This window comes from Posidoniimonas corsicana, from assembly GCF_007859765.1.
GTDB lineage: Bacteria > Planctomycetota > Planctomycetia > Pirellulales > Lacipirellulaceae > Posidoniimonas > Posidoniimonas corsicana.
Genome location: NZ_SIHJ01000001.1, coordinates 1,339,269 through 1,396,939, shown reverse-complemented (window position 1 = coordinate 1,396,939; position 57,671 = coordinate 1,339,269). Strand labels below are relative to the sequence as shown.

At 67.1% G+C, this 57,671-nt stretch carries 44 protein-coding genes and 2 tRNA genes (2 of these 46 cut by a window edge); 22 read left to right on the top strand and 24 right to left on the bottom strand.

Going from position 1 to position 57,671, the window contains the following annotated elements:
* A protein-coding gene (gnd, locus tag KOR34_RS05330; protein ID WP_146562872.1) for a decarboxylating NADP(+)-dependent phosphogluconate dehydrogenase crosses the window boundary here: on the bottom strand, window positions 1–314 show its beginning. 1,132 nt of this gene lie to the left of the window's left edge; only the first 314 of its 1,446 coding nucleotides appear in the window; it begins with the start codon at window positions 312–314; its stop codon lies off the left edge, out of view.
* A gap of 267 nt (window positions 315–581) precedes the next feature.
* Here gnd and KOR34_RS05325 point away from each other — a divergent pair, with 267 nt between their 5' ends.
* Entirely contained in the window at window positions 582–1,658 is a 1,077-nt protein-coding gene (locus tag KOR34_RS05325; protein WP_228714517.1) for a sugar kinase, read from the top strand.
* Window positions 1,659–1,861: 203 nt separating this feature from the next.
* Here KOR34_RS05325 and KOR34_RS05320 read toward each other — a convergent pair whose 3' ends face one another.
* The 6 genes from KOR34_RS05320 to KOR34_RS05295 all read right to left on the bottom strand — a co-directional run bounded on the left by KOR34_RS05320 (window position 1,862) and on the right by KOR34_RS05295 (window position 12,190).
* Window positions 1,862–3,064, bottom strand: coding sequence for an endonuclease/exonuclease/phosphatase family protein (locus KOR34_RS05320; RefSeq protein ID WP_197531166.1), 1,203 nt, complete (start codon window positions 3,062–3,064; stop codon window positions 1,862–1,864).
* A 583-nt stretch (window positions 3,065–3,647) separates the two neighbouring features.
* On the bottom strand, window positions 3,648–5,369 hold the full coding sequence (locus KOR34_RS05315) for a M12 family metallo-peptidase (protein WP_197531165.1): 1,722 nt from the start codon (window positions 5,367–5,369) through the stop codon (window positions 3,648–3,650).
* A 47-nt stretch (window positions 5,370–5,416) separates the two neighbouring features.
* Window positions 5,417–7,918, bottom strand: a complete 2,502-nt coding sequence (locus tag KOR34_RS05310; protein WP_197531164.1) for a glycoside hydrolase family 127 protein — start codon at window positions 7,916–7,918, stop codon at window positions 5,417–5,419.
* Window positions 7,919–8,044: 126 nt separating this feature from the next.
* The gene (locus KOR34_RS05305) at window positions 8,045–9,223 is read right to left on the bottom strand and encodes a type IV pilus twitching motility protein PilT (RefSeq protein ID WP_146562864.1); all 1,179 of its coding nucleotides are present in this window, start codon (window positions 9,221–9,223) and stop codon (window positions 8,045–8,047) included.
* A gap of 221 nt (window positions 9,224–9,444) precedes the next feature.
* Entirely contained in the window at window positions 9,445–11,409 is a 1,965-nt protein-coding gene (locus KOR34_RS05300) for a glycoside hydrolase family 32 protein (RefSeq protein WP_146562863.1), read from the bottom strand.
* Between the two features lie 91 nt (window positions 11,410–11,500).
* Window positions 11,501–12,190 (bottom strand): transglutaminase family protein, encoded by a 690-nt coding sequence (locus KOR34_RS05295; protein ID WP_146562861.1) that lies wholly within the window; start codon window positions 12,188–12,190, stop codon window positions 11,501–11,503.
* A 196-nt stretch (window positions 12,191–12,386) separates the two neighbouring features.
* Here KOR34_RS05295 and KOR34_RS05290 point away from each other — a divergent pair, with 196 nt between their 5' ends.
* Complete coding sequence (locus KOR34_RS05290) at window positions 12,387–13,829, top strand: oxidoreductase (RefSeq protein WP_146562859.1); 1,443 nt, start codon at window positions 12,387–12,389, stop codon at window positions 13,827–13,829.
* Window positions 13,830–13,933: 104 nt separating this feature from the next.
* On the opposite strand, the gene KOR34_RS05285 is transcribed toward KOR34_RS05290, so the two are convergent.
* The 6 genes from KOR34_RS05285 to KOR34_RS26430 form a co-directional block, all read right to left on the bottom strand.
* Window positions 13,934–14,005: transfer RNA gene (locus tag KOR34_RS05285), tRNA-Gln, on the bottom strand.
* A 98-nt stretch (window positions 14,006–14,103) separates the two neighbouring features.
* On the bottom strand, window positions 14,104–15,231 hold the full coding sequence (gene tgt, locus KOR34_RS05280) for a tRNA guanosine(34) transglycosylase Tgt (RefSeq protein WP_390620772.1): 1,128 nt from the start codon (window positions 15,229–15,231) through the stop codon (window positions 14,104–14,106).
* Between the two features lie 20 nt (window positions 15,232–15,251).
* Complete coding sequence (locus KOR34_RS05275) at window positions 15,252–16,577, bottom strand: DNA-directed RNA polymerase subunit alpha C-terminal domain-containing protein (protein WP_146562857.1); 1,326 nt, start codon at window positions 16,575–16,577, stop codon at window positions 15,252–15,254.
* A 146-nt stretch (window positions 16,578–16,723) separates the two neighbouring features.
* Window positions 16,724–16,797, bottom strand: a tRNA-Thr gene (locus tag KOR34_RS05270).
* Window positions 16,798–16,868: 71 nt separating this feature from the next.
* On the bottom strand, window positions 16,869–17,855 hold the full coding sequence (locus KOR34_RS05265; RefSeq protein WP_146562855.1) for a GGDEF domain-containing protein: 987 nt from the start codon (window positions 17,853–17,855) through the stop codon (window positions 16,869–16,871).
* Between the two features lie 25 nt (window positions 17,856–17,880).
* Complete coding sequence (locus tag KOR34_RS26430) at window positions 17,881–18,036, bottom strand: hypothetical protein (protein ID WP_197531163.1); 156 nt, start codon at window positions 18,034–18,036, stop codon at window positions 17,881–17,883.
* A gap of 275 nt (window positions 18,037–18,311) precedes the next feature.
* Between KOR34_RS26430 and KOR34_RS05260 the strand changes: the two genes are divergently transcribed.
* On the top strand, window positions 18,312–19,406 hold the full coding sequence (locus tag KOR34_RS05260) for a 3-isopropylmalate dehydrogenase (RefSeq protein WP_146562853.1): 1,095 nt from the start codon (window positions 18,312–18,314) through the stop codon (window positions 19,404–19,406).
* Between the two features lie 144 nt (window positions 19,407–19,550).
* Here the strand turns inward: KOR34_RS05260 and KOR34_RS05255 are convergent, their stop codons facing one another.
* The 3 genes from KOR34_RS05255 to KOR34_RS05245 form a co-directional block, all read right to left on the bottom strand.
* Window positions 19,551–20,795, bottom strand: coding sequence for a PEP-CTERM sorting domain-containing protein (locus KOR34_RS05255; RefSeq protein ID WP_146562851.1), 1,245 nt, complete (start codon window positions 20,793–20,795; stop codon window positions 19,551–19,553).
* A gap of 251 nt (window positions 20,796–21,046) precedes the next feature.
* Entirely contained in the window at window positions 21,047–21,805 is a 759-nt protein-coding gene (locus KOR34_RS05250) for a VIT1/CCC1 transporter family protein (RefSeq protein WP_146562849.1), read from the bottom strand.
* 368 nt (window positions 21,806–22,173) lie between these two features.
* Window positions 22,174–22,599, bottom strand: coding sequence for a hypothetical protein (locus KOR34_RS05245; protein ID WP_146562847.1), 426 nt, complete (start codon window positions 22,597–22,599; stop codon window positions 22,174–22,176).
* A 259-nt stretch (window positions 22,600–22,858) separates the two neighbouring features.
* Between KOR34_RS05245 and KOR34_RS05240 the strand changes: the two genes are divergently transcribed.
* From KOR34_RS05240 to KOR34_RS05215, 6 genes are all read left to right on the top strand, one after another.
* Window positions 22,859–23,665, top strand: coding sequence for a tetratricopeptide repeat protein (locus KOR34_RS05240; RefSeq protein ID WP_197531162.1), 807 nt, complete (start codon window positions 22,859–22,861; stop codon window positions 23,663–23,665).
* Between the two features lie 140 nt (window positions 23,666–23,805).
* The gene (locus KOR34_RS05235) at window positions 23,806–24,090 is read left to right on the top strand and encodes a hypothetical protein (protein ID WP_146562843.1); all 285 of its coding nucleotides are present in this window, start codon (window positions 23,806–23,808) and stop codon (window positions 24,088–24,090) included.
* A gap of 203 nt (window positions 24,091–24,293) precedes the next feature.
* Window positions 24,294–26,078 (top strand): ABC transporter permease subunit, encoded by a 1,785-nt coding sequence (locus tag KOR34_RS05230; protein ID WP_146562841.1) that lies wholly within the window; start codon window positions 24,294–24,296, stop codon window positions 26,076–26,078.
* Window positions 26,079–26,171: 93 nt separating this feature from the next.
* Complete coding sequence (locus KOR34_RS05225) at window positions 26,172–27,452, top strand: CNNM domain-containing protein (RefSeq protein ID WP_146562839.1); 1,281 nt, start codon at window positions 26,172–26,174, stop codon at window positions 27,450–27,452.
* Between the two features lie 27 nt (window positions 27,453–27,479).
* A complete protein-coding gene (locus KOR34_RS05220; RefSeq protein ID WP_146562837.1) occupies window positions 27,480–28,433 on the top strand; it encodes a CNNM domain-containing protein in 954 nt (317 codons plus the stop codon).
* A 100-nt stretch (window positions 28,434–28,533) separates the two neighbouring features.
* Window positions 28,534–29,352 carry an MBL fold metallo-hydrolase gene (locus tag KOR34_RS05215; RefSeq protein ID WP_146562835.1) on the top strand — a complete coding sequence of 273 codons (819 nt, stop codon included), beginning with the start codon at window positions 28,534–28,536 and terminating at the stop codon, window positions 29,350–29,352.
* On the opposite strand, the gene KOR34_RS27085 is transcribed toward KOR34_RS05215, so the two are convergent.
* The gene (locus tag KOR34_RS27085) at window positions 29,349–31,619 is read right to left on the bottom strand and encodes an exo-beta-N-acetylmuramidase NamZ domain-containing protein (protein WP_228714516.1); all 2,271 of its coding nucleotides are present in this window, start codon (window positions 31,617–31,619) and stop codon (window positions 29,349–29,351) included. The genes KOR34_RS05215 and KOR34_RS27085 overlap by 4 nt on opposite strands.
* A gap of 200 nt (window positions 31,620–31,819) precedes the next feature.
* Complete coding sequence (locus KOR34_RS05205) at window positions 31,820–33,478, bottom strand: lamin tail domain-containing protein (RefSeq protein ID WP_197531161.1); 1,659 nt, start codon at window positions 33,476–33,478, stop codon at window positions 31,820–31,822.
* Between the two features lie 458 nt (window positions 33,479–33,936).
* Between KOR34_RS05205 and KOR34_RS05200 the strand changes: the two genes are divergently transcribed.
* From KOR34_RS05200 to KOR34_RS05190, 3 genes are read left to right on the top strand one after another with little or no spacing between them, the layout of a single operon-like run.
* On the top strand, window positions 33,937–35,001 hold the full coding sequence (locus KOR34_RS05200) for a DUF1559 domain-containing protein (RefSeq protein WP_197531160.1): 1,065 nt from the start codon (window positions 33,937–33,939) through the stop codon (window positions 34,999–35,001).
* A gap of 28 nt (window positions 35,002–35,029) precedes the next feature.
* Complete coding sequence (locus KOR34_RS05195; RefSeq protein ID WP_146562828.1) at window positions 35,030–35,407, top strand: hypothetical protein; 378 nt, start codon at window positions 35,030–35,032, stop codon at window positions 35,405–35,407.
* Window positions 35,400–36,974, top strand: coding sequence for a M14 family zinc carboxypeptidase (locus tag KOR34_RS05190; protein WP_146562826.1), 1,575 nt, complete (start codon window positions 35,400–35,402; stop codon window positions 36,972–36,974). Before KOR34_RS05195 ends, KOR34_RS05190 begins: the two co-directional genes overlap by 8 nt.
* Here KOR34_RS05190 and KOR34_RS05185 read toward each other — a convergent pair.
* Window positions 36,949–38,055 carry a S1C family serine protease gene (locus KOR34_RS05185; protein ID WP_146562824.1) on the bottom strand — a complete coding sequence of 369 codons (1,107 nt, stop codon included), beginning with the start codon at window positions 38,053–38,055 and terminating at the stop codon, window positions 36,949–36,951. The genes KOR34_RS05190 and KOR34_RS05185 overlap by 26 nt on opposite strands.
* 13 nt (window positions 38,056–38,068) lie before the next feature.
* On the bottom strand, window positions 38,069–39,406 hold the full coding sequence (locus KOR34_RS05180) for a S1C family serine protease (RefSeq protein ID WP_146562822.1): 1,338 nt from the start codon (window positions 39,404–39,406) through the stop codon (window positions 38,069–38,071).
* A 193-nt stretch (window positions 39,407–39,599) separates the two neighbouring features.
* On the opposite strand from KOR34_RS05180, the gene lexA reads away from it, so the two are divergent.
* The 6 genes from lexA to KOR34_RS05150 all read left to right on the top strand — a co-directional run bounded on the left by lexA (window position 39,600) and on the right by KOR34_RS05150 (window position 48,099).
* Complete coding sequence (lexA, locus tag KOR34_RS05175) at window positions 39,600–40,247, top strand: transcriptional repressor LexA (protein ID WP_228714515.1); 648 nt, start codon at window positions 39,600–39,602, stop codon at window positions 40,245–40,247.
* A gap of 82 nt (window positions 40,248–40,329) precedes the next feature.
* The gene (locus KOR34_RS05170; protein WP_146562820.1) at window positions 40,330–41,397 is read left to right on the top strand and encodes a calcium/sodium antiporter; all 1,068 of its coding nucleotides are present in this window, start codon (window positions 40,330–40,332) and stop codon (window positions 41,395–41,397) included.
* A 132-nt stretch (window positions 41,398–41,529) separates the two neighbouring features.
* Window positions 41,530–44,319 (top strand): TolC family protein, encoded by a 2,790-nt coding sequence (locus tag KOR34_RS05165; RefSeq protein ID WP_197531159.1) that lies wholly within the window; start codon window positions 41,530–41,532, stop codon window positions 44,317–44,319.
* Between the two features lie 160 nt (window positions 44,320–44,479).
* A complete protein-coding gene (locus KOR34_RS05160) occupies window positions 44,480–46,033 on the top strand; it encodes an efflux RND transporter periplasmic adaptor subunit (protein ID WP_197531158.1) in 1,554 nt (517 codons plus the stop codon).
* A gap of 57 nt (window positions 46,034–46,090) precedes the next feature.
* Entirely contained in the window at window positions 46,091–46,783 is a 693-nt protein-coding gene (locus tag KOR34_RS05155) for an ABC transporter ATP-binding protein (RefSeq protein WP_146562814.1), read from the top strand.
* On the top strand, window positions 46,780–48,099 hold the full coding sequence (locus tag KOR34_RS05150) for an ABC transporter permease (protein WP_146562812.1): 1,320 nt from the start codon (window positions 46,780–46,782) through the stop codon (window positions 48,097–48,099). The genes KOR34_RS05155 and KOR34_RS05150 overlap by 4 nt, the downstream gene beginning before the upstream one ends.
* Window positions 48,100–48,770: 671 nt before the next feature.
* On the opposite strand, the gene KOR34_RS05145 is transcribed toward KOR34_RS05150, so the two are convergent.
* The 3 genes from KOR34_RS05145 to KOR34_RS05135 form a co-directional block, all read right to left on the bottom strand.
* Entirely contained in the window at window positions 48,771–50,861 is a 2,091-nt protein-coding gene (locus KOR34_RS05145; RefSeq protein WP_146562810.1) for a carboxy terminal-processing peptidase, read from the bottom strand.
* A 328-nt stretch (window positions 50,862–51,189) separates the two neighbouring features.
* Window positions 51,190–52,155, bottom strand: a complete 966-nt coding sequence (locus tag KOR34_RS05140; RefSeq protein WP_146562808.1) for a hypothetical protein — start codon at window positions 52,153–52,155, stop codon at window positions 51,190–51,192.
* Between the two features lie 69 nt (window positions 52,156–52,224).
* Window positions 52,225–53,625 carry a hypothetical protein gene (locus KOR34_RS05135; protein WP_146562806.1) on the bottom strand — a complete coding sequence of 467 codons (1,401 nt, stop codon included), beginning with the start codon at window positions 53,623–53,625 and terminating at the stop codon, window positions 52,225–52,227.
* 114 nt (window positions 53,626–53,739) lie between these two features.
* On the opposite strand from KOR34_RS05135, the gene KOR34_RS05130 reads away from it, so the two are divergent.
* The 4 genes from KOR34_RS05130 to KOR34_RS05115 are packed head-to-tail and all read left to right on the top strand — an operon-like array spanning window position 53,740 to window position 56,963.
* Complete coding sequence (locus KOR34_RS05130; RefSeq protein WP_146562804.1) at window positions 53,740–54,543, top strand: ABC transporter ATP-binding protein; 804 nt, start codon at window positions 53,740–53,742, stop codon at window positions 54,541–54,543.
* Window positions 54,540–55,364 (top strand): ABC transporter permease, encoded by an 825-nt coding sequence (locus KOR34_RS05125; protein WP_146562802.1) that lies wholly within the window; start codon window positions 54,540–54,542, stop codon window positions 55,362–55,364. Before KOR34_RS05130 ends, KOR34_RS05125 begins: the two co-directional genes overlap by 4 nt.
* 35 nt (window positions 55,365–55,399) lie before the next feature.
* The gene (locus KOR34_RS05120; RefSeq protein ID WP_146562800.1) at window positions 55,400–56,413 is read left to right on the top strand and encodes an ABC transporter substrate-binding protein; all 1,014 of its coding nucleotides are present in this window, start codon (window positions 55,400–55,402) and stop codon (window positions 56,411–56,413) included.
* 31 nt (window positions 56,414–56,444) lie between these two features.
* Window positions 56,445–56,963: a hypothetical protein gene (locus KOR34_RS05115; protein WP_146562798.1), complete on the top strand. Its 519-nt coding sequence runs from the start codon at window positions 56,445–56,447 to the stop codon at window positions 56,961–56,963.
* A 13-nt stretch (window positions 56,964–56,976) separates the two neighbouring features.
* On the opposite strand, the gene KOR34_RS05110 is transcribed toward KOR34_RS05115, so the two are convergent.
* A protein-coding gene (locus tag KOR34_RS05110) for a hypothetical protein (protein WP_146562796.1) crosses the window boundary here: on the bottom strand, window positions 56,977–57,671 show its 3' portion. 46 nt of this gene lie beyond the right edge of the window; only the last 695 of its 741 coding nucleotides appear in the window; its start codon lies off the right edge, out of view; its stop codon occupies window positions 56,977–56,979.

The following is a 57,671-nucleotide window of genomic DNA, read 5'->3' as shown; positions in this document are numbered from 1 at the left end:
GTGTTGCCGCCGTCGATGATGATGTCGCCCGGCTCCAGGAGCGGCTTGAGCGAGTCGATCACCGCGTCGACCGCGGGGCCGGCCTTGACCATCATCATCACCTTGCGAGGCCGCGCCAGGTTCTTGACCAGCTCCTCCAGCGAGTGGCACCCGACGAACTGCTTGCCCTTGGCCCGGCCGTTGATGAAGTCGTCCACGACGCTCGTCGTGCGGTTGTAGACGGCAACCTTGTTGCCGCGGCTCTCGACGTTCAGGGCCAGGTTTTCACCCATCACGGCGAGGCCGATCAGGCCAAAATCGCAAAGCTCAGACACGGTGGGTCCTTTCGGGAGGATCGTTGGGGGGCCGCCTAGCCCCATGATCTTGGGCCGCGGGCAGCCGATGGTCAATACACCGCCCGTCGGCAGGGAAGGGAACCGCCGGGTCGCACGCCCGTGGGGCGCAAACCAGGGAGCATCTCACGCAGAATCCTCGCGGGGAGCGGTCTGGCCCCTTTTGGACCCCGCCGGGGCTGGGGATACTGTCAGGCTCCTTTTTCTTGGCCCGCGACATTGAATAGGGTGGCTTCGCGCATGTCTGGCTTGTCTGTCCGTACCGACGATTGTGAACTCGATTTCGTCTCGCTCGGCGCCCTGGTGCACCGGCTCGACCCCGGCATCACGCCGTTCCGCAAGGCGACGAACTTCGCGGTGCACGTCTCGGGCGGCGAGTACAACTGCGCGGCCAACCTGGCCAGCTGCTTCGGCCTGAACACCGGCATCGTCACGGCGATGGTGGACAACGGCGTCGGCGAGCTGATCCAGACCCAGGTGCGGCAGATGGGCGTGAAGCCGTTCTACAAGCACTTCCAGCACGACGGCGTCCGCGGGCCCAACATGGCCGCCGTCTACAGCGACCGCGGCCACGGCGCCCGGGCGCCGGTGGTGTTCTACAACCGCGCCAACGAGGCCGCGGCCATGCTCAAGCCGGGCGACATCGACTGGAAGAACGTGTTCGACCGCGGCGTCCGCTGGTTCCACTCCGGCGGCATCTACGCGGCCCTGGGCGAGCACACCTCGGACCTGATTGTCGAGGGCGTGACCAAGGCCAAGGAGGCGGGCGCCATCGCCTCGTTCGACCTCAACTACCGCGCCAAGCTGTGGAAGACGCTGCCTGGCGGCGAGGCCCACGGCATCGAGATGAACCGCGAGATCGCCAAGCACCTGGACGTGCTGATCGGCAACGAGGAGGACCTGCAGAAGGGCCTCGGCCTGAAGGGGCAGGACGTCGAGAAGAAGGGCAAGCTCGACCCCAACGCGTTCTTCGGCATGATCGAGCAGGTCAAGGCCGAGTACCCCAACATCAAGATGGTCGCCACCACGCTCCGCGAGGTGCACTCCACCAGCCGCCACAGCTGGTCGGCCGTGCTGTGGCTCGATGGCGAGCGGTACACCTGCCCCACGATGGAGCTGGACGTGATCGACCGCATCGGCGGCGGCGACGGCTTCGCCTCGGGCCTGATCTACGGCATGCTCTCCGGCCAAGAGCCGGAGCAGGCCCTGCGGCTCGGCTGGGCCCACGGCGCGCTGCTCACCACCTACCCGGGCGATGTGTCGCAGGCCACGCTGGCCGAAGTCGAGGCGCTCGCCGAAGGCGGGTCGGCCCGCGTGCAGCGGTAGCCCCCACAAGCGGCAGCCTCAACACAGCCGGCCGCCCGTTCGTTCTCGAACCGTGGCCGTCAGGGAGCGGCCGGAGGGCAATGCCTGAAGAGCGACGCTTGACCGTACGTTAGCCGTGCGCCAAAGCGTCTTGGCAACTTGCAGCTACTGGATGCTCCCGAAGGGGCGCGGCCCGGTGATTGGCGCCTTGGCGACTGTCGATGTTAGTCGTCCTTGTTGGTGCGCACGTCGATCCACACCAGCCGGTGGTCGGTCGCGTTGATTGCTGCGGCGCCCGGCTCGCCGGGGGGCGGCCAGAACACGCCGCCCCCGACAACCACCAGGTCGCGTGACGGCAGGGCGTAGTCGACCCGCAGGTTGTTGAAGTCGTCGCCGCTGAAGTTGGCGGTGTCCTCCGCGGCGGGGCCGTGCTGGTCTCGGTTGAGGTCGGGGTGGGCCTGGCTTGCGAGCACGGCGCCGCGGCTCGTCGGCGGCCGCGTGGCGTTGACCCGCGGGTGCTCCAGCAGCTGCTGGATGGCGCCGAGCTCTTTGCCCCCGGCGTCGTGCGGGTCGGCGTTCAGGTCGCCCAGCACGACGAACAACGCGTCCGCCGGCAGACCGCCCCGCCGGCCGTTGTCGTCGACCACGTACCCCGAGCGGCCTGGGGTGAGGTAGTCGGCGATCAGCCGGATCTCGTCGTGGTTGCGGCAGCCGTTGCGGTCCTCGGGTCCGTCGAACGCCGGCGGCGTGGGGTGCGAGCAGAGCAGGTGCAGCCGCCCGCCGCCCGGCAGCGTGACCGGCACGTCCCAGTGGCTCTTCGACGAGAGCCTCAGCCGCGCGAGTTCCTCGCCCGAGTAGTACGGCTCGCCCGACGTTGGGTCGGCTGGCAGCTTGGCGCCGGGCAGGTCACGCCACAGGAGCTGCTGGAACGTTCGGGCGTGCTCGCGGTCGATCGGCAGCCGCGAGAGCACGGCCATGCCGTACTGCCCCGGGTAGCGTCCGAACCCCTGGCAGTCGGCCGGGCCGCCGGTGCGGCCGTCGCGGTCCAGGTCGAACGGCGTCGGCACGCCCGTGTTGACCGGGGCGGTGTAGGTGTGTGGGTAGTCGATCGGCTGCTGGCCGTTCTGGGGCTGCCGCAGGTACCGCTGGCGGAACAGGTCGACCACTGCGCCGTCCGCCGTGTAGTCGATCTCGTTCAGCAGCAGCAGGTCGGGGCGGACGCGTTGGATGACCTCCGCGATCTGCTTCGCCTGCGAGGACGCGCCGCCGCGGAGTTCGGTTTCCAGCTCGCCCGCCGCGTCGCGGTAGAACGAGATGTTGTACGTCGCGACGCGGACCGCGCCCTCGGGAGGGGCGGCCGCCGGCGCCGGTGAGCAGACCGCGGCGATCATGATCAGGCCGAGGGGCCCGCAGTAGTGCTTGGGCATCAGGGGCTCGTCGAGTGTGGTGTGGCAAATCTACGCCTAGAAGCATGACCTTGTTTCATGACGCAGGATAGGCGGGCCGGGGCGCCCCGTAGAAGTGTGCCTACCGATGGGCCGCTCAGAACTCACGGGTATCTCAACGTTACCGACGAGGCGACCGGGTGGTTTTTCCCGGTTTCGAGAACCGGGGGCGGCTTTCTCTCGTCGGTTCGGCTTTGTTGCTGAAACCGGCCACCTCGCGCGGTCTAATGAGGGGGCAGCCGATTACCCACCCATTGCCGGTGAGGCGTAGGCTGCTGCGCGGTGAGGTTTGACCGAGAAGAGAATCGATTGCGATTCTCTGCCCCTATGTCGGTGTCACGGACAATCTCGACGAGGCGAGAAGCCGGTGGGGTATTGTCCCATCGGCGCGCACAGAATCGGACAAAACCCCCAGCGGCCAAATCGGAGGGGATGGCGTAATGGCTTAATTGAAAAGCACTTACGGAGAACAGGGGGGGAGTTATGGCCCGGGTTTTGTCCCCTTCGCAGTGTTTGTGGACAAAACAAACCGGCCAGAACTGGTGTGACCGCTGCCGGCCGCGGCTCAATCGTACCCGGTGAGCTGATCGATCCGCTCGTCGATCTCGCGGATGAGCGCGAGGTAGCGGGCGTCGGTGGGGCTGCCGTACTGCTGCTGGAACTCGGCAGCCGACAGGCCCTCGGGCAGGTCGGCGAATGCCGGCATGAACGCGTAGCAGGTGAAGTCGTCGGCGATGTCGATGGCCGACAGCTCGCCGGACAGCACCGCCTGAGCGAAGCGGACGCCGGCGCGGTCGGCGGCCAGGTCGACGAAGCTGAAGCCGCTCTTGCGGTTGGAATCGAAGATTTCTTTCGCAACACCGATCGCGTGGGCCTGGTTGGCGTCGGTGGCGGCGGTCAGCGCGGCGGACACGAAGAAATGCTTGAGCAGGTCGTTCCGGCCGCACATGGTGGCCTGGCAGATGGTCGGCGCCCGCTTGGCGAGCGCTCCCGGTGGGTCGGCCTCGCGGACCAGTTGGCCGGTCGCGGGGAGGCTGCCGAGGACGAGCGTGTCGTCCAGCGCGATGCCGAGCCCCAGCAGGAGCGGCTTCCGCCCGCGGTCCCGCAGCACCGCGGTGTCGGCCGCCGCGTTGCGGACCAGCTCATCGGTCAGGTCGTCGCCGGTCAGGCGTCCGGCCTCTGGCAGGCGCTGGTTGGCCTGGCCGCTCTGGGTGATCGACTGCACGACCAGCTTGGCGAGCTCGCTGGTCGACGACCCCTTGGCGGTCTGCGTGCGGGCGGCGAAGCGGGCGGCGGACGAGTCTTGCGGCAGCGTCTTGGAGAGCGCGGTGTAGATCTGGTTGAGCCGCGAGAGGGTCGGCTCGGAGAGGTCGGGGAAGGTCTTGGCCCCGCGGCGGCGGACCTCCTCGCCGACCATCGACATGATGAGCGTGTTGACCGGGTCGAAGCGGATGCCGAAGCCCGTCTGGCGGCTCTGGCGGTCGCCCAGCACGGGGCGCATGACGCTGTCGGGCTCGGGGCTGTGGCTGGCGCCCAGGTAGTGGCCCAGCTCGTGGACCAGCAGCTCCAGCCGCTCGCGTTCGGACACGTGCTGCGACCACTCGCGGAGGAGGATGTGCGAGCTGAGCGGCCCCCGCGTGCCCCCCAGGTGCGTGCGGCCGCGGACCACCTGGTACTGACTGGTAAATCCGATGACGAGGGTGTCGCCGATGCGTGGGACTTCCTCTTCCAACTCCTTGAGCGATTTGGTGAAGTCGTTGGTGTCGTTATCGGAGTTCCAGCTGCCGGTGGACACCACACGGAACGTCATGCCGGAGTGGCTGAGCATGATCAGCGAGGCCATGTCGACCCGCCGGCGGAGCTTGGCGATCCACTGCTCGCGGCGGAGGGGCTCCTCCTCGTCGACACAGATTTTCACGTCCACCACTCCCGCCGGCGTGGTGCGCCCGCCGCCCGGCAGCGGCCGCGCGTGCGAGCCGGCTTCGCCCAGCCCGATGAGGTGCAGCTGCAGGCCCTGGTCGGTCTGGCCGAAGTAGTACGCGCTGTTGGCGTCCAGCTTGAAGCCGTTGACGCCCGACTGCGTGTTGAAATTGGCGTGCAGCGGCGTGTCGCTGAACAGCGGCACCACCTGCCCGCTGGTGAGCTGCAGGCGGTAGGGCTTGCCGCCGGTCGGCGAGATGGTGACCGGAACGGTTTCGCGCGTGCGGTTGGAGATCACCACGACGTCGGCCGCGGCGGGAAAGGACAGGACGAGCAGGGCGGCGGCTGCGAGCAGGGGGCGGTGCATACGGTCCATTGTAGCGCGGGGCGGCCGATCGGGCGAATAGATCGCTGCTAGTCGGATTCGGGCTCCACCACCAGCTCCAGGACGCCCGCCGCGGCGTCCGGTTGGGGCCAGACACGCAGCCGCAGCCGCTCGACCGTGATCGGCTCGGCCGGGTGCACCACGTTGAACTGGTCGGGCGTGACGCTGTAGTTGTCGGTGTTGTAGAGCTTGAACGGCGCCCAGTCGTCGCCGGCGGGGACCTCGAGAACCCACCGCTCGGGGACCTGGACGCCGCCGTGGTCGTCGTACCAGTAGACCTGCACGGTCCGCAGCGGCGTGGGCTGCTTGAGCTGAACGGTGAGCGTCTGCGGCTCGCCCCGCCGGGGCCAGCTGGTCCAGCGCGGGAGGGAGGTGTCGAACGAGTGCTTGGGCAGCCGCCCGTCGATCATCGCCTGCACGCTGTCCTGGTCGAAGGTGTGCGTCGCCTGGGCGGAGGCGAAGCGTTGGGCGTTGTCGTCGATCTGCAGCGCGCCGTCGCGGAGCGTCTGGGCGTTGTCCGGCAGCCACACCGCCATCGAGCCGGCGCCGCGGTTGTTCCAAGCAAAGTAGGGGATCAGGGTGGCGGTCGCGGCGTCGAGCGAGCCATCGCCCGACAGGGACTCCGCGGGGGTGGCAATCGCGGTGACTTGCAGGCCGTCGATTGTCAGGTCCCGGAGTTCCGCCTCGCGCCGCACCGCGTCGGCGCGGACGAGGTAGTTGAACGCGTGCCGCTGGTTGTCGGCCGATTCCAGGCAGTACACCAGGGGCCCACGCGACACGGCCAGCCGGCCGTGGTTGGCCTCAACTTCGGAGCGGCAGGCGGACGCGCGCACCGGCATGGGGAGTTCGAGCACCAGCTCATCGCCGGCGGACCACTCGCGTTCGATGACGGCGAAGCCGCGGTCGGCTGTGAAAGCGGTCTGCGTTCCGTTCACGGACAGGCGGGGCGCACGATCGGGCTTGCCCCCGGCGTAGCGGTACAGCTCGCCGGGCGCCAGGCGATCGGTGGTCCAGGTGGGGAGGCGGAGCCGCACGGCGAACCGGGCCGGGGTCTTGGGGTCGAGCTGCAAGCGGATCGTCCCGTCAAACGGATAGTTGGTTTCCTCGGTGATCTGGGTTTCCACACCACCGAGTTTGGCCTTGGTTCTGCACGCCGCGAACAGACAGAGCGACAGGCCCTCGGCGTCGGTGGCGAACAGCATGCCGGGGATCTGCGGGATCAGCCTTGCCAGGTTGGTGGGGCAGCAGGCGGTGCCGAACCAGGGGGAACGCTCCGGGCGGCCGTGGTTGAACGGGCGGAACCCGTCGGCGGCGAGCGGGTTGACGTAGAAGAACCGGTTGCCGGCCAGGTTCATGCCGGCCAGCGCGTTGTTGTACAGGGCCAGCTCAGCGACATCCAGGAACTTGGCGTCCTGCTGCTTAAGGAACATCCGCCAGTTGAAGAACACGTTGCCGACAGCGGCGCAGGTCTCGTTGAACGCATCGGCGTTGGGCAGCTCGTACTCGGGCCCAAAGCCCTCGATGCCGTGCACCGCGCCCAGGCCGCCGGTGATATGCATCCGCGTGTCGACGATGCTGCGCCAGATGTCCTGGAGAGCCTGGTCGTAGTGGTCGACGCCCAGCATCGCCCCGACGTCGGCCATGCCGGAGTACAGGTACGTGGCCCGCACCGCATGGCCCGCGGGCACCTGCTGCTGTGTCACCGGTCGGTGCTGCTGCGCGTAGCTGGGCGAGTTGACGCCTTGCCCGTCGGGCGCGTACGTGACGCCGCGGATGTCCAGCAGCCGCTGCGCGGTCTTGAGGTGGGTGGGATCGCCTGTGGCTTCGGCCAGGCGGACGAGTGCGAGCTCGATCTCCTGGTGCCCCGGCGCCTGCATCACGGGCTTGCCGCCGTTGTAGTTGGGGTCGCCCTCGAAGAACACCCGCCGCACGTGCTTGGCATTCTTGTCCGCCACGTCCAGCAGCCGGCGTTTGCCGGTTGCGCGGTAGTAGGCGACCGCGGCCTCGTATAGGTGCCCGACGATGTACAGCTCGTGGCTGTGGTCGACGTAGGTGTACCGACCGTCGCCCATCATGCCGATGGCCAGATCGGGGTAGAGGGTCCGCGTGGCGTTCAGGTAGCCGTCGGGCTCCTGAGCGCCGGCCACGACCTCGATGATGGCGTCCATCTGCCGCTCCAGCTCGGCGTCGCGTTCCAGGGCCAGCAGGTACGCGGCGCCCTCCATCACCTTGAACAGGTCGCTGGTGCGGAAGCGGTGGGGCGGCGGAGGGTTCTGGAGCTCCTCGCCGGCCAGCAGCCGGGCGGCTGCGCGGAGGTCGCTAAGGGCCTCCTCGGTTTTCTCGAATGCGTAGGGCGTCAGCACCCGCCGCTGGGTTTCCAGCCTGGGCAGCCAGAACGAGTCCTGCAGTCGGACTCGCTCGAACGAAACCGGCTTGAGCGGGTAGCCCGGCGCCTCGGCGGCGGGGCAGGGCAGAGGAGCGGAAATCGCCGCCAGCGCGGCGGCAGCGTACAGCAGGAGGGGGAGCTTCACGGATGGTGCACTCTGGTCGAAGTCGAAGGATCCGCGTGCTGCGGAAAACCCCATCAACGGCCAGGAGCGGGGACCCAGATTCTACCCCAACCGGCGGCCGCAACGCCACCGCCGCCAGTCACGGCGTTAGCGGGCGATGATGCCCGACGCGGCCGCGTCGATGCCCTTGAGCAACGACGTAAACGCCTCGCGGTTGGGCGCCGCCTCGAGGGCCACTTTGCGGGTCACGAGGTCCTTTTCAACCAGCTCAAACAGCGAGTAGTTGAAGTCTCGCATGCCGGAGTCGCGGTAGCCGTGCAGCACCGCGTGCAGGTCCTCGTCCTCTTCCTCCATGATCTTCCGCTGCACCACCGAGTTGTTCAGCAGCACCTCGGTGGCCGGGTACCGCGATCCCTCCACCACGCCGGGAAGAAGACGCTGGCACATGATTGCCCGGAGGCTGTTGGCGAGCGACGAACGCACGAACGCGTGGTCCGACCGGTCAAAGAACTCCAGGATCCGGGCGAAGCTGAGCGGCACGTCGGCGCAGTGGAGCGAGCCGAGCACCAAGTGGCCTGTTTCAGCCGCCTGGATGGCGGCCAGCACGGTCTCGCGGTCGCGCATCTCGCCGATGAGGATCATGTCCGGGTCCTGGCGGACCACTACCCGCAGCGCGTCGGGGAAGTTCCGCACGTCCGAGCCGATCTCGCGCTGCGAGATGATCGACTTGTCGCCCTCGAAGTGGAACTCGATCGGGTCCTCGATTGTGACGATGTGCAGTCCGCGGGTGCGGTTGATCTGGTCGACCATGGCGGCCATGGTCGAGCTCTTGCCGGATCCGGTCACGCCGCACACCAGCACCAGGCCCTCGCTGGTGTTGTTGATCACGTCCCGGTACACGTCGGGCAGGTTGAGGGTGTTGAAGTCGCTGATCTCTGACTGCACCCGCCGCATCGCGACGTGCGTGTCGCCCTGGGACTTGAAGATGTTGATGCGGAACCGGTCGCCGCCGGGGATCTGGGTCGAGAAGTCGAGCGCGCCGTTCTTGTCGTACTCGCTCAGCCGGCCCTCGGGCGCGAGCGGCAGCACCATGCCATTGACGAACGCGGAGTCCGGGATGGGCGGCATCTGCACTTTCCGTAGGTGGCCGCCGATCCTTACGTGCGGCGCGTAGCCGGTTTTGATGTGCAGGTCCGACGCCTTCGTCCGTGAGACGAAGTTGAGCAGGTTGCTCATGACCTGCGCGGGGGGCGTCGTGAGGGTTTCCGACTGCGTGTCCGGCGCCACGCCGGATTCCGCCGGCATCTCACCCATCGAGGCATCCATACGGACACTCCCGTGCGGCGTTAGAAGAGGAGACCGCGACCAGCCCCGCGCCGTCGGGGCGGCGTCGCTGGCGGGGCCAGGCGCCCCGCGGGTGGCGGCCGGCCGAACGGCCGGGCGTCAACCTTCAGTGTACGCTCGGCCGCCCGCATTGCCAAAAGCAATCGGGGCGAATCGAACGGATCGGCCGGTAGCCAAGCCCGGGCTGCCAGACTTGGCGACTGCTACTCGCCCCAGGCGGAGCGGAGGCGGTGCACCTCCAGCGAACGCAGCGTTGTAGCCTGAGGCGCCGAAAGGCGGACGCCCCGGCCCTGCTTGCTAAGATCGGCGTAATGGGTCGAGACCGCTGCGCCGTGGTTGGCGAACAGCTCGACCGACGCCCGGTCGACCAGCACCCGCAGCGCGGCCACGCCGTCGACTGGTGGCGCGGGGAGCGTGGCGCCGGCGTAGTGGAAGGCGCCGTCCCGGTACTCGATCTGCTGGCCCCGGACCTCAACGGTAAGCTGGGTGGCCGCGCCGGCGTTGAACTCAACTTGCACGTCGAGCAGTTCGCCGCTGAAGTCCGCGAGCGAAGCGTTGGCGGTCTGGACCGACGACTCGCCGATCGCGACCGACTCCGCGTACAACTCCTCGATCTCAACGACTGGCCAGCGGTACAGCCGCGGGCCCTCGCCGGTGGTGCGTAGCTCCAGGGTGGAAGGGAAGCTCATCTGCATGTTGAACGGCATCCCGGCCCGCACAAAGGGGACCTCCTCGCCACCACGCATCCAGCCGATAATGACCGTGCGGCCGTCCGGCGAGTTGTTGAACGTTTGGGCGGCGTAGTAGTTGGGGCCGTGCTCGCCGCGGAGGGCGTCGGTTTCTGAGCGGAACTGCTTGCCGTCGAAGGAGCCGACCTCGTACTCGAAGCTGGCGTCGTAGATCACCCACTTCTTGTTGTCCGGGTCGCCGTCGACGGGCAAATGCACCAGGTCCATGCACTCGAACACCCAGTCGCGGTCGAAGCGTCCCACCTCGGTCCAATTCCGCAGGTCGGGCGAGTTGAAGATGAGCACGCGGCCGGGCTTGCCCTGCTTGACCCACAGCACCATAACCCATTGGCCCGACGGCTGATGGAAGAACACCTTGGGGTCGCGCTCGCCGGGGTCGTAGCCCTGATTGCCAACGACCGGCTTCCCGCCGTTGACCAGCTCAAAGGTGCGTCCGCGGTCGGTGCTGTACGCCAACGCTTGGGTGAACGGCTCGCGGGCGTGGGTAAACGCGGCGATCAGAGTCGGCGTCTGGCCCGTTCGGACACCGAGCACGTCCTGATGGTCAACCACCGCGGTGCCGGAGTACATGGTCCCGCCGCCGTACGGCAGCAGGGCGTGCGGCAGTTGCCGCCAGTGGACCATGTCGGGGCTCACCGCGTGGCCCCACGTCATGTTGCCCCACTCGTTGCCTAGGGGATTGTGCTGGAAGAACAGGTGGTACTCCCCGTCCAGGTACACCATGCCGTTGGGGTCGTTGATCCAGTTCTTGCGGGAGGTGAAGTGGAACTGAGGCCGCAGCGGCTGGTCGTAGCCTGCGTCGGCGTACGATGCGAACGTGCGAAAATGCGTCGTGCCATCGAGCTTGTCAGCAGGGACCCCGGCCGGCTGATCGCTGAGACGGATGTCGTCGACATTGATGTGCCCCCAGCCGCCGGCGTGACGATCGACAATCTGGATCACCGCCGCTTTGCCGCGCAGTGGCGTTACGTCCCAGTACACCCGCACTAGCTCCTCGCTTCCGCCGGGCGCCTGGTTGGGGCCGGTCGCGGTGCGAACCACTCGGCCGTCCACCAGCAGGTTGACGCACGTCTGGCCCGCGTGGCCGCCGCCGCCGATCAGCATGTGGAGGAAGTCGCTGGTCACCTCGAACGGGGGCGAGCTGAGCATGCCGGTGGCGGCGTCGCCCCCAGTGAACGAGTTCACCAACCGCCCACCCTGGAAGCCGGTGACCTCCATCTGGCCGAGCAGCGTGCCGCGGGCCGGGCCGGCGCCGAACGCGTCGCCCTCGATACGCCATTCCCCATAGGTGTCCGACTCGAAGTCGGCAATCAGTCCACCACGCGGCGGTAACGCTGCCTGTTCCGCGAACAGGCACGCGGGCGGAATCACGGCGCCGACGGCGCAGAGAAGGGGGGCGAACTGAACGCGGGACGGCATGGGCGGCTTCCTGGGGGCTCCGCCCGCAGGGGGCGGCGGTTGCAGCGGGAACGCCCACTATAGCAGGCGGCGCGGGGCAGGGGCGGAAACCCTACTCGATCGCGGCCTGCAGCTCCTGCATCGCGAGCTGGTCCCGCACCTGGCCGCGGTGCGCGAACACGCCTTGCAGGTTGCGGAGCGAACGGAGTAGCCAGTCGGAGGGGCTGGCGATAGCGAGCGTGGCGGGCGTGGCCCGCTCCTGGCGGCCGGTGGCGCCGGAGATCAGCTCGATGGTCTCGTGCTCGTTGAGCAGGACGCCTCCGTGGAATGGGTCGACGAACAGCGTGTGGTCCGTCGCGCCCTCGTAGATTGTCACCGACGCGAGGAAGTGCCCCGGCGCGTTGATACCTTCCACCCGCAGTCCGACCAGCGAGGCGATCGTGCGGTACACCAGCGTCAGCGAGATGGGGATTCCGCGCCGGGTCCGCAGCACGTCTGGCAGGTAGCTGTTGGCCGGGTTGTAGTAGTCCGTGCTGTTGCCGCGGAACCCCGCCACCTCGAACATCACGTCGTGCAGGTGCGCCAGCAGCGCCTGGTCGGTCCGCGAGCGGACCCGCGATCGCACCGCGCCCGCCAGCTTGTTGATCGCTTCGCAGGCGTCGTCGATTGAGGCCTCGGGCCGGGAGTGCAGGGCGATGGCCGACGCCGCCCGGAAGAGCCCGAGCGGGCGGTGGATCTCGTGCAGCTCGTGGACGAACGAGTGGTACGCCAGGGGGCTGCAGTACGCGGGAGAGCTGGGCAAGGGTAGTCGCTCGCTTGGGGGACCAGGGGGCGTCTACGCGGTAGTTTCGCTCTCCGAATCGAAACTTGCAAGCAATCCGCCCACGCCGCACGGTTCCGCCGCGAATGGCCGGCGGATACCATGGTGTTCGCGAGTGTGACGCCCATCCTGGCGGATGCGCCGGTCTATTTCCTTGCAGTATCTTGCGTTTCACCTTATGCCATCCCAGAAGTACCCCCGCGTCGCGAGCCTCAAAACCGCCGACGCGTTCCTCGCCCGGCTACAGGAGCTGGGCGTCTCGCTGCCGTTCGATGAAGAGGTGACCCCAGGCGAGGCCGGAACGCTGGCGGCGCCGATCGAGTGGTCCGGCGGCACGATTGGCAACCGGTTCTGCATCCTGCCGATGGAGGGCTGGGACGGCGAGACCGATGGTCGCCCCACTGAGCTGACGAAGCGCCGCTGGAAGAACTTCGGCCTGTCCGGCGCCAAGCTGCTGTGGGGCGGCGAGGCGGTGGCCGTGCAGCCGGAGGGACGCGCCAACCCCAACCAGCTGATGATCAACGAGCACACGCTCGCCGGTATCGCCGAGTTGAGGCAGATCGCGCTGGACGCACACCAGACGCAGTTCGGCTCGACCGACGACCTGCTGCTCGGGCTCCAGCTGACGCACTCGGGGCGGTTCGCTCGTCCCCACGACAAGAAGGTCATCGAGCCCCGCATTGCGTACCACCACCCGGTGCTCGACAAGCGGTTCAACGTGCAGGGCGACGGCCCGCTCCTGACTGACGACGACCTCGATCGCCTGGTCGACGATTTCATCGCCGCCGCCAAGCTGGCGCAGCAGGTCGGCTTTACGTTTGTCGACATCAAGCACTGCCACGGCTACCTCGGCCACGAGCTGCTCTCCGGCTACGACCGCCCGGGCAGGTACGGCGGCGACTTCGAGGGGCGCACCCGCCTGCTGCGGAACGTCACCGCTGGCATCCGCGCCGAGGCGCCAGGCCTGGCGATTGGCGTGCGGCTGAGCGTGTTCGACTTCACGCCGTTCGAGCCGGGCGAGGCAAACATCGGCGCCCCGTCGGCCTCGGCGCCCTACGGCTGCGCCTTCGGCGGCGACGGCACCGCCGTTGGCATCGATCTGGCCGAACCGAAGAGGTTTCTCGAGCTGCTGAAGCACCTCGGCATCGACCTGCTGTGCAGCACCGCCGGCAGCCCCTACTACAACCCGCACATCCAGCGGCCCGCCTACTTCCCGCCCTCGGACGGATACCTGCCGCCCGAGGACCCGCTGGTGGGCGTCGCGCGGCAGATCGCCGCCACCGCCGAACTGAAGGCGGCCCACCCGGAAATCGTGGTGGTCGGCTCCGGCTACTCGTACCTGCAGGACTGGCTGCCGAACGTCGGCCAGGCGGTGGTGCGGCAGGGCATGGCCGACAGCATCGGCTTGGGGCGGATGGTGCTCTCCTACCCGGACCTGCCGGCCGACGTGATCGCCGGGCAGACGATGCAGCGGAAGAAGATCTGCCGCACGTTTAGCGACTGCACCACGGCCCCGAGGAACGGGATTGTGTCGGGGTGCTACCCGCTCGACCCGTTTTACAAGGACATGCCCGAGCGGGAAGAGCTAGCCCGCATCAAGAAAGAGACCGTGCCCACCTAGCCGCGCTCGAACCACCATCAAAAAAAACAAACCCTGTGCGGGACGCCCGACCGAGTCGGCGTCCCGCACAGGGGTTGTTTGCTTGGGCCTTCTGGCCGCAGAAGCTGGGGATCAGGGACTTGAACCCCGACTAACGGAATCAGAATCCGTCGTGCTACCGATTACACCAATCCCCAAGAGAACGGCGAACGAAATAGGTTAGGTCGCAGAGCCAAAAAATGCAAGGCGGGTCGGCCCGTCGAATCGGCGGGTGACCTGCGGAAACGCCCGCTGCTTACTTGTCGGCTGTGCCCACCCAACCCGCCAGTTTGCCAGCCTTGAAGGCCATGAAGCGGTCGGCCTCGATCGCCGCCCGGGCGTCGGCCATCAGCCGCTGGTAGTAGGTGAGGTTGTGGATCGATAGCAGGATCGGGCCCAGCATCTCGCCGGCGGTGAACAGGTGCCGCAGGTAGCCCCGGCTGTGGCGGCAGGCGGGGCAAGGGCAGTCCTCCTCGAGCGGCCGGGTGTCTTCTGTGTGGCGGGCGTTGCGGAGCCGCAGCGGTCCCTCGTCGGTGAACGCCAACGCGTTGCGGCCGTTGCGGGTGGGCATCACGCAGTCGAACATGTCGACGCCGCGGCTGATCGACTCGAGCAGGTCCCGAGGCGTGCCGACCCCCATCAGGTAACGAGGGCGGTCGTGGGGCAGGGCGGGGCAGGTGTCGTCGATCGTGCGGTCCATCTCGTCGGCGGACTCGCCGACGGAGAGGCCTCCGATCGCGTACCCCGCGAAGTCCATCTCGGACAGCCGCGCCGCGCACTCGGCGCGCAGCCCAGAGTCGAGTCCGCCCTGGACGATGGCGAACAGCGACTGGTCCGGCCGCGAGGCATGTTGCAGGCACCGCTCTGCCCAGCGGATGCTCCGCTGCATCGCGTCGACGATCGCGTACCGGTCGGCGGGCAAGGCGATCACGTGGTCCAGCACCATCGCGACGTCGGCTCCCAGGTGCTCCTGGATCTCGACCGATCGCTCCGGCGTCAGGTGGAGGGCGGCGCCGTCGATGTGCGAGTGGAACCGGGCGCCCTCCTCGGTGATCTTGACCTTCTTGGCGAGGCTGAAGATCTGGAAGCCGCCGCTGTCGGTGAGCATCGGGCCCCGCCAGCCCGACATGGCGTGCAGCCCGCCCAGCTTGGCGACAACCTCCTCGCCAGGCCGGAGCGCCATGTGGTAGGTGTTGCCAAGCACCATCTGGGCGCCGGTCTCGCCGAGGCGGCCGATGTCGACGCCCTTGACCGTGCCCACCGTGCCGACCGGCATGAAGGTGGGTAGGTCAACCACGCCGTGCGGCGTGCGCAGCGTGGCGCGACGGGCGGCGCAGTGCGCGTCGGTGTGGTGCAGCTCGAACGTGACGGCGTGCGCGGCCAACGGATGACTCGACCCGGCGATCAGTCGCCGCGGAGCTTCAGGTTGGCCTGGGTCAGCTTCTCGCGGACCTCGTTGAGGCTTGTCACGCCGAAGTTCTTGCACTCCAGCAGGTCGTCGCCGGTGCGGCGGACCAACTCGCCAATCGTGGTCAGGCCCAGACGCACCATGCACTTACGCGCCCGGACCGACAGGTTGAGGTCCGAGATGGGGCGGTCCAGCAGGGCCCGCTCGTCCGGCGACAGCGAGTCGGGGTCGTAGGAAGTCTCCTCCTCGCGCTTCTGGCCGGCGAACATGCCGAGCTCCAGGCCCTTGGAAGAGAGCATCTCGCGGATCTCAACCAGCGAGGTCTCGCCGAAGTTCTTGCTGGACAGCAGCACCTGCTCGGAGGTCTCGGTCAGGTCGCCGAGGGTCATGATGCCCATCTTCTGCAGGCAGTTGCGGCTGCGGACGGAGAGTTCGAAGTCGGTGACCGGGATGCCCAGCACCTGGCTCAGGCGGTCCTGGCGGCGGCGGGCCTCCTCGTCGTAGTACATGTCGCGGCTGGCGTCGGCGTCGCGGAAGAACAGCCGGGCGCGGGGGTGCGACGGGAACGAGTCGAGGATCCGACGGTAGCAGGCCTTGGCCCGCTCGTGCTGCTCCAGGTCCTCGTACAGGATGCCGAGGTTGAGCAGCGTGCCGACATGCGAGGGGAACTGGACCGACGCCCGCTCGTACAGCTCACGGGCCTCCTGGTCGTTGCCGTGGCGGTCGTTCTCTAGGGCCAGGCCGAACAGGGCGCCGGCGTGGCTATCGTCGACGCTCACGGCCCGCTCCAGGTAGGCAACCACCTCGTCGCGCGAGCCGCCCATTGCCTGGACCGTGGCGGAGCGCTGGTACAGGTACTCGGCGGTCTGCTCGACCGCGCCCGAGAGCGAGTCGAGCAGCTTAAGGGCCTCCTCAGGCTGCTTGTCGTAGCGGAGCGCCTCGGCCTTGGCGAGCGCCACGGCGCCCGGCTCGTAGCCGGCGCGTTGGGCCGAGTCGTACGCCGCCACCGCCTCGGCGTACTTGTCGAGCGCGAGGTTCGCCTTGCCCAGGTAGAAGTGGGTCAGGGCGCCGCCATCAGCGTGCGAAAGCGTCTCGATGGCGTCGGAGTACTGGCCCAGCAGGTACTGGCACACGCCCAGACGGGCGGCCGTGGCCGGCGTCCGGTTGGGCTGCTCTTCCAGCTCTGCCACCGCCTCACGCAGCTCGCGGTACTTGCTGTAGTTGGACGAAATGGTCCGGGTGATTTCTTCAATCTCGCGCGGGCCAAAGGCCGCGGTGGAAAGCACAATCTGCTTGACGTCTGCTTCTAGACCGGTCGACATGGAAGGGGAGGCTCCGTGGTCTCGGATGACGGCCACTCCACGGTTCCGGCGTTCTGGACGACCCAGGCCAAGCCACGACGGGCGTGCTTGCGGGCCATGCGGCCCGGCGCCTGAGGGCCTTGCGGCCGGAAAACGGGTGGGGAAAGAGCCAGCGGCGGGAGTCGAACCCGCAACCCCCGCATTACGAATGCGGTGCTCTGCCGATTGAAGCTACGCTGGCCCACTGCGGACAGGATGCCGCAAGCCCAGAATTCTAGGCGCTCGGCACGTTTCCTGCAATCGGGATGGGCGTTAGAGGGCCGCGGTCTGGCTGGACGCCGCCTTTTCGGCCTCTGACGGAGCTGCCGACTCAGATTCTGTCGGGGTTGCCTGCGTCCCTTGGCAGGGGAGAGGGTCGGCGGTGTCGCCGCGGATGGCCGAGCCGTTGTGCAGGTACTGGGCGCCGGGTTTGGCGGCTCGGGCGCTGTACAGGGCCGCGTCGGCCCGGGCGAGCATCCCCTTGGCCGTTTCCCCGGGGAGCGCTTCGGCAACGCCGCAGCAGACCTGCATCCCGAGCTGCACCTCGATGGTGGCGCGGAACCGGCGGCCGAACACGCTAGCCCCGGAGAGGGGTGTCTTGGGCATCACGACCACCAGCTCGTCGGACCCGTAGCGGGCGGCGAAGTCGCTGCCGCGCAACTGCTGGGTGACCGCCTTGCCGAGTTGGGCCAGAGGGGCGCCGTGCGACGCGTCACGGTCCGCCGAGACCGATTCGATGCTGATCATCGCTACCGAGCAGACCGGCTCGTGATCGCGCGTCGCGCGTCGGGACAGCAGCACCTCGAGCTGCTCTTCGAGCGCCCGGCCGTTGCTTAGTCCGGTGAGCGGGTCGATCCGGCTGGTGGTGTAGTGGGCGAGCGACTGCGACTGCTGGCGGATCTTGTCGTACGCCAGCGACAGCTGGCCGGCCAGCTCGAGGGTTGGCCCAAGGATCGTCTCGGCCTCCTCGCGAAGGCGCTTCCACGCTTTCGACTCTCCGTCGGTGGCGGCGGCCCGCAGCTGCTTCTTGAAACGCTCGACCTGGGTGCGGTGGTAGGCCAGGTCGCTGCGGAGTTCGCCAGCGATGCTCTCGAGCTCGGTGGCGATCGCGGTTGCCCGCTGGATGTCCTCTGAAACATCAGCCGGTTCTAGCGTCTTTGTCGAGCGACGCCCGAACAGGTAGCCGAGCACGGCCACGGCGCCCAGAGCGACTGTCTCCGAGATTCCGTACGACGACAGCTGGCTAAGTGAGTCGATCATCGGTTGGGGCCACTGGGGCGTAGGTTCAGTAACTGCTGCGGGAGCCGAAACCCCGCATGCAGAGGAAGCCGAGCACCGTCACCGCGGCCAGCACAATCATCCACTCGTCGCGGCTGAGGGTGTTGAACCAACGCCAGGTGTCTCCGGGCACGTTGTTCAGGCGTTCGGTCAGGTACTGCATGGCAGGCAATGTCAGGGAAGGGCGGGGCAGGGCACGCTACCCCAAGCATAGGACAGGACCGGCCAGCCGCCGGCCGGCCGCCGCTGTTCGCCGAGCTGTGGCCCCAATCGGCGAGGCCGCGTCGCCCCGACCCGCACGACCCGACCAACCCGCCGAGCCCAAGGCGGGGCTCCGCCCCGACCCGGGGAGCGGCCGGGATCTGCCCCAAGTGATTCCCGGTTGATAAACTGTGGGTTTTCCCTGAAACCCGCGACCGCGAGCCCTAAGTCGGAACCATGGCCCAGCCTTTGAAGATTGCACAGATTGCCGGAGACGGAATTGGCCCCGAAGTGGTGGGCGCGTCGCTCGAGGTGCTGCGGGCCGCGGCCCCGGGGTGCGGCTTGGACTACCAGGTTACCGAGTTCCCGTTCTCCGCGGCGCACTTCCTTGAGACCGGCCACGTTCTGGATGACCAGGACATCCAGACCCTCCGCGGTTTCGACTCGATCCTGCTGGGCGCCGTCGGGGGGCTGCCGAACGATCCCCGCCTGGCGGGGGGCGTGATCGAGAAGGGGATCCTGCTGAAGCTGCGGTTTGAACTCGACCAGTACATCAATCTCCGCCCGGTCAACCTCTACCCCGGTATTGAGACCCCGCTCAAGGGCAAGACCGACGAGCACATTAACTTCGTCTGCGTACGGGAGAACACCGAGGACCTGTACTGCGGCGTCGGTGGGTACGTGCGTAAAGGGACCCCTCAGGAGGTCAGCAACCAGACGATGGTCTCGACCCGGTTTGGGGTGGAGCGCTGCATCCGTTACGCGTTTGAGCTAGCCAAGACCCGTGAGCGGAAGCATCTCACGCTGGTGCACAAGACGAACGTCCTCACGTTCGCCGGCGACACCTGGCACCGGGCGTTCAGGGAGATCGCCGAGGAGTATCCCGGCGTCGAAACCAACTACCACCATGTCGACGCCTGCTGCATGTTCATGGTCCAGCGGCCTGAGGTCTACGACGTGATCGTGGTGCCGAACATGTTCGGCGACATCATCACCGACCTGGGCGCCGCCATCGCCGGCGGGATGGGCATCGCCGCCAGCGGCAACCTGAACCCGGACGGCGACGCGCCGTCCATGTTCGAGCCGGTGCACGGCTCGGCGCCCGACATCGCCGGACAGAACCTGGCCAACCCGATTGCGACGATCGACTCGCTCGGCCTGCTGCTCCGTGAGACCGGCCGGATCAAGAGCAACGCTGCGGCGGTTCAGTGCGGCGAGCAGATTGGCGCCGCCGTTAAGAAAGTCACGCCGAAATTCGCCGGGAAGAGCCTTGACCGGTCCGACTACGGCACCGACGAGATTGGGAAGATGGTGGCCGACGCGTTGGCGTAGGGCGCCACGCCGGTGCAGCCGGCGAAGTCTCTGTGTGGTCTGAAACCTCAAATCAGGCGTCAGCGACGGTGCAAGAGAAAAGCGGCGTGCCGACCATTCGGCACGCCGCTTATTTGTAGTAGTTGTGGGATAGCCGTTCGGCGATCAGCTCTTGCGACGCACGGTCGCGATCCCCATTCCGGCCGCCAGCAACAGGGCAATCGATGCGGGCTCCGGCGCTCCCGCCGCGGCGCTAAGCGACTCGGAGGAATTACCGTAAGCGTCGCGCCAGCGGTCGTAGTCGTCCGCGCCCACGCCTGGGGTGTCGTCGTTGGGAAGCGACTCGGCGCCGCCCAGTGCGTCACGCCAGACGGTGTAGTCCGCCGCGTCCACCACGCCGTTGTCGTTGTAGTCGCCAGGCAGTCCAACCGGGGCGTCGGGCTCGAGCGCGACCAGACCCTCGAGCACCTGCACGTTGTCGAACAGGCCGAATGCAAAGTCGGGGTTGAGGGTCACTGAGGAGAAAATGTCGGACATCAGCAGGCCGAGCGAACCCGCCTGCAGGTCGATGCCGGTCGAGGGGTAAAGGTAACCATCGTCCGTATTGCTGTAGTCGATGGTGCCGACGTCAAGCACCTTGCCCGAGGCGGCGCTCTTCATGCTGAAGTGCGCTGTGCCTGGGTTCTCTGTGGTCCCCGCCGGCCCGATGGCGTCGGCGTCGACTTCGATGTTGATCGTCATCCACTGGAAGCCACCCGCGCCGGCGGGCTGGGTCCCGGTTGCGCCTTGGGTCGGAACCGCCGTCGCGATGTCGAACGACGGGAAGGCCTCCTGGATGATTGGGTTCGAGCTGTCGCGGGCGCCGGCCTCGGTGCCTAACGCGTACTGGCCGCTCTCTGACTGCAGTTGGAAGTCATCCTTGTACAGGCGGTAGTCGGTGGCCGCGGCGTCACCCTCCGAGGAGTAGATAAACGAGGCGCCAAAGGGGCCCGGCGCGAACTCGTCGTGCGCCACCGCGACGCCGATGAACTCCGTCGTCCCGGAGCCGACGCCACCGCCGTCAGGCGCCCAGTTGAGCCAGGCGTCGACGCGGAACGTGTACTGCGACGGCAGGCTCGACACCTCGGTGAACGCTCCGATGGCCGCCGCCTCGGCCGGGGCGGCGTTGTTGACTTCGAACTTCAGGCCGACGCTGTCAGACCCGTTGGGCGCCTGGGGAACGCCCTTCTGCGAGTAGTCGTAACCGAACACCGCCGAGGCGTCGGCGTCTTGGACAACCGTCCAGTTCGCGCCGCTGCTGAGGCTGTCGGTGAAGATCTGTCCTGAGGCCTGGGTCCCGATCAGGAGCCCGGCCAGCGCGGCGCAGCCGAAGGAGGCGTGGACGCAGCGCAGAGTCCGGCGTGGGGTCATAGTAGTCCTGGGTGCGTAGAGTGCGATCAAAGAGGGGAGACGCAACGCAGCAACGGCTGCGGTTTTGCGTCATCCCTGAATTCCGCTTTGCCCTATTAAGGAACGCCCCGCCTGTTCAACTTCCCACTATAACGGCGCTTTCACCCCGCGAAACGAGACTGCGGAAGGTCGCGAAACGCGTGCGCAAACGGGCGCGGCAACGGCTTGTATCGCGCTCGGCCGCCGCGGGTCAGGTTCCCTGTGGCGTTCACTTACGTCCCGACAAAGCCACTCAGCAGGCGGCCTACGGCGTACGCTAACCCCGCCGCCGACCCGCCGGTGAACATAGTTTCCAGCGCGCCGCGTAGCTGAGACATCTGCGTCACACGGCCACGCACGGCGCCGATCGCCGCAAACACGAGCATCGTCACTACGATGCTTAGGAAGAAGGTGGCGTCGGGCCCAAGCACTCGGGAGAACGCCAGAGGAACGATCGGGGCCAGACCCGCCAGCACGAACGCGAAGAACGTAATGGCCGCCGCTCTGCGTGGCTCCGGGGGCGCGGTCGGTAGACCGAATTCTTCCCGCAGCATCGTGTCGACCCACTGCTGCTTGTCCGCGGTGATGACGTCGACAACTTCTTCCAGGATCTCACCCTGGAACCCTTTGGCGGCGAAGATCTGCCGCACCTCTTCCCGCTCTCCTTCGGGCTCGCGGTGGATATGGCGAAGCTCCAGCCTGCGGTAGCGATCAAGGATGTCGTGGTCTGATTTGGTCTTTAGGTAGTTGCCGACAGCCATGCTGAATCCGTCGGCCAGCACGTTGGCCAGGCCAAGCACCACCGCAACGCCCGCCGACAAACCGGACCCGGCGACCCCCGCCACGATTGCGAACGTCGTGATGGCGCCATCGACGGCGCCGAGCACGAAGTCTCCCAGATCGTCCGGCTTCCGGACCTCCGCCAGTCGTGCGGCGATTGCCTCGGGGGTGTGCGAGTGCTCCAGCGGCGGCGGGTCGGTTGGGTCAGGCATCGCAGGCCCTTGCCGACAAACGCTGAAACCGATGGCGTAAGAAGGGCAGGGCAGGGCGCCCCAAATCAAAGAGCCCCGCTTGGCTCTGCGAGGACGCCAAGCGGGGCTCTTGCTGTTGCGAGGCAGTCTTCCCGTGGTGGGCTTGGCCGACTACGGCGCCGGCAGTTGCTGCGATGCTCGCTGTGACAGCGGGAGCGGCGGGTGCGGGGGCCCGTCGCTGATCCGTGCCGATGGATTCCATTGCAGATGCCGTGCCAGTGGGAAGTGGACCGCACGCTAGCATGGGGCGCACCAGTATTCTTGGGGACCCGTTCCTCCGAGCTATGGCTCGATCCCGCGGCGCAGCGGCCGTGGGCCGTGTAAATTCTTCAATCGCTGAGCAGGCTGGTGGTCATCGCGTCGAAGATCTTGCCAGCGATTTCGAGCTCGCGGTCTTCGCACTGCGCTAGCACGACGCAGGTAGCGTCGTGGTAGTGGAAGACCCGCAGCAGTGCTGTGTTCGTAAGGTCGAGGTAGTAGAAGTTGACGTCGTACCCAACCAGCGGCGTCGTGCCGATCCGGCGGTCGGCCGGATCGTACTCCAAGGCGGGGTACTCTGCCTGCATTGCTTGCAGCATCTCATCCAAGACAACGCGCACGTCCCGTAGGCCGGGGTACACCGTGAGCGACCAGAACGCGGTGTTTGGGCTCAGGACGGTCACCTGGAGGGCGGACTCTTCGTCCTCGCCCCGCTCGACCGACCAGTTCTCGGGGTACTGGAAGGAAAACCCGTGGCTTTCGTAGGCTGCTGGCATTGCCCTGTTTTACTTATCGGCTTGGTGGCTGTTCAGCCGATCGTAGCACCGCCCTGAGGCCGATGTAACCGTTGAAGTCGTGTTGAAAGGGCAGGGCGGGGCTGCTACCGTCCGGCGCTCTTCTCGACGGGGGCGTTCTGATTGGCTCGCGGCGCGGATGATTGTCGAACCCCATAACCCGAAGCCCACGACGGCCCTGTGGCTTGCGGCGGCCGCGTGCCTTGCTTGCAGCTTGGGATGCAACGCGTTCCGGCAGAGGATGCCGATCGACGCCGCGGTGAGCCGCTGTCGGCAGTACTCCTGCGAGGGGGTCACGGCGCTCGAGCAGGGAGACTGCCAGCAGGCAGAGACGCTTCTGCGGCGCGCCGTGGAAGCCGCGCCCCAAGACGCCGATGCGCGACGGCATCTGGCCGAGACCCTCTGGGCCCGCGGCGAGCAGAAGGAGGCAATCCGCCACATGCGTGTGGCGGTAACCGAAGAGCCCCGCCACGCGTCGGCGGTGTGCCGACTGGGCCAGATGGAGGCCGCTACCGGCGAGTGGAAGCTGGCGCTCAGCCGCGCTCAGCAGGCGCTGCACGACGACCCCAAGCTGTCCGACGCCTGGGCCTTGCGGGGCCGCTCTCACCTCGAAACCGGCGAGACCGAGCTGGCGATGGCCGACCTCTTCCGGGCGCTGGAGTATGCCCCGAACGACCGCGCCGTGCTCGCGGACCTGGCCCGCCTGTACGGCCAGCAGCGGCGCCCCCACAAGAGATTGGCGACGGTCCATCGTTTGATCGAAACCTTCCCCCACGGCGAGACTCCTGTCGACCCGCTGATCATGGAGGCAGACGCCTACGCGGCGCTGGGGCGCAACGACGACGCCGCAGAAGGACTGCGGGCTGCCGCGCAGCGTTGGCCACAAGACCCCGTGCTGCTGTGCCGCCTCGCCGAGGCGGAGGCCGCGGCCGGCCAGCAGCACGCAGCGGTGGCAGCGGTCCGGCAAGCCTTGGCGGTTGACCAGAACCACCTGCCTAGCCAGCATCTGCTGGCCCGATTGAGCGCAGATCCGTCGCAACTGCGATAATCGTCGCAGCGCCGCCCCTCGAACCCGAACTTAGCGGCCAGGTTGCCGAGCGATGCGTAAGGCGCCGATGCATAGGGTACCCTTGCCGTGGCGGGCGCGGCGAAACCCTAACAACCCGCCAGCCTTACCAGGAGCTCAGCATGTCCATCCAATCCTTACCACCCGCAGCAACGGACGCCGCCGCGGCGCCTTCTCCCGCCGTCCCAGCTGGGGCGCCGGCCTTTGTAGACCGCCGCAGCGGAACCTCAGGGGGCGCCGCCCGGGAGCGTCGCCAGTTCGCGAACAGCCACAGCGAGCTAAGCGCTGACGCGGCCGAACTCGCCCGCGCTATCGACGGCTACAAGCTGCAGCACCGCCGGCGGTTCATCAATGCTGACGAGCTGTTGGTGGTTGTGAAGTCATTAGGCTACGCCAAGCAGCAGTAGCCGCGACATATCAGCGAGCACCTCTCGGTCATGCTAGGCGGCGCCGCAGGGCGCCGCCTAGTGCTCCCGCACAATAACGTCCGATAATCCCCGTTATGTTCGGTTTGGGCCTGGTTCTGCCGGGAAAATGCCGCTGGTATACTAACCACGACGACTCCCCACCCGGCGGCCGCTCCGCCATCAAACCAGCGAGCAGGCGTACGTTGATTATCGGCCCAGTATTCTCCCGCGAAGCCCTGACCGCTCCACGGCGTGTCCGGTTCTACGCGGTCCCTTGCCTGTTCGTCGCGACGCTCTTGGGGCTGGCGCTCACGGCCTGGCAGGTGCTTGTTGGATCGCAAAACGTCACCAACCCAGGCGACCTGGCCAGGTTTGGCGCGGCCGCGTTTACGCTGCTCGCGCCGCTGCAACTCACGGTCTGCGTCCTTTTCTCCGCGCTGCTGGCGGCCGCGGCGGTTTCACAGGAGAAGGACCGCAAGACGCTCATCCTGCTGCTGCTCTCGGACCTGAGCAACTCAGAGCTGGTTGTCGGGAAGCTGCTGGCCAGCATGCTTACGGTGTTGATGGTGATCGCGGCCGGTGTGCCGTTTTTCATGCTCCTGACGCTGTTGGGCGGCGTCAACGGCGCTCAGGTCGCAAGGGTGACGGCTGTCACGGCGGTCGCAGCGCTGGCCGCTGGGAGCCTCGGGTCCACGGTGGCTTTGTGGCGTGAGAAGACCTTTCAGGCGTTGGCGATAACAGGCCTGGTGATCGTTCTGTGGCTTGTTGGGTGGGAGTTTGTGGCGGCGGGCGGCGTAGACGGCCTTGCGCCGCAAGCGGCCGCCTGGGCGGCTGTGCTGAGCCCGTGGCAGGCGATCCAGGTAGCCGTGCAACCCGCCTACGCCCAGCCCGGCGGTGAGAACTCCGTGACAGGTTTCGTGGCCGCGGGCGGCGCCGTGGTGTTGCTGCTCAACGCGGTTGCCGTGGCGATGGTGCGGGTGTGGAACCCGTCACGTGAGGCGCGTCCCACTGGCGCTGAAACGCAGGCCAACGACGACAGTTGGATCACCGATGACCAAGCGGCCGCCGACGAGCGTCGGCTGCAGTCGCACAAGGCGCCCGGGCGGCCAAGGCCGGTGTGGGACAACCCCATCCTGTGGCGTGAAGTTCGCACCTGGGCCTACGGCAAGAAGATCCTGGTTGTGAAGCTGGGCTACCTGTTCATCTTCGGCCTCGCCGCCTGCGGCGCGGCGGTGGCGACCGACAACGACGCGCCGCGCGCCGAGGCCGCGGTCTCGGCCTCAACCACGATGCTGGCGCCGCTGTTCGTGCTGAGCGTGGTGCTGGTGAACGCGTTGTCGGTGACGTCGCTTACCAACGAGCGGGACCTCAAAGCACTCGACCTCCTGCTGGCGACCGACCTTACGCCCAAAGAGCTAATCTTCGGCAAGCTGGGCGGCGTGCTCTACAACGCGAAGGAGATGATCCTGCTGCCGATGGCGCTGTGCGTCTACCTGTGGTGGACCGGCACCCTGAGCGGCGAGAACCTGGTGTTCCTGCTGATCGGGCTGGCGGTGGTCAACGCCTTTGCAGCGATGCTGGGGCTGCACGCCGGCATGATGTACCCCAACTCACGCCAGGCGATCGGCGCCAGCATCGGCACGCTGCTGTTCCTGTTCCTCGGGGTCACCACCTGCATGCGGATGATGCTGGCCTTGTCGCAGTCGTTCGAGTACCAGTTGGCGCCGTTCCTGGGATTCATGCTGGGGGGCGGCATCGCGCTGTTCGCGGCGCTGGGGTGGCGCAACCCCTCATCGGCGATGGGGCTGGCGTGCTTCACGGCGCCATTCGCTGTGTTCTACGCGATCGTGAGCTTCCTGCTGGGCAACTACGATTGGGGGTTCACCGCCACCGTCGCGACGTTCGGCTTCGCCACCATGGCGATGCTGGTGCCGGCGCTCTCGGAGTTCGACGTGGCTACCGGACGCACCACCGCCGGGGACGCCTAGGCCGGCGCCGTTCCACCGGCGGGCGGCCGCGGTGTATGCTGGTAGGGACAAGGCGAACGCCTCGCCCGACCGGGGCATTTCATATCATTCTTTGTGAGCGATTTGGCCAACCTCGCGCCCTACATCCCGCACCTGATCGCGATGTCGCTGCTGCTGGCGGCCAGCGCGTTTTTCTCTTGCAGCGAGGCCGCGCTCTTCTACCTGGGACGCGACGACCGAGAGCGGATGAAACGCGGCGCCTTGGGCGAACGCACCGCCGCGCGGCTCTTGGCGAACCCGGAACGGCTGCTCACGGCGATCCTGTTCTGGAACCTGTTGATCAACATGGCCTACTTCGCGTTGGCGTCGTTGGTTGCGATTGGCTTGAGCAACCGCGGCGCCAGCAGCGAGGCGTCCGCCCTCACGGTGATCGCCCTGTTCGCCGTGATCATCTTCAGCGAGATGCTGCCAAAGAACATCGGCGTGGTTTGGCCCGCTAGGCTCGCGACGCTGGTGAGCGTGCCGCTGAACGCCGCCGCGAAGGTGCTCGACCCGGTGGCGTGGGTGTTCGGCGCTGTGAGCCGCGGGTCTGCCCGCGTGTTGTTCCCCAGGTTCGAGCCGGAGCCTTACCTCGAGCTGGGCGACCTGGAACGGGCGATCAGCCTGTCGGGCGAGGACCGGCAGCTGATCGAGCAGGAGCAGAACGTGCTAAGCCGCATCGTCGCGTTGTCCAACACACGGATCGAGGAGATTATGCGCCCCCGGTTGCTGTACGAGGCGCTCCCCCCGCCGGTGTCGCGGTCTCAGCTGACCCCGCAGACCACCGCCAGCGGCTACCTCCTGATCACCGAGCCGGACAGCGAGGAGATCGCCGCCGTGATCGACGTGAACCGAGTGTCGCTGCTGGCGGGGGAGCAGATCGGCCAGCTCAGCTCCCCGGTGCTGCCCGTCCCCTGGTGCGCGAGCGTCGCGGACACGCTGGCCCGGCTGGACGCCGCCAAGCGGGACGTCGCGGCGGTGGTCAACGAGCTGGGCGAGACCATCGGGATCGTCACCCGCAACGACATCCTCGGAAGCGTGCTCCACGCCGAGGCGGCCCGCGACCGCGGCGCCGACCGGGTCGGCCGGATCCGCGCGATCGGCGACGGCCAGTGGGAGGTGACCGGCATGACTACGCTCCGCCGTCTGGCGAAGCAGCTGGGGTGCGACCTGCCCGCGGTCAAGGGGATCACGGTGGCGGGAATGCTGCAGGAGCAGCTCCACCGGCTGCCCGAGGAGGGGGACGAGGTAGAGTGGGCCGAGCACTTCTGGCGTGTGCTGACCGCCGACCACCCTACACTGCTGACCGCCTCGGTCCGCAAGGTTCTAACGCCCGACAGCCCTCCAACCGATTGAGCCAGAAAGGATCCTTCGCAAACCGCCATGTGGCTGGCCATCCTGCTATTCGCCGTTGGGCTGACGCTGAGCGCTTTCTTCAGCGGCTCGGAGACCGGTTTCTACCGGGTTGCGAGGGTGCGCGTCCTGATCGATGCGATGAGCGGCAGCAGGATCGCCAAGATGCTGCTGTGGGCCATCAATAACCCGGCGGCGTTTGTCGCCACGGCGCTCGTCGGCAACAACGTGGCGAACTACGTGGTGTCGTGCGCGACGGTGTTATTCGCACAGATCCTGATCCCCGGCGGCGGCGCGGCGTCCGAAATGGGTCTCACCATCGCCCTGGCGCCGGTGGTGTTCATCTACGGGGAGCTGCTGCCAAAGCAGCTGTTCTTCGCGGCGCCCAACCGGCTGCTGCGGGGCTGTGCGCCGGGGCTGTCGGTGGCGGCAGTGCTGTTCGCCCCCGTCAGCGCCGCGCTGTGGGTGGTGGGCTTCGTGCTGCAGCGGGTGGCGCGGGTGCCCTCCCAGGCGTTGCGGATGGAACTCGCCCGCCGCGAGCTGGGCGAGGTGCTCGACGAGGGGCACGCGGTGGGGCTGCTCTCGCCGGCGCAGCGGCGCCTCGCCCAGGGGACGTTCGCGGCCGCGGCCCGGTCGATCCGTGAATTCATGATCCCGGTGGCCAGGCTGCCCCAGGCGGACCCGTCGATGAACCGCCGGGAGCTGGTCCGGTTCGCGCGTCGACGCCAGCAGACGTTCGTCGTCCTCCGCGACGGCGCCGGCTACGTGCGGGTGCTCGACTGCCTGCTCGATCCCGAGGACCCGCGTTTGCCAATTCGCGAACTCCTTTCGACTCCCATCTCCCGGAACTTCCTCGCAACCCTGCTGAACATGCAGTCGGCCAACCGCGAGGTGGCCGCCGTCCGCGATCAACGCGACCGCATCGTCGGCTATGTCTTTGCCGAGCGGCTGCGCACAGCGCTGGCTGTCGATCAGGGGCCATAGAGCGGAGGGCTGCGGCGCCCCCCTGCCCCGCTCCCTAGACACCGCCCTGCCCTGCTCCACAATGGGGTCGGATCACGCGCCGCCGAGCACCCGCCTACCGATGAACGAAATCGTATCCGCCGACATCACCGGGCAGATGGTCCTGCTAGGCACCGGGACCAGCGTCGGCGTGCCGATGCTGGGGTGCGGCTGCGGCGTCTGCAGGTCGGCCGATTCAAAGAACAGACGGACGCGGTGCAGCGCGATTCTCGGTCTGCCGGAGGGGAATCTGCTGATCGACACCTCGCCCGACATGCGGCAGCAGCTATTGCGCGAGGGAGTGGGGCTGGTGCACGCGGTGCTCTACACGCACGAGCACGCCGACCACTTGTTTGGGCTCGACGACTTGCGGCTGATGCAGTTCTACCTGGACGGGCCGCTGCCGCTGCTGTGCGAGGAGATCGTCGAGCGGCGGATCCGCCGCTCGTTCGACTACGCGTTCGCCTCGCTCCCCAACCTGCACGCGGGGGCCACGCCCAAGGTAGAGTTTCGCCGTATCGGCCCGATCAACGACGGGCATGGCGCCTTCCAAGTGCTCGGCGCTGAGGTGACGGCGGTGCGCCAGAACCACGGACCCAACTTTGAAACGCTCGGGTTCCGGTTCGGCGGCGTCGCCTACTGCACGGACGTTTGCGCTATGGCGGACGAGTCTAAAGCTGTGCTCCGCGGCCTGGATGTGTTGATCCTGGACGCGCTGCGTCGCAAGCCGCACCCGACGCACTTTAGCCTCGATCAGGCGGTTGCCTTAGCGGAGGAGCTAGGCGCGCGGCAAACCTACTTCACCCACATGTCGCACGACCTGGAGCACGAAGCGACCAACGCCAGCCTGCCGGAGGGGATGCAGCTTGCCTACGACGGCCTGCGTATCCCGCTGACCTAGCGGGGGTAGATCAACGCCCGCTCACGGCGCTTCAGGAAATCATCGACGCCGCGACGGGACAGTTCACGCAGTTCCGGCAGCGAGGCGCCGTTCACCGTGGCGTCAAACACCGACTTGTTTATCAGCAGGCGGTTGAAGCGTTCGGACTGCCACTCTTCTGGGTAGAGCCGGCGGAGAGTGGATGCGACCGCCAGGCCCAGGTCGACCGACGGGAACACCTCGGCGTCGGTCACTATCAACCCGGCGCCGCCGCATCGGTCGCCTTCGTGCTTGCTGGCGTCGGGCGTGAAGTATCGCGGGATTGCCCTCACGCCCGGAACCCCGGCGGCGTTAATCGCGTCCGCAAACTCCCAGGGATCAATCCACGGAGCGCCGAGCAGCTCAAATGGCGTGTCGGTTCCGCGTCCTACGGAGATGTTGGTCGTTTCGAGCAGGCCGATCCCCGGGTACAGGATCGCGGCCCGCAGGCTCCGCATGTTGGGCGAAGGGTTGATCCAGAGCTGACCACTGCGGTCCTGGTTGCTGGAAGCATCCCAATCAGAGATGGGCACGACCACCAACTCGCCCTCGGCTTTCTGGTCGGTTGCGAACAGCTGCGCCAATTCGCCTACCGTCATGCCGTGACGGACTGGCAGCGGGTGGGTGCCAACGAACGACTCGCTGCCTTTGTCGAGCATCGGCCCCTCAACCGTGACCCCGTCGATCGGGTTGGGACGGTCGAGGACAATATACGTGAGTCCGGCCTCGTGTGCGGCCTGCATCGCCAGCCTCATGGTCGAGATGTACGTGTAAAACCGGCATCCGATGTCCTGGATGTCGAACACCAGGGCGTCTAGGTCCTGGAGCTGCTCGGGCGCGGGCTTGCGCCGCTCGCCGTACAGGCTGGCGATCGGCAGGCCAGTCTTCTCGTCCTTGGCGTCCTTGATCCCGCCGTGGTCCAGTACGCCGCTCGGCCCGTGCTCGGGGCTGAACAGCCTCACCAGTTCGACCCCTTCGGCGTCCGCCAGCAGGTCGATCGTACGCACGCCGCGGCTGTTGACGCCTGTGTGGTTGGTGATCAGCCCTACCCGCTTGCCCTGCAGGGTCTCGAACCCGTCGGCCTGCAGCTGATCAACGCCCAGTCGGACGCGGGCTTCGGCTTGATGCGGCGCCGCACTAGTGCTGGCGTCCGGTCGGATCGCGGCGCAGGCGATCGTGCTGATGCGGCCGATGAGGTCGTTGACCGAGCCGTCGTCGTCGGGGTGCAGGCGGTTGGAGAGGAAGATCACGAAGAGGTCGTTGCCGGGGTCGATCCACATCCCGGTGCCGGTGAAGCCCCCGTGACCGAAGGCCGAGTTGGACATCAGCTCTCCGCGGTTGCGGGAATAGACGCTGTTGGAGTCCCAGCCGAGCCCGCGGAGGTTGCCGTCGACGTCGCGGCCGCGGGTCATCTCTTCGACGGTCGCATTGCCAAGAATAGCCGCCCCGTCGAGCGCGCCGCCGGCGAGCATCATGCGAGCGTACCGTGACAGGTCCTCAGCGGTGCTGAACAGCCCCGCGTGGCCTGCGACGCCGCCCAGCAACGCCGCGCGGGGGTCGTGCACTTCGCCCACAATCCATCCGCCCTCAGGGCGCTTCGTGTGGGGGGCGGCGCGCTTCTGAAGCGACTCACCTGGCAGGTAGCCCGTTTCACTCATCCCGAGCGGGCGGTAGATCTCAGCGGCGGCAAACTCGTTGAGTGGCTTCCCGCTGATCTGCTCCACGATGCGTCCCAGAACCAGGAAGTTGACGTCGGAGTACTTGAACTCCGTGCCCGGCGTGACGACCGGCTTCAGCTGGTTGATGCGCTCCCACGCCAGCTCGGGCCCGTCCCGGTAGTCGGCCAGCGGGTTGTCGGGTATCAGCCCGCTGGCGTGCGTCAGCAGTTGTTCGATGGTGATCTCCCGCTTGCCGTTTTGACCGAACCCCGGAATAAAGTCCGCGGCCTTGTCACGCAGCCTAAGCTGTCCGCGTTCCAGCAGCCGCATGACGCTCGTCGCTGTGGCGACGGGCTTTGTCAGCGACGCCAGGTCGAACACCGTGTCGGTGGTCATCGCCGCCCGCTCCGGCTCAACCGAACGGTCTCCGAACGCCGCCAGGAACTCGATCCCCTGTCGATCGCCAATCGCGACGACGCAGCCCGGTAGTTCCCCTCTTTCTATAGCCTTTTCGACCAGCGGGCCGATGGCGTTAAAGGCCTGGCGGTCAAACTCCGAACCGACAGCTCTGGACGCGATCAAGCACGCCATTGTGACGAGCAGCAGGGCCCCAACCTGAAGGCCAGTGTGAAGTGCATGACGGGCTAGTTGCATCGCAGGGTACTCGGCAGGGAGGTTCGCTTTGCCCGGCAGGGGGCACTCAAGGCAAGACAACAGCGAGGGCCAAGGCCGGAGAGTCGGCCTTGGCCCGTGCTGGAAGGACTTGTGGCGATAGTTGGCAGTGGCCTCGATTAGTTGGCCAAGCGACGGCGGCGTGCGGCGGCGCCGGTGGCAAGCACACACAGCAATACCAGTCCCGCAGGCTCGGGCGCGGCTTGTGATGCCTCAGGGCCGGGGGCCGTGGCGCCAAAGTTCGCTACCCACTCGGCGTAGTCGCCGGAGTCGATCATGCCGTTGCCGTCTCCGTCGGCGCCCTCGCCTGGAGTCACCGTGTCCCCGAGGGTGTCACGCCAAACGGTATAGTCGGCAGCGTCGACGACGCCGTCGCCATTATAGTCGCCGATGAGGCCGCCGCCGGCTTCTACGTAGATGTCGTAGATCGGCGGGTTCAGCTTGTCGAAACGGTCGCCCTGGCTGGTAATGCCTTCTCGGTAACCGATGAAGAATGATCCCCGTTGGTCGATTCCGGTCGTGAAAGTGAAGGTCTGGTCGTCGAAGATTGCTTCGACATCGCCGGTGGTCGGGTCGTAGTCGACGGAGAGCCGGTACCAGCCAGCGTCGACTGCTGAAAGGTCGAGCGTCTCGATCACGTTCCACTCGGCGGCTTCGGCTGTCGCGTTGCCGCCAGCGCCAAACTCAACCAGCATCAGACGTGTGAAGTCCAACGCGTCGTCACCGGGGTTGTCGTACTGCTGGTAGACCCAGCCGATGCCGGTGCTGCCGTTCTGCAGCACGCTGCCCTCGACGAATATGCCACCGGACGGATCGGGGTGGCCAAAGAACGGGTCGGTCGAACCGATGCCGTAGGCGGTGGTTTCCCATTCTTCGTCGTTCGTGTCCACCGACACACCCAGAGGAGTGGTGTCAAAGTATGCGTAGATATCGTAGCTGTCCGCGGTCGACTTGCTGAACGCGGCATTGCCGCCGCCCGTCTCGTCCCACGCGACGATCGCGTTGCCGCCCTGGGGCGAAGCTGGGATTGCGCGAGGGTTGATCCCGGAGGCCACTGCTGGGTCAACGACTCGGGGCATCAAGAAGGACGCGTAGTAGTCGTCGGACAACGCCGAATTGATCGACGCTCCGTCGACATCGGGAACCTGATGCGCCGCTGCGTGCGGCAGGTTGTTCGACGCGCCCGGCGATAGCGGCAGCATGCCGAAGTCGATTCCGTTCTGGTTGGTGTCGACGCCGTCTCGGTAGCGTGACCACGAAATGCGTTCGTTGGGCGAGCTGGCGTTCATGGAGATCAGCTGCCCTTGGAACCCGCGGCCGATCTGCGCGAGCTGATCCGCAGAGATCGCAGACAGACCCGCGGTGCCCGTCCTAAATACCTCGTAGGCCACCGCGTCAACTAGGTTCGTCGTGTTGTCGCGTAGCTCGAGCATCTTGGGAGAAATGTCATCCCAGATGTTGTCTGGGAACGGGCTGAAGTCAACATTGCCAGCGGACCCGCCGCCGATGACGAAGTACTCGCCGGGATTCAGCATAAAGTTGGGGAGGGGGTCGACAAAGTCTTCTACGCCGGTGGAGAGGTCAACCTGCCCGACCGTCCAGTCCTGGAGATTCACCGCCGTATCGCCAGCGTTGTACAACTCGACAAACTCTCGGGTGTCGGGGTCGACCGAGCTGCTCCCGGCGGTCCGTTCTTCTTTGACCACTTCGTTGATGACGATCTGCGCCATGCCCGGCGTTGTGGCTAGGCAGGCGATGGCGGTCAGGGCGAGGGGCAAGCGGCGTCGCAGCGGAAGAGGGAGACGTACCTGTGGTGTCGCCATTGTTGTGAGCTCTCCAGTGTCGATGGTTCAGCCACGTGCGGCGCGGGAACGCCGGTGGCGGTGTTGAGACGTCGCCTGTTCCAACCGGTCCGCCGGTCTTCGGCGGCGCGCTGCCCCACGCGTCGCGTCGACCGGTCGTTGGCTACACTACCAGACTCCGGTTGCGTTTCCCCCAGGCATGCGCAATGCGAAGACACAACTGCGCATACGCGGTCGAGCAAGCGTCGCGGTCGCTCTGCGGTTCGGCTAGACTCGGAGCTAGTCGTGGCGCGCCGCCCAGGCCGTCGGAAGCGACTACCTCACAGGCGCGTCGAACACCCAGAACTGAATCTGCACGCAACCGATGCGTGTTGGGATGGGAGGACCCCCTAGACATGTGTAGGTGCTCTTCAAGCTCACGTCGTGCCTCACTGTTGGGCTCTGGCTCAGCGTCCGTACGCGGCTTTACTCTGGTCGAGCTGCTTGTGGTGATCGCCATCATCGGCATCCTGATCGCGCTGCTGCTGCCGGCCGTGCAATCGGCCCGCGAGGCCGCGCGTCGGATGCAGTGCAAGAACAGCATCAAGAACATGACGCTGGCGGTGATCAACTACGAGAACACCAACGGCGGCCTGCCTCCCTGCACTGACGCCGACCCCGGCGCGACGGCGCGGTTTGCGAATGTCGACCTGATCGAACCCTACCTGAGCTGGGCCGTGCGGGTGCTGCCCTACGTCGAAGAGCAGACGCTGGCCGATCAGTTTGATATGGACGCGCGGGCCGACAACCAGGACCTGACTCTGATGCCGGGCAGGAATCAGATTTCGCCGATGATGTGCCCCTCCGACGGCGCCACGGGCCGGCTCTATTCCCCCGACCGCCGCAACCCCGACCTTAGCTTCGGCAAGGGCAATATCGTCGCGTACGTGAGCCCGGAACATGTCAACGGCATGAGGGTTTACCCCGGCGCGTTGATCAACGAGGTGCACCCCCTGGCCCGATTCACCGACGGGACGTCCAACACGCTGATGCTCACCGAGGTGCGGACCCGCGACAACAGGAATGATCCCCGTGGCGTGTGGTCGGCCGCCTACTGCGGTGGGAGCATCATCAGCTACGACATGCACTCGAGCGAGGACCCGATCGGGACACTCAAGACCCGCAACTCGGACTACAACCCTTTTCGCAACGTGGACATCGACGCGTTTACCCCCAATGCCCGGCCCACGGGCAACAGCGATCGTCTGCGTGAGTGCCCGGACCGAGACGGCGCCGACCTGGAGCTGATGCCGTGCGACGCCGACAACGGCACCTGGACGGGCGCCTCGCCGCGCAGCATGCACCCCGGCGGCGTGAACGCCTCGCTCGTCGACGGCAGCGTGACCTGGTTGTCGGATGACATCGACCGCCACCTGATGGCCCGGATGATCAGCATCAACGACGGTCAGATGAACATCGAGGGCGAGCTGAGCGCCTCGGGCGGCCGCCGCCGAAACTAGACGCGCCACGCCAAAGAGTATTCCCGATATGAAGTCCGCTGTAGTGTTTGGTCTGGTTGGCGTGGGCGCGTTGTTGTTCGCGCTGAGCCTGTTCTGGACCTCGATATTTACGGGCCGCTCCACGTGGACGCCCGACAAGGCGGAGCAGTGGTCCGAAGTGAAGGACCGCCTGCACAACCTCAGCTTTATCGTCAACAGCCCGCAGCCCCCGCGGCGTCACGCGAGCCGAGAGGAAGCCCAGGCCGAGTATGACAAGGTCAAGGCGATGGCCGATCAGCTGCGCGCCGAGTTCGAGGGCGCCTACCACGGCCCCCGCAACACCGCCACCGTTCTCAAGTGGACCGGCGTCGGGTTCTTTGTGATGGGTGTGGTCGCCAACTTTGTGATGAAGAACCCGGATGAGTAGCGTGTTCCCGCGGGTTCTAGGGACGGCCCTGTTCTCCCTGGCGGTTCTTGCATCCTGCGCCGCGCCCTCGTCTGCGGAGATCGTCCTGACCGGCGACTTCGACCACGGGGCGTTGGCGTCGTGGTCGACCGGACGCCGGACGATCGAGCTCGTCGGCCGCGACAACTACTACGGTGGGGGCCGATGGCGGTGGCTCTACTTTCAGGCTACCGGCGTTCAGGGCGCGCTGCCCAGCTTCTCGATCAGCAGCAACTTCGCTGGCGACTCGACCCCCGGGCTCCACGAGCTTGAGGAGCACGAGATGGTCTTCTCATACGACGGCGAGTCCTGGGCGTTCTTCGACAAGAACCATCTGAGCGCGGACTCGTTCACATTCTCAAACAACACTCCGTTCTCCCAAGACTTGGTATACGTCGCCTACGCCATCCCCTATTCCTACGGGCGGTCGGTCGCCCATAGCGAAGCGGTGCTGCAATCGCCCTGGGCTTCTCCAACCGCGTCGGGGGCGGCGGCCGGCGTCATCGGCTCGTCGGCGGCCGGCGTGGACGACCTAGGCCGCACGGCGCCGGCGCGCGACCTCTTTGGGTATCGCATCACCAACCCGGACACCGATTCGCCAACCGAGTCGAAACGCAAGGTTGTCATCGCCAGCGGGCTGCACGCGGGCGAGCCGCTGGGCACGTGGGCCTATCAGGGAATGGTTGACTGGCTGCTTTCCGACGACCCGCGCGCCGCCTGGGTGCGGGACAATGTCGAGGTGTACGGCTACCCAGTGCTGAACCCGTCGGGGCGGTTCATGGGGACCAACCGCACCACGGTAGGCAACATCGGCCGCGACCCCAACGGGCTGTGGGACCCCAGCCGCTGGTCCAACAGCGCGTACGGTTGCGGGGGAGACGACTGCCAAGAAATCCGCGCAGCGGGAGAGGCGATGATGGCCGACGTCGCCGCTACCCCGGGTGGGGTGGACGCGTTCATTGACTTTCATTCCACCGTCCCCGACTACCAGATCGACAAGGTGAACGGCGTCCCGGACGACTTCGCCTTTATCAACTCCGACGACCTGGGCGCCGATTGGTGGGAAGAGCTCCGCCAGCTTCAGCCAAACGTGCTTGAAGAGGTGTCAGGCGGCGGGAGCTACACCACCGCCGGGTTTGCCAGGCGGTTGTTAGGCGCTGAGGTAGAGATAACCTTCGAGACCCAGTTCAGCTGGGAGCGGAACACCGACTACTACCTCGGCCTGGGCGCCAACTTTGGGCTTTCGTTCTACAACGCCTGGGCGCCCCGACTGCCCGGCGACTTCAACGCGGACGGGGCCGTCGACGCGGCCGACTACACGCTGTGGCGGGACACGGTTGGAGATGTCGGCGCAGGCCTCTTGGCCGACGCCAACGGGGACCAGATGATCGACTCTCAGGACTACCAGATCTGGCGGGACGCCTACGGCGCCCAGCCTGCGGGTGAGAGCACGTCGATTCCTGAGCCGGCCGCGACGCTGCTCGCACTGGCGTCCGCGTGCGCGTCGTCATGGGGCAGACGCTCTAGCTCTCTTGCCCGTCGCGGCTAGTCCGCTCAGGCGGTGCGAGCCGCCCGCTCATCAGGTCAAAGAGCAGCTCACGCAGCACCGACGTCGGGATCGCGTAGGTCTCTGTCCGCCCTGCCCTGGCGATGTTGAAACCGACAACCTGACCGTCCAGATTCACAACCGGGCCACCGCACTTGTCGGCGGGCAACACCGTGTCGTGCTGTAGCGCAGAGGGGAATCCGAACCGACGCTGACTCAGTTCGCTGCCGAGGTTGTTCTGGTAGTCGCTGCGATTGGGGCCGATGATTGTCGATCGGCCCGAGAGCATCGCCTTGAGCCGCAGCTGCTTGCCGCCGCGTTGGACGCCCACGATGATCTCGTCGCCCGGGCTGTAGCTCTGAACCTCGCGGATCAGGTCGCTCCGGTTCCCGGTGGGTTTGTCGTTAACGCTGAGAAGGATGTCGTTCACCAGGATGCCCGCCTCCTCGGCGCCCGAGTCGGGGAACACCTTGGCGACCATGGCGCCGTCGCGCGACTCTTCGAGCTGAACCCCCAGCACGCCCTCCTGGTGGGGGATCTCTCGGGGGGACACGCTCAGCACACCCACCGCCATGGGCTCCTTGCCGCCTCCGACTGTGGCCAGCCAATCTCCGTCGCGTGCGTCCGCCTCCTGATTCAGCGCCAAGGTTTCGAGTCCGACCGCGTCGATCTTCAGCATCGCGAGGTCGTAACTGCGGTCAACGCCGACAACCTTACCCTCTAGCTCCCGCCCATCGGGCAGACGCACCGTGGGCTCGCCCGTGAGCTGCGTCGCCTTGGTGAGCACCCAGCCGTCTGGGCCAACCACGCCGCCAAACGCAACCACTTTATCGTCGCACAGCACACGCACCACGCATCGCCGGGCGTCGGCCACCGCGTCCTTGAACGCGGCCCGGACCTGCGGGCCATCGGTCAGCCGGTAGTTTGGGATCCAGATCCGCTCCAGCGCGTCCTGGAACATGTCCCGCGCTTGATCGAGCGATGGCACCGGTGACGGAGCTTGCTCTTCCTGGCAATGTGCGTGATTGGCTGTCAGGGCGACAGCGGCTGCGACGAGCCAAGTCAGGTAGGCGTTGGGCTTCATGCGGGGGCTCCTGTTAGGAATCCGATTCCAGCGGGGGGGCGCCGGGGAAATCGACCGACGCGATTCCGAGTCTCACCTCGAACTCGAGCCGTTTGCCGTCTCGTTCGACTTCCACCTTCACCTTGGCGCCCGGCTTCTGGCTCCCGACTAGCAGGCCGAACTGCGAGAAGGACTCGACCTCTTCGCCATCGAAGCGGGTGACGATATCGCCTTCTTTCAAGCCGGCTCGCGCGGCGGCCAGACCCTCGTAGACCTGAGTCAGGCGGCACGGACCGCGGAGCGAGTTGCCGGCCACTCCCAGGAACGCCCGATGGCGGGCGGGTTCGGAGGCGCCTAATCCGCCTCCCCACATCTGACCTCCCGCCAGGCGGTCCCAAGTTGTGTGGTACTGGTCGATAGGCACGTGGTAGTTGCTAACGATCCGCCGGCCGATCCGGCTGTGGATGCCGACCACCTGGCCTTTCAGGTTAAACAGGGGGCCGCCGCTGTCACCGCCCACCAGTGTGACGTCGGTGCACAGCGTGCTGTCATCTTGGAACAGGACGCGTCCCAGACGCACTGGCGGCGCCCGGTCCCGAAAGAAACCGTTCGGCTGACCGAGCCCGACCACCCAGTCGCCGGGCGATATCGAACCGGCCGGCGCCATCGGCACGTAGGGCCATGGCCCCTTGTCGGTGATCTTCATCATGCCACTGTCGATCGAGCTGTTGACGCCCAGTGTTATTCCCCGTGCGCGGCGGCCGTCGGCAAACAGGAAGACTACCCGCTTGTTGGGCTCCATCGCGACGTGTCCAGCAGTTAGCGCCAGCCCATCTTCGCTGACGATGACTGCGCTGCCGATCGAGCCGCCCACCTGCACGCCTACGGTTGCCGGTCGGGCGTACTCAACCACCGAGCGGACCTGCTTCTGGATGAGCCGCAGGTCCTCAAGGTTCTTTGGGGATCTGGCCTTACTGACCGCTTCGATCTCGGAAGTCCAGGGAACAGCCTGCCGCGTGACGGGCGGCTGCTCCGGTGCATCACCCTTTTCACCTTGATCCGCGGTCTCAACCGCAGCGGAGTCGTCCTCCGTCTCATGGGTTGACTGGTCGTCGTCTTGAGGCGCGTCACTTGGGGGGGGGGGCTGCTGCTCCGCTGACTGTTCGTCAGGGGCTTTGGAGTCGCCCTCCTGCTGAGCACCCTCGCTCTCCGGCGCTTCCGTACCTTCGGCAGGGCTGGACGGCGGCGCCGCAGCGTCGGGTGACGCCTCGGCGGCGGGTGGCTGGGCGGGCGTCCGGTTGGTTGCGACGAATAGCAGAAGCAGAGCGGCTAGGCTGGTGCAAACCCGAGCTCCGAACCGATTACTGTACATACGCTATTGACCGTGTACGCGTGTCTAGCATAAGCTGGCTTAGCAGGCGAAGCCATCTTCAACTTGGGAGGGCTACCCGATTGTAGCTCTTCGGGAACCTCGCCGCTGCGGGTTAGCCCGTGGAAACGCCGAGCGGCCCGCTGGACGGGTTGCTGGTTGAGGTGGGTGTCGGCCGCCCTTGGTGCGGCCCGCCGTGGCTGCGCAGGGCTGGATTCTACGCATTTCGGAGGCTTTTTTCATGTCGCTGGAGCAGCTAACTCCCCGCCAGCGGGAGGTGTTCGATTTTATCCGCGGCCTGATTCAGAACCGGGGTTACGGCCCGACAGTTCGCGAGATTGGCGAACATTTCTCCATCAACTCGCCCAACGGCGTGATGTGCCACCTCAAGGCATTGGAGAAAAAGGGGCTGATCACCCGCGAGCCGAACATGTCGCGGGCGATTCAGCTGACCGATGCAAGCCGCGAGGAGGAAGGCATTCCGCTGGTTGGTCAGGTTGCCGCGGGTAGCCTCACCGAAGCGATCGAGCAGGCAGAGCGGTTTAGCTTCGAAGAGTGGTTCCCGGCGAAGAAGAACCAGTTTGCCCTACGGGTGCGTGGTGACTCGATGATCGAGGCCCAGATCGCCGACGGCGACGTCGTGATCGTGCGACGCACCAAGACCGCCCACAAGGGCGATATCGTCGTCGCAATCACCGACGATGGCGAGGCGACCCTTAAGTACTGGTTCCCCGAATCGAACCGCATCCGCCTGCAACCCGCCAACTCGAGCATGCAGCCGATTTACAGCCGCACGGCGCAGGTGCTCGGAGTGGTCACGGGGGTCGTCCGCCAGGTGGGGTGAGCGTGGTCTCGGTAGTCGACCGCCGGCAAGAAGGCTAGGATTTAGCCCTTTCTGAGCTGCCGCGGACCCCACGAGGCCCCCCTTGGTCGTTGCCCTGCTGATTCTCTCTGGTCTGGTCGGACTGATAGCCGGTGGGGAGTTGCTTGTGCGGGGGGCGTCGTCGCTAGCTGCGGCGGCGAGCGTGTCGCCGCTGGTCATCGGACTGACCGTCGTCGCGTTCGGCACCAGCGCGCCGGAACTGGCTGTCTCGGTCCAGGCCTGTCTCAATGGCAGCACCGACCTGGCCATTGGAAACGCCGTCGGCAGCAACCTTTCAAATGTGCTGCTGATCCTCGGGTTCTCCGCCATCTTCTTCCCGCTCGCCGTGCAGGCGCGGCTGTTCAAGCTCGATTTTCCGGTGATGCTCGCCGCGGCGGTAGCGTTGCTCGTAATCGGCTGGGACGGTTCTCTGAGTCGGCTGGACGGCGTGCTGATGACGCTCGCTATGTGCGGCTACTTCTACTGGACCATCAAGCAGGGTCGGAAGGAGAGTCGACAGCTCGCCGAAGAGTTCGAAGACATCATCCCCGATGGCGACCCGACAACTTGGAAGTCAATCTGCATCAGCCTGGCGCAGGTGGCGATTGGGCTCGTGCTGCTGGTCGGCGGATCGAACCTGCTTGTGGACGGCTGCGTGCGGCTGGCGGAATGGTTCGGCGTTAGCGAGCTAGTGATCGGGCTTACGGTGGTCGCGATCGGTACGTCGATGCCGGAACTCGTCACCTCGCTGGTGGCCGCGATGCGGGGCCACCGCGACTTGGCGGTCGGCAACGTTGTTGGGAGCAACATCCTCAATGTGTTAGCGGTACTGGGGATCTCGGCGCTGGTTGCTCCTGAGGGGGTGGCGGTCAGCACCCGCGCCCTGCAGTTCGACATCCCGGTGATGGCGGCGGTGTCGTTCGCCTGCCTCCCGGTGTTCATGAGCGGCCACTCGATCTCGCGGATCGAAGGGCTGGCGATGTTCTTCTTGTTCGTGGCGTACACCGCATACATCGCCTGGGCTGCAGCCAACTCGATCGAACCCGGGCTGTTCGAGGCCGCGTGCTTCTGCCTGCCGCTGCTAGCGGCTGCGTTTGCTGTCGGGCTGTTGGGACGCCGCACGGCCAGCTAGCACGTCGCTGCTTGCACTCAGATTCCGGCAAGCTTTGCGCATCCGGTAAAGTCGATCGCCCCGCCCGCCCGAATGTTGCAGAGGGGGCGCACCTCATGCGCGCCCGGCGACGCACCTCTACACATGGGCGTGATGGGCAACGGGCGAACAGAACTGAGACTCCTCGGATTGCTAGCGGCGCTGCTCTCGGCCGCCGCCGGCTGCACTCGCGCGCACTACCGCGTCCAGGCAGACGCGCAGGCCAATTGCGTTGTGGACCAGAAGGCCATGCTGGCCGGCAGCGAGGCGGGCCGCTACCGGATCGGCATCAACCCGGCCTCCCGGATGTTCGACCCGAACGACCCGGACCGGCCGCCGATGCCGCCTGACGACCCAGCGTCGAACACCATCCTCCAAGTGGTCGACGGCAAACGCGGCGCCTGGCAGTGGCGCGACGCCGAGCAGACGCCGTTTGTCGAGAACCCAAACTGGACCGAGTACCTCCCCTTGGACGCGGAGGGGAGGCTCGTTTTGGACCTGCCAGCCGCGGTCCAGACCGCCCTGCTGCAGGCGCCCGACTACCAGGAAGAGGTCGAAGACCTGTACCTCTCGGCCCTCGACGTTACGTTTGAACGGTTCCGCTTCGACACGCAGTTCTTCGGCGGCTCGACGCTCTTCTACACCTCCGACGGGCACGTCCGCTCGGGTACCGGGCAGGCGGGCAGCACGCTTGCGGTAGCGCCGCTCAACGGCACGACGCGGCTGCAGAAGCTCGGCGCAACCGGCAGCGAGCTGGTGGTCGGACTGGCTAACTCGCTGGTTTGGCAGTTCTCCGGCCCCGACAACTACGCCAGCACGACGCTGCTCGACTTTACCCTGGTGCAGCCGCTGCTCCGCGGCGCCGGGCGGGCTGTGGTTCTCGAGCGGCTGACGATCGCCGAACGGGCGTTGCTGTCCAACGTGCGTAGCATGGAACGCTACCGCAGCGGCTACTACCTGGAGATCGCCATCGGCCGCGACGCGGGCGACGGCGCCAGCCGCCGTGGCGGCTTCTTCGGTGGGGCGGGTCTGGAGGGCTTCACCGGTGTTGGCGGCGGCGGCTTCGGCCGCGTGGGCGGCAACTTCGGCGTGGGCGGAGGAGGAGGAGGCGGAGGCTTCACCGGCGGCGCCGGCGCCGCCGCGGCCGGCGGTTACGTCGGGCTGCTGCAGAGCGAGCAGGTGCTCCGCAACCAGCGGGCGAATGTCGCGGCTCTGCGAGAGAGCGTCGAGCAGCTGGTCGCGTCGTACGAGGCGGGACGGATCGATCGCTTCCAGGTCGACCTCGCCCGGCAGGCGCTCTACAACGCGCAGAGCCAGCTGCTGAGCAGCGAGGCCAGCCAGGAGGGATCGCTTGACAACTTCAAGATCACCCTGGGCCTGCCGCCCGACCTGCCGCTGCTACTCACCGACGACATGTTGAGCAAGTTCAACCTGCGTGACGAGTCGCTCGTCGCGCTGCAGACCGACGCCACGCTGGCCGCCGGCGAGCTCCGGGAACGGATCCGCGGCGACGTCGACGAGCCGGGCGAAGACGTGGTCCCTAACGAGCCCGCCGAACCGAACACCCTGCCCTTCCCCGCCGAACCGGCGCTGGAAGAGGTTCCGCTGCCCGACGAGCACGCGTTGGTGCAGAGCGAGTTCGAGCGGATCGCCGAGCAGGCGGTCGCACAGCTGGCGGTGGTGCGCGAGGACGTGTCGAGACTGGAGCAGGCGTTGCCCAGCCGCCGTCAGCACCTGGAGCAACTCGCCGTGTGGGAGGAGGTCGCCGCCGCCGGCATCGACCCCGGGATCTTCTCGACCGATCGTCTGGACGAGCGGTTCCGGCAGCTCCAGGCCGACCTGAACGCGGTCGCCGAACGCGTCGAGCGTCTGTCTGCTCGGGTATCCGAGGTGGCCGACGCCGCCGATAAGACCGCCGGCGCCGAGGTGCAATCCCTCCGCGAGGCCACCTCGCAGCTCTCGTCGGCGTTGCTTGAGCTCTCGTTGCTGCAGGCGCGTGCTCGACTGGACGCGGTCGACACCCCACCGACCGAGCTCACACCCGAGGAGGCGTTGGCCATCGCCAGCTACTACCGCCGGGACTGGATGAACGCCCGCGCCGCGCTGGTCGACACCTGGCGGCTGGTTACTTTCAATGCGAACGACCTCCGCAGCGACTTGGACGTCGTGTTTAGCGGCGACATCGGCAACGTGGGCGACAACCCGCTGGCGTTGCGGGGCTCCAACGGGCGGCTGCGTGTAGGCGTGCAGTTCGACGCCCCGCTGACGCGGCTCAGCGAACGCAATGTGTACGTGCAATCGCTTATCGAGTACCAGCAGGGCCGGCGGGCTTACTACCGGTATGTGGACCGGCTGTACCAGGGCTTGCGGGCCACGCTGCGGCAGGTGCGGCTCAACGAGATCAACCTGGAACTCCGCCGCGAGGCGGTGCTGGTGGCGATCGCGCAGGTGGACATTACCCAGCTCCGCCTCTTCGAACCGCCCAAGCCGGGCGAAGAGGCCGCGCTTAGCAACACCACTGCCCGCGACCTGGTGCAGGCGCTGTCCGACCTGTTGAACGTGCAGAACGACTTCCTCAGCGTGTGGGTAAACAACGAGGTCCAGCGCTTGAGCCTCGAGTGGGACCTGGGCCTGATGCGGGTGGACGAACGCGGTATCCGCATCCCGCTTGAGACGCCCTTCCGCGATTTCCTGTCGGCCTTGCCCGGCTCGCCCGAGTCGCGGCCCTGGGTCGTTTTCCCAGAGGAGATCGAGTCGGACAGCCAGCTGTCGCCGCCAGCGGTGTTTGAGTACCCGGCCGAGCTTGGCAAGCTGGAAAAGCCACCAACCGTGCGGCTGGCGTCATGGGAGCAGGCGGCGGACCGGGCGCGTCGGCTGCCGCCCGTGGGAGCCGAGAAAGAGTAAACAGTCGCCAGCAACCTGGGCTTAGTCCCAGCCGTTTCGCGCCAGAAAACCCGGTGGGCATGCGGCGCCTGGCACGCCTATAATGGTTAAATACCAAGGGGTTGGGGCGATTCGAGCCCCAGGCTGCCTCCCCGAGATGGTAAACCGAGCAGGGATCGTCATGACACACCACCGCAACCAAGTCGCTCGCCGGACGGCTGCCAGCAGGAACCGCCGTGGGTTTTCCGCCCTCCTGTGGCTGGTGACACTCGCCATTGCCGGCGCCGGCGCCTTCGCGGTGTACAACTACGCCCCGTCGTTCAGCCAACCGACGCTGCACGACGAGATCGTGTTCTACGACATCGAGCGCAAGGACTTTGAGCTGTCGATCACCGAGCGTGGCGAGATCGAGTCGGTGGGCGACGCGGAGGTCCGCTCGGAGGTGAAGACCCAAAACACGCCAGGGCTGGCGATCTTGCGGCTCGTCCCCGAAGGCACACAGGTTGAAGAGGGCGGGTTCCTCGCGGAGCTCGACTCCTCGGCCCTCCGCGAAGAACGAACCACCCAGCAGATCGCGGTGAATACCGCCGAGGCCCTGGTGGTCGAGGCCCGCAACCTCTACGAAACCGCCGTCATCGCCCAGCAGGAGTACCTGGAAGGCGTGTACGTGCAGGAGCGTCAGACCATCGAGAGCGAGGTGTTCGTCGCCGAGGAGAACCTGACCCGGGCCCAGGAGTACCTGCAGTACAGCAAGAAGCTGGCCGCCAAAGGTTACGTGAACGACCTGCAGCTGGAGGCCGACGCCTTCGCCGTCGAGAAGGCCCGCAAAGAGCTGGAGGCCGCCAAGACTAAGCTCCGCGTGCTGGACGACTTCACCAAGGCCAAGATGCTCAAGCAGCTCGAGAGCGACATCCTCATCACCAAGGCCAAGTGGGAAGCCGAGAAGAACAGCTTCCAGCTCGAGTCGGACAAGCTGGAAGAGATCAAGGACCAGATCGAGAAGTGCGTGATCACCGCGCCCAGGGCGGGCATCGTCAAGTACGCACACGTCAGCGACCGCCGCGGCGACAACGACTTCATCGTTGAGGAGGGCGCCGAGGTCCGCGAACGCCAGACCATCATCCGCCTGCCCGACACCTCGCGGATGCGGGTGGAGCTGACCATTAACGAGTCGCTCGTGCAGTACGTGCAGGTCGGCATGCCGGCCCAGATCAAGCCGATCGGGATGGACGACATGGTCCTGCCTGGTCGGGTGTCGCGGATCAATCAGTACGCCGAGCCCTCCGGCTGGCGTAAGGCCAACGTCAAGGAGTACAAGGCGTTCGTTGAGCTGCTCACCGCGGTCGACGGGCTGCGTCCGGGCATGACCTCTAGCGTGACGATCAACTCCATCAGCACCCCCGACGCGTTGCAGGCGCCGGTTCAGGCGGTCTACTCGCACGGCGAAAAGTTCTACTGCTTCGTCCCCAGCGGCGATGGCCTCGAGGCTCGGGAGCTGGTGTGCGGCCCGACCAACGACCGGTTCTTTGTGATCGAGTCGGGGCTCGAAGAGGGCGACCGGGTTGCGATGAACCCGCGTGACCTGCTGGCGCACGTCGACCTGCCCGAGATCCCCAAGAAGCAGCGACGCGGCGCCCCCGCTGAAGAGGCACCCGGCCCCGAGGCGCCTTCCGAAGGCCAGGGCCAGGGAGAGGTCGCGGCCGCGGCCTCCAAACCCGTCGCCGCCGGCGGCTGAACCGCCACGCCCTCCCCTGCGAGCACGGCCGCTCGCAAGTCCCGCTCCGCAGCCGCGATGACCTCTTCCGACGCCGTCAGCATCCACGACTTGCAGAAGCACTACGTCGTCGGCGGCGAGACCGTCAAAGCGCTCCGCGGCGTATCGTTCGACGTTCCGGTGGGTGACTACCTGTCGATCATGGGCCCGTCGGGGTCCGGCAAGAGCACGCTGCTGAACCTGCTCGGCTGCCTCGATCGCCCCACTTCGGGGTCGTTCGAACTCGGCGGTGTCGACGTGGCCCGCATGGCGGACGATCAGCTGGCAGAAACCCGCGCCACCAGCCTGGGCATCGTGTTTCAATCGTTCAACCTCCTCCCGTCGCTGACCGTTGTTGAGAACATCGAGCTGCCGCTCTACTACAGCGGCCGGCTCGGCCGCGGCGCCCGCGAGCGGTGCGAGCAGCTCGCGAAGCGGGTCGGGCTGGGCAACCGCATGGACCACCGCCCGACGCAGCTCTCCGGCGGGCAGCAGCAGCGTGTGGCGATCGCCCGCAGCCTGGCGAACGACCCCCGCTTCATCCTGGCCGACGAGCCCACCGGCAACCTCGACTCGCAGACCACCGACGACATCCTGCACCTGCTGGACGAGCTCAACCAGGAGGGCCGCACGCTGATTATCGTCACGCACGAGGACGAGGTCGCCGAGCGGACCAAGCGGACCATCGTCCTCCGCGACGGCCAGGTGCAATCCGACAAGAGGCGGGCATGAATCACTGGGGCCGCACCCTGCGGATGAGCGTCAAGAGCCTGCTGATGCACCCGATGCGCAGCGGGCTGACCGTGTTGGGCATCCTGATCGGTGTGTCGAGCGTGATCTGGCTGCTGGCGATCGGCGAGGGTATCAGCGCCAAGTCGCAGGAGCAGATCGCCGGCCTCGGCGCCCAAAACATCATCGTCCGCACCATCAAGCCCTCCAGCGACGACTTCGAGGGCGGGCTGTACGGGCTCACCCGCGACGACTACCACCGCATCCGCGACACGATCCCTACCCTGGAGTCGGTGCTGCCGATCCGCGAGCTCCGGCGCGAGTTCCGCCACGGCACCCGCCGCATGGAGGGCCGCCTGGTCGGCTGCACGCCCGACTACAAGGATGTGGTGCGTCTGACGCTCGTGGACCGGCCCGACAACCGCTTCCTCACCGACCTGGACATCGACGAGGAACGCAACTACTGCGTGCTGGCGTACGAGGTCGCCAAGAAGCTGTTCCCCATCGACGGCGCGATCGGCAAGTCGGTCATGATCGACGACGAGTTCTACGAGGTGGTCGGGGTGGTGGCGCCCCGCGACCCGACCGCCGGCGTTGGCGGCTCGCTGGCGGCCGAGGACTTTTCCGGCGACGTCTACGTGCCGATCTCGACGCTGTGGCGCCGAAACGGCGACATGGAGATCATCCAGAAGCCCGGTCAGTTTCAGCAGGACATCAAAGAGGTCGATCAGATCACGGCCAAGGTGGCCAACAAGACCGACGTGCTCAAGACCGCCGACGTGCTCCGCCAGACGGTCGAGGCCTACCACCCTCAGCGGGACTTCGGCGTGACGGTGCCGCTGGAGCTGCTCCAGCAGGCGCGGACCACGCAGCTCATGTTCATCTTGTTCCTGGGGCTGATCGCGGCGATCTCGCTGGTGGTCGGCGGCATCGGCATCATGAACATCATGCTGGCGACCGTCACCGAGCGGACCCGCGAGATTGGCATCCGCCGGGCCGTGGGCGCCAAGAAGTCGGACATCGTGCAGCAGTTCCTCACCGAGAGCGTGGTGCTGTCGGTCGTCGGCGGGCTGCTCGGCATCCTTATCGGGCTCGCCTGCCGGCCGTTGTCGATTGCCCTGCGGACCTTCTTGTTCTACCAGTTCCCTTCGCAGATGGAGTCGCTGCCCGAGCTGATCCGCACGGTCGAGCCGATCCTGGTGGGCTGGTCCATCCCGCTGGCGTTCCTTATCTCGGCGATTGTCGGCGTGCTGTTCGGCGTCTACCCGGCGACGAAAGCAGCCGCGCTCGACCCGATCGTCGCGTTGCGGCACGAGTAGCCCCGCCCCCCTCGAGCACGGCTGCCACGAGGGCGTTCGGCGGGCACACCGGTAACGCCGGGTGCGGCGTATTGTCTGCCCGGGTTTTGTCCAAAAACACGCGCGGAGGGGACAAAACTCTGGGCGTGTCGTTGCCTTGGGTCGCCGTAAGTCCCTTTTTGGCAACGTTTTGCGCTTGATGGTCCGATCGCGGCGGGTGGGTTTTGTCCGTTCTCGCTCACACCGCGCGGACAAAGCTTCGCCCGGCGCTGCCCATACCAGGTGCGTGGAAAACCCCTCGCCCCCACCTCGCTGAGCCCCCTTTCGGGTAGCGGAGGGGTGGGCGCACCCACTATTGGACCGCGCCGGATGGCCGTTTTCTACGACGGAGTTCTAGAGGAGCAAGCAGAAGCCAGTCGTAAGAAATCGGGCTTCGCAACGGATCGGTTCTGCCCTCTCCCATGCTCCCCCGCTGCGTCTCCGCGCCTCTGCGTGAGTCTGTTTGGGAATCTCACGCAGAGGCGCGGAGACGCAGAGATTGAGATCCATAGACCTCCGACGGCGCCGCGGTGCTCGAGTTCGCCCCGTCTGAGGATTCGGGCAGGAACAACCGTCAAGAGGACCCACCAAACAAACCGAGCCCAGGGCCGTGGCCTTGGGCTCGGGTGAGGTTTTGGTTGCCGGAGGCTTCGCTACCGCGCCACGGCCAGCTTCTTCTCGCCGAGCAGACGCAGGTAGTCGGCGACGATCGACATCGCCTCCTTGTTGTAGTGCTCTTCCATGTCGAACACCGGGCGGTCGGAGTCGGTCGCCTTCTCGAACTGCTCCTCCTGCTCCTTGTCGGCGTCCAGCTCGGCCTTCTCGGCCAGGTACTTATCGAGGTTCAGCGTGACGGTCTTCTCGTCCTTCTGCTCCTCGTAGCGGGAGATCCGCTCCAGGTCCTTCTTGAAGTCGGGCGACTGCGTGATGCGGTCGCTGGAGAGACGCTGCAGCTCGTTCTTGATGGTGCCGTTGACCATGCCGAAGCGGTCGTGCCGCAGCTCGCGGACCTGGTCGAACGACAACGCGTAGTCGAGGTCCCGCTCGGAGATGCCCTCGATGTGCTGCGTCAGCGACGGGATCACCACGTCGGACACGACGCCGCGGTTCTGCGTGCTGTCGCCGCCGGGGCGGTAGAACTGCTGGATGGTCAGCTTCAACGCGCCCCAGTTCTTCTGGGTCTGGCGGCCGAACAGCAGCTCGGCCAGGTTGAACAGCTGCTGCACGGTTCCCTTGCCGTGGGTGGACTCGTCGCCCACGACGACGCCGCGGCCGTAGTCCTGGATGGCGCCGGCGAAGATCTCGCTGGCCGACGCGCTGAACTTGTTGGTCATGACCACCAGCGGGCCGCTCCACAGCATGCCGGGGTCGTCGTCGTCGTGGGGCTGGCTGCGGCCGTCCGGGCCCTTCACCTGCACCACGGGGCCGCGGTCGATGAACAGGCCGGTCATCGCGACCGACTCCTGCAGCGAGCCGCCGCCGTTGAACCGCAGGTCAACCACCACCGCGTCCACGTGCTGCTGGTTGAAGCCCCGCAGCAGCCGCGACACGTCGCGGGTGGTGCTGCGGTAGTTCGGCAGGCCCTTGCGGGCGCCGTCCATGTCCATGTAGAAGCTCGGCAGCGAGATCACGCCGATCTTGTAGGCCTCGCCGTTCTGCTTGCGGCCCCAGTTGATCACGGCGCCGCGGGCCTCCTGGTTCTTCAGCTCCACGCGGTCGCGGGTGATCTCATAGACCTTCAGCTCCTTGGGGTTGTCGGCCGGCTTGACCTCTAGCCGCACGATGGTGCCGCGCTTGCCGCGGATCAGCTTCACCACGTTGCGGAGCTTCATGTCGACGATGTCCTCGAGCGTGCCCGCGGGGCCCTGCCCGACGCTGACGATGATGTCGCCCTCCTTGAGCTTGCCGTCGCGGTCGGCGGCGCCGCCGGCGATGATCTCCTGCACGGTGGTGTAGCCGTCCTCGCTGCGGAGGGCTGCGCCGATGCCGTCCAGCTCGAGCCGCATCTGGATGTCGAAGTCCTCCAGCGTCGACTTCGACATGTAGCTGGAGTGCGGGTCGAAGGCTGAGGTCATCGAGGTCAGGTAGAGCTCGAGCAGCTCGTCGTCGTCGGTCTCGAACCAGCGCTTGCGGACGCTGTCGTACCGCTTGCGGAGCTTGGTCTTGGCCTCCTCCATCTCCTTGCCGTCGGCCAGCTGGACCACCATGTCGAACTTGACCCGCTTGCGCCACCGCTCGGCCGCGTCTTCGGGCGTGCGCGAGTAGGTGGTGTCGTCGCGGTCGCGGATCATGGTCTCGTCGACGGTGAAGTCGTGCGGCACGTCGATCTGCTCGAGCGCCGTGGCGGTGCGTTCTTCGACCCGCGCGAGGAAACGCGAGAAGATCTTGTACGCGTAAGAAACGTCGGCGTCGCGGATCAGGTCGTCCAGCTTGTGACGGTTCTGGTGGAACTCGTCGATGTCCGACTGCAGGAAGTACAGCTTCCACGGGTCGAGCGCCTTGAGGAACGAGTCCATGCACCGCTCGCTCACGGTGTCGTCGACCCGCTGCCCCGTCAGGTGCCAGCTCTCCATCCGGGACCGCACCATGTTGGTGATCTGCCGGTCCTCGGCGTCGGGCTGGGTCGGCCGTGCCATCGCCTGGTAGGCGAACGGCGCGGTCACCAGCAGAGCCGAGAGCAGGGCTAGTGCCGAGCGGCGACGCCACTGACGAGCCTGGTGTGGACGCTGGCTGACGTTGGGCATAAGGAGGTATCTCCGTCGTTGGATGGGAACTGTCGCCGGACAATACGGCGATTGGGGCCCCGGCGGCAATAGCGACCCGCCCTGCGAGTCGCGGTGGGGGTGTGGCCGCGTGGGGTCAGGGCGTTGATGCCCGGAGGGGGGCGGCCCTTGCGCGGCGACCACGCAGCGACGGGGCCTCGGCTCTTCCTAACTGTCCTTGTTGAAACAACTTACCCATGGTACCGGCGCCGCGAAATCCAGGCAACACGACGTGTCGCCTCGGCAATCCGCATAACCCGATGACCGATGGGCAGGCTTCCCCTAGCTACGCAAGCACGTGGCCGGGTGTTCAGCGTGCGTGGCGCTGGAACAGACGCCACCGCCGCTCCGACTTGGGCTTCTCGTCGGCGTCGCCGAACTCCTCGAGCTCGGTTACGACCCAGCGGACGCGGCGGCCGCTGGCGTCCCGCTCGGTGGAAGAGGCCCGCACCAGGCCGCCCGGGGCGAGATCGCAGTGCAGCTCCATGGTCTCGACCTGGTTGGCGCCAGCGGTCGACCGCACCTGCTGGCGGTACCCGCCGACCATGCCGCCGTCCAGCAGGATCGGCACGTCCACGGCCAAGACGCTGGTGGTCTCGCCGGTGAGGTCCGCCGCCGAGCTGCCGTCCGGGGCGGACACCTCGCGACGCAGCAGGTACGGCGGGAATTCTGGGGCGTAGTAGAGGGTCTCGAGCCGGCGTTGGGGGCCCTCGCCGTAGCTCAGCCCCCACTGCTGGCACGGGACGGTCTTGCCGCTGAGGCTGATGTCGATCGCGGGCAGCTCTACGGTGATGGGCGTCTGGCTGGTGTGGTCGGTCAATAGGCTGTGGCGGATCACCTGCGTTGCGCCCCGCAGCCGCTTCCCCCCGACCTCAACGATCGAAGTGCTCTCCAGCGTGTAGCTGTCCGCGGCGATCTCCGCCAGCTTGTCGGTGTGCAGGGTTTCGCTGCGGGTGAGGAACTTGCCGGTCTCGTCGAACGTCTCGGTGACGGTCCGCAGCGTTCGCCACGCGCCGACGCCGAACCGGGCCCAGGGGTGGCTGTCCAGCGGCAAGTTGAGCGAGGTTGGCGCCGGGGGAAGCTCCGGCGAGGGGGGGCTGACCACCACCGCCTTCTCGGTCACCACCTGCTGCACGGTGGGCTTGGCGGGGGCCTTCTCGGGCGCCTGGCCGTGCGCGTCACGGGGGACGAACAACGCCAGTGCGCACGCCGCGGCGAGCGCCAGCAGGGGGCGGCAGAGCGTCGGTCGGGGGTGGGGGGGCGTTGGCAGCGGCATGGGGTCGCAGCGTAGGGGCGGCCGGCGGACGCCGGCCCGAAACGCACAAGTATAGGATCCCGCTGCGGGTCAATCGACCGGCGGAGGGGCCGGATCATCGCTAGAGCCGGCAGGATCCGCCGGCTCGAACAGTGCAACCAGGTCGAGGTCCTGCCGGGGGAAGACGGTGCGGAGGTCGAGCACCACGCAATCCGCCTCAATCCGCCCCGCCACGGCCGGGCTGCCGCTCAGGAGCTGATCGGCCAATTGGGTCGCATCCCCCTGCTGGGGCCGCAGCCGCACGCCCCACGAGGGCGCGCTGACCGGTAAACCGCAGACGGGGGCCGGCCGCAGTTCCACCGCCTCGGCGGCAGCCAACCGCGGCGAAACGGCCAGTTGCGGGGCCAGACGCTCCGCACGGGACTTGAGGTTGTCGATCGGCGCCGTCACGAGGGTCAGGGTCGGGATGCTGAGCGCGGCCCGCTCCGCATCCGAGTGGAGACGCAGCGTGGCGGCCAGCGCCGCTGCACGGCACGCGTCGACGCGGCGGGTCGCGGTGAGCGGCGAGTCGAGCAGACGTTCGATGACCGCGGCGTCGCCGGCGGCGGCGCCGCAGGCGGGGCCGCCGACCAAACCGTCGCCCCGCACCAGCACCAGACTGGCGCCCCAACCGATGGCCTCCTGCACCGACGGGAGCAGCGTCGCGAGCCCGGCGATCGACTGCACCGGAGCGGCGCCGAGCTCCACAACCGCAACGCCGCCCTGGGCCTTCACGGCTTGGATCAACGCTTCCAGGGTCGGGCGGCAGGCGGCGTCGGCGCCGGTTGAGCTCCCCATCCGCAGCACGGTCGCCGGTCCGCCGGCGAGCGCCTGCTCGTAATCGCTCAGGTGCACGCTGTCCGCCGCGCCCACCTCCAGCAGCGTCACGCCGGCCGCCATGCTGAGGTCGGTTACCCGGCAGTTGCGCTCGACCGTTCCCACCTCGCCCCGTGCGATCACGAGCCGGGAGTCCGTGGTGAGCGTCTCCATGGCCTGCTGCAGGGCCGCGGCGTGCGAGGTGAACAGGGCCGCCGCCTCGGCGCCGGTCAGCTCGACCAGCAGCCGCCGCGCGTCCTCGTCGGCGCGTCCTTCCTGCTGGCTGAGTGTGAAGTCCTGGGCGGTGAGCAGCATCCGCTCGACCGCCGCCTCGGCCAGCGGCGTTGAAACCCACGGCCCGCCGCGGAACCGCCCGCTGGCGTTGATCGCCCCGCCCACCTGGTAAGCGTCGGCGCCCGACAGGTAGCGGCTGACGCGGTCGGCGAGTTCGGAGAAGGAGGGCAGGTTGGCTTCTTCCGCGCGGTGCGCCAGGTCGGCGCGGACATCGTCCAGGAAGGTGCGGACCTGCGCCGTCACGACCGACGGGTTGAGTCGGTCCACCACCGACCGCACGCGGGGGTTCTCCAGCAGCTCGGCCGCGGTGGGGAGTTTCTTCCAGAGATCCGAGGATTTCATGCGGGCAGCGCCGAATGGGGTTTTCACTGAGAGTTAGCTCCTGTCCATTAGAATACCCGCCCGGCGGCGCGGAAACCCGGCCGCTCTCCTGCCCCGCCCAGCTGTTCGTCCCGTATGACCGAAGCTTGCCACGATCCGCCACTGCTCACCCTGCGGGACGTGGGCATGCGCTACCCGACGGGCACCACGGCGCTGGTCGGCATGTCGCTCGACGTGAAAGCCGGCGAGTTTGTCAGCCTGCTGGGGCCGTCCGGCTGCGGGAAGAGCACGGTGCTGCGGCTGGTGGGTGGTCTGGACAGCCCAACCAGCGGGCAGATTGAGCACCACTGGGACGCCGGCGGCCGGTCGGCCCCGGTCGGGTGCGTGTTCCAAGAGCCGACGCTGCTCCCCTGGGCGACCGTGTGGAAGAACGTCTACCTGCCGCTGCGGCTGCAGGGCGAGCGACGTTCCGCGGCCCGGCCGCGGGTGGACGAGGCCCTGCGGCTGGTCGGGCTCGAGGTATTTTCGAAGGCGTACCCCCGTGAGCTGAGCGGCGGCATGAAGATGCGCGCCGCCCTCGCCCGGGCGCTGGTGACGCGGCCGCAGCTGCTGATGCTGGACGAGCCGTTTGCGGCGCTCGACGAGATCACCCGCTTCCGCCTGAACGACGACCTGCTCGCCTTGTGGGGCAAGCGGCAGATGACCGCCCTGTTTGTGACCCACAGCGTGTACGAGTCGGTCTACCTGTCGACCAGGGTAGTAGTCCTGAGCCAGCGACCGGGCCGCGTGGTGGCGGACATCCCGATCGACCTCCCATTCCCACGTGGCGAGGCTACCAGGTCGGACCCACGCTACCACGAGCTCTGCGAGCAGGCGTCCGCGGCGTTGCGGCTGGCGATGGGCGAGCCGGCGGCGGCCGCCGCGGGAGGCGGGGCATGACCAAAGATGAGTACACACCGCGTTCCGCCGCGGTGCACCGGCTGCTCCGCATCGCGGCGCCGCTGGTGTTGGGGCTGTTGGTGCTGGCTGGGTGGGAGGCGGCCGTGCGCGCGTGGGACATCTCGTCCTACCTGCTGCCGGCGCCCAGCGGCGTCGCCCAGGCGATGTGGGACCACCGCGAACCGTTGTTTTCTGCTTGGACGGTGACCCTGCGGACTATGCTGCTGGCGCTCGCCGCGGCGGTGGCAGGTGGGGTCGCGTTGGCCGCGTTGTTCAACACCTCCAGGACACTCGAGCTGAGCCTGTTCCCCTACGCGGTCACGCTGCAGGTGACGCCGCTGCTGGCGATCGCGCCGCTGCTCTTGATCTGGATCCACGACCCGCGGTGGGTGATGCTGCTGTGCGCGTGGATTGTGGCGTTCTTCCCCATCCTGTCGGGGACCGCGGTTGGGCTGCGCAGCACCGACCCCGGGCTCGAGGACCTGTTCCGCCTGTACGGCGCGTCGCGGTGGCAGCGGCTCCGCCTGCTGCTGGCGCCCACCGCCCTGCCCTACTTCCTGGCCGGGTTGCGGGTGTCGGTGAACCTGGCGTTGGTGGGCGCTGTGGTCGCGGAGTTCGTCACCGCCGCCGCCGTCGAACGCCCCGGGCTGGCGACCATCATCTTTGAGGCCCAGTACCGCTCGGACACCGAGCGGGCGTTCGCCGCGCTGGCGGTCATCGCCTTCACGGGCGTGGCGTTCTACCTCGCCACGCACCTGCTGAGCGAGTGGCTGCAGGGGGGGTGGCGCGAACGCCGCCGTGCCGACCGTCGGCCGGGGTGATCGTCAGCCGCAGGAGGCTCTGGTAGAGTGGAGCGATGCACCGCACGCTCTGTTTGTTGCTCCTATTCGCCGCGTCGGCCGCCGCTGCCGACAAGGTTACCCTGGCTCTCAACTGGAAGGCCCAGCCCGAGCTGGGCGGCTTCTACCAGGCGTTGGCCGATGGGTCGTACGACGAGTACGGCCTGGAGGTCACAATCCGCCAGGGCGGGCCCCAGATCAACAACCGCCCGCTGCTGGCGGCGGGGCGGGTCGACTTCTTGGTCGGCACCAACCTGCTGCAGGCGTTCGACGCCGCGAAGCGGGGCGTGCCGACGCGGGTCGTGGCGGCGATGCTGCAAAAGGACCCGCAGTGCCTGATCGTGCACGCCGGTCAGGGCTACGAGGAGTGGTCGGACCTGGCCCGCGCGCCGCTGCTGATGGCGGCGACCGGCCGCTACAGCTTCTTCCTCTGGATGGAGGCGGCCCACGGCTTCCAGAAACGCAACCTGCGGCCCTACAACCACAGCCTGGCGCCCTTCCTGGCCAACAAGAAGTGGATCCAGCAGGGCTACGCGACCGCCGAGCCGATGCGCGTGGAGGAGGCTAGCGGCGAGGCGCCGCTGGTGTTCCTGCTGGCGGACAACGGCTGGGACAGCTACTCCACCGTCATCGAGACACGCCTCAACCTGATCGAGAACCGGCCCGAGCTGGTGCAGCGGTTCGTGGACGCGTCGATCCTCGGCTGGTACGGCTACGTCTACGGCGACAACGCCGCGGCCAACCGGCTGATCAAACAGGCCAACCCGTCGATCACCGATGGCCAGATCGCCTTCTCGCTCAAGCAGATGCGGGCGATGGGGCTGGTGGACTCGGGGGAATCCATCGAGAACGGCATCGGGGCGATGCGGATGGAGCGGGTGCAGAGCTTCCTGAAGAAAATGGTCGCCGCCGGCGTGTTCAAGCCGGGGGAGATCGACCCCGGCAAGGCCGTAACGCTACAATTCGTCAACCGGGGCGTTGGCCTCGACCGGCGCCAGCAGCTGGCGCCCGACCAGTCGAACAATCAATAGACTTAATCATACTTCCTCACGAGGACAGGCGATGAACAAGCCGCAAGCAAACAATCTGGAACGTGTTGTGTCGTCGGCCGTGGCCGCGCTGGTCGCGATGGCGCTAACCGGCTGCCCAAGCCCCCCGCCGGCCGAGGAGCACGCCGACCACGCCGAGTTCAAGGTCCCCACCACCCTGGCCGAGGCGCACGAGCAGCTCGAGCACATGGGCGCCGACATCAAGGCCGCGTTTGACGCGGACAAGCCCGGCGACGCCCACGACGCGCTCCACGACATCGGTTCCGTTATCAAGGCCCTGCCCGCGTTGGCTGAAAAGGCTGGCGTCGAGGCTGCCGACGAGGCAAAGGCCGTCGCCGATGACCTGATGGACGGGTTTAGCAAGCTGGACGGTGTGCTGCACGGCGGCGACAAGGTCGCCTGGTCGGACATCAGCGAGAAGGTCGACGTCGCGATGGCGAAGATCGCCAGCTGGCTGCCCGAGGGCGCCGGCCACGAAGCGCATGACCATGGCGACGAAGACCACGACGAAGAAGCCGGGCACGACCGCTAGCGGCGGGCCGGCGTCAACGCCGCGTGACGTAGCCAACCAAGATGGACCCCAGCAGCAGGCCGCTGCCCACCACGGCAAGCATTGGCAGGGGGGCGGCCGCGGCGTCCCAGGCTTCTAGGCCGTGGCCCAAGTTTGAGCCGAACACCGCGCAGAGCGTTAGCAGCGGAAAGGTCCACGCCGCCAGCACGTTCAGCCGGTGGGCCGCCTTGGCCTGCCGGCGGCTGGACTCCGCCTGCTCCTCGGCCCGCCGCGCGATGACGAAGTCGAGCGTGTTGCGGGCGTCGGCTTGCAGCAGCTCGGCCCGGCGGGCCGTGCTGTACGCGCGGTCGCGGAGCAGGATCAGCTCGCGCACGTCCGGCAGCTCCTCCCGCGCCTGCTGCAGCGCCTGGTGCAGGTTGTGCGACGCGCGGACCAGCGGGTTCAGCAGCGTCAGCAGGTCGAAGTACGCGGCCGCCGACTGGGCGGCGTCCTCGCTGGCGTCGATCTGGTCGAGCAGCTTGTCGTACTCGTCGATCAGCTCGCCGACCGCCCGTTCGCCGTGCCGCAGCGCCTGCGGCTTCCACTCGCCGCTGGGCGCCCGCCAGAAGAGCCGGCCCTCGCGGGCGTCCTGGTCCTGGGTGGGCGGGGCGTGCAGCACCAGCAGCAGGTGCCCGTCGTGCACCATGGCGCGCTGGCGGCCGACCTCGTCGCCCAGCCGCTTGCTGATCG

What these genes read in the sequence shown, in the direction of transcription:
- KOR34_RS05320 (WP_197531166.1), bottom strand. Translation starts at nt 3,064, where the DNA reads ATGCCCAAGCACTACTGCGGGCCCCTCGGCCTGATCATGATCGCCGCG.
- KOR34_RS05315 (WP_197531165.1), bottom strand. Translation starts at nt 5,369, where the DNA reads ATGCACCGCCCCCTGCTCGCAGCCGCCGCCCTGCTCGTCCTGTCCTTT.
- KOR34_RS05305 (WP_146562864.1), bottom strand. Translation starts at nt 9,223, where the DNA reads ATGGATGCCTCGATGGGTGAGATGCCGGCGGAATCCGGCGTGGCGCCG.
- KOR34_RS05300 (WP_146562863.1), bottom strand. Translation starts at nt 11,409, where the DNA reads ATGCCGTCCCGCGTTCAGTTCGCCCCCCTTCTCTGCGCCGTCGGCGCC.
- KOR34_RS05290 (WP_146562859.1), top strand. Translation starts at nt 12,387, where the DNA reads ATGCCATCCCAGAAGTACCCCCGCGTCGCGAGCCTCAAAACCGCCGAC.
- KOR34_RS05275 (WP_146562857.1), bottom strand. Translation starts at nt 16,577, where the DNA reads ATGTCGACCGGTCTAGAAGCAGACGTCAAGCAGATTGTGCTTTCCACC.
- KOR34_RS05265 (WP_146562855.1), bottom strand. Translation starts at nt 17,855, where the DNA reads ATGATCGACTCACTTAGCCAGCTGTCGTCGTACGGAATCTCGGAGACA.
- KOR34_RS26430 (WP_197531163.1), bottom strand. Translation starts at nt 18,036, where the DNA reads ATGCAGTACCTGACCGAACGCCTGAACAACGTGCCCGGAGACACCTGG.
- KOR34_RS05260 (WP_146562853.1), top strand. Translation starts at nt 18,312, where the DNA reads ATGGCCCAGCCTTTGAAGATTGCACAGATTGCCGGAGACGGAATTGGC.
- KOR34_RS05255 (WP_146562851.1), bottom strand. Translation starts at nt 20,795, where the DNA reads ATGACCCCACGCCGGACTCTGCGCTGCGTCCACGCCTCCTTCGGCTGC.
- KOR34_RS05250 (WP_146562849.1), bottom strand. Translation starts at nt 21,805, where the DNA reads ATGCCTGACCCAACCGACCCGCCGCCGCTGGAGCACTCGCACACCCCC.
- KOR34_RS05245 (WP_146562847.1), bottom strand. Translation starts at nt 22,599, where the DNA reads ATGCCAGCAGCCTACGAAAGCCACGGGTTTTCCTTCCAGTACCCCGAG.
- KOR34_RS05240 (WP_197531162.1), top strand. Translation starts at nt 22,859, where the DNA reads ATGCCGATCGACGCCGCGGTGAGCCGCTGTCGGCAGTACTCCTGCGAG.
- KOR34_RS05235 (WP_146562843.1), top strand. Translation starts at nt 23,806, where the DNA reads ATGTCCATCCAATCCTTACCACCCGCAGCAACGGACGCCGCCGCGGCG.
- KOR34_RS05220 (WP_146562837.1), top strand. Translation starts at nt 27,480, where the DNA reads ATGTGGCTGGCCATCCTGCTATTCGCCGTTGGGCTGACGCTGAGCGCT.
- KOR34_RS05215 (WP_146562835.1), top strand. Translation starts at nt 28,534, where the DNA reads ATGAACGAAATCGTATCCGCCGACATCACCGGGCAGATGGTCCTGCTA.
- KOR34_RS27085 (WP_228714516.1), bottom strand. Translation starts at nt 31,619, where the DNA reads ATGGCGTGCTTGATCGCGTCCAGAGCTGTCGGTTCGGAGTTTGACCGC.
- KOR34_RS05195 (WP_146562828.1), top strand. Translation starts at nt 35,030, where the DNA reads ATGAAGTCCGCTGTAGTGTTTGGTCTGGTTGGCGTGGGCGCGTTGTTG.
- KOR34_RS05190 (WP_146562826.1), top strand. Translation starts at nt 35,400, where the DNA reads ATGAGTAGCGTGTTCCCGCGGGTTCTAGGGACGGCCCTGTTCTCCCTG.
- KOR34_RS05185 (WP_146562824.1), bottom strand. Translation starts at nt 38,055, where the DNA reads ATGAAGCCCAACGCCTACCTGACTTGGCTCGTCGCAGCCGCTGTCGCC.
- KOR34_RS05180 (WP_146562822.1), bottom strand. Translation starts at nt 39,406, where the DNA reads ATGTACAGTAATCGGTTCGGAGCTCGGGTTTGCACCAGCCTAGCCGCT.
- KOR34_RS05165 (WP_197531159.1), top strand. Translation starts at nt 41,530, where the DNA reads ATGGGCAACGGGCGAACAGAACTGAGACTCCTCGGATTGCTAGCGGCG.
- KOR34_RS05160 (WP_197531158.1), top strand. Translation starts at nt 44,480, where the DNA reads ATGACACACCACCGCAACCAAGTCGCTCGCCGGACGGCTGCCAGCAGG.
- KOR34_RS05155 (WP_146562814.1), top strand. Translation starts at nt 46,091, where the DNA reads ATGACCTCTTCCGACGCCGTCAGCATCCACGACTTGCAGAAGCACTAC.
- KOR34_RS05150 (WP_146562812.1), top strand. Translation starts at nt 46,780, where the DNA reads ATGAATCACTGGGGCCGCACCCTGCGGATGAGCGTCAAGAGCCTGCTG.
- KOR34_RS05145 (WP_146562810.1), bottom strand. Translation starts at nt 50,861, where the DNA reads ATGCCCAACGTCAGCCAGCGTCCACACCAGGCTCGTCAGTGGCGTCGC.
- KOR34_RS05140 (WP_146562808.1), bottom strand. Translation starts at nt 52,155, where the DNA reads ATGCCGCTGCCAACGCCCCCCCACCCCCGACCGACGCTCTGCCGCCCC.
- KOR34_RS05135 (WP_146562806.1), bottom strand. Translation starts at nt 53,625, where the DNA reads ATGAAATCCTCGGATCTCTGGAAGAAACTCCCCACCGCGGCCGAGCTG.
- KOR34_RS05130 (WP_146562804.1), top strand. Translation starts at nt 53,740, where the DNA reads ATGACCGAAGCTTGCCACGATCCGCCACTGCTCACCCTGCGGGACGTG.
- KOR34_RS05125 (WP_146562802.1), top strand. Translation starts at nt 54,540, where the DNA reads ATGACCAAAGATGAGTACACACCGCGTTCCGCCGCGGTGCACCGGCTG.
- KOR34_RS05120 (WP_146562800.1), top strand. Translation starts at nt 55,400, where the DNA reads ATGCACCGCACGCTCTGTTTGTTGCTCCTATTCGCCGCGTCGGCCGCC.
- KOR34_RS05115 (WP_146562798.1), top strand. Translation starts at nt 56,445, where the DNA reads ATGAACAAGCCGCAAGCAAACAATCTGGAACGTGTTGTGTCGTCGGCC.